This is a genomic window from Brevundimonas sp. AVps5 (genome assembly GCF_058681515.1).
Genome location: NZ_CM178740.1, coordinates 503,960 through 559,312 on the forward strand (window position 1 = coordinate 503,960; position 55,353 = coordinate 559,312).

58 protein-coding genes (1 of these 58 running past the window's edge) are annotated in these 55,353 nt (G+C 67.5%); 34 read left to right on the top strand and 24 right to left on the bottom strand.

All coding sequences use genetic code 11. From position 1 onward, the window contains the following. The first annotated feature begins 211 nt into the window (after positions 1–211). The 3 genes from ctrA to ACW18A_RS02495 all read left to right on the top strand — a co-directional run bounded on the left by ctrA (position 212) and on the right by ACW18A_RS02495 (position 2,036). On the top strand, positions 212–925 hold the full coding sequence (gene ctrA, locus ACW18A_RS02485) for a response regulator transcription factor CtrA (protein WP_492023240.1): 714 nt from the start codon (positions 212–214) through the stop codon (positions 923–925). A gap of 131 nt (positions 926–1,056) precedes the next feature. Continuing rightward, positions 1,057–1,365 carry a metalloregulator ArsR/SmtB family transcription factor gene (locus ACW18A_RS02490; RefSeq protein WP_492023241.1) on the top strand — a complete coding sequence of 103 codons (309 nt, stop codon included), beginning with the start codon at positions 1,057–1,059 and terminating at the stop codon, positions 1,363–1,365. After that, positions 1,362–2,036, top strand: coding sequence for an SdpI family protein (locus ACW18A_RS02495; RefSeq protein WP_492023242.1), 675 nt, complete (start codon positions 1,362–1,364; stop codon positions 2,034–2,036). Before ACW18A_RS02490 ends, ACW18A_RS02495 begins: the two co-directional genes overlap by 4 nt. Before the next feature lie 138 nt (positions 2,037–2,174). Here ACW18A_RS02495 and ACW18A_RS02500 read toward each other — a convergent pair whose 3' ends face one another. Beyond that, the gene (locus ACW18A_RS02500) at positions 2,175–2,813 is read right to left on the bottom strand and encodes an SOUL family heme-binding protein (protein ID WP_492023243.1); all 639 of its coding nucleotides are present in this window, start codon (positions 2,811–2,813) and stop codon (positions 2,175–2,177) included. Between the two features lie 135 nt (positions 2,814–2,948). Between ACW18A_RS02500 and ACW18A_RS02505 the strand changes: the two genes are divergently transcribed. Then, positions 2,949–3,350 (top strand): hypothetical protein, encoded by a 402-nt coding sequence (locus ACW18A_RS02505; RefSeq protein WP_492023244.1) that lies wholly within the window; start codon positions 2,949–2,951, stop codon positions 3,348–3,350. 19 nt (positions 3,351–3,369) lie between these two features. Here the strand turns inward: ACW18A_RS02505 and ACW18A_RS02510 are convergent, their stop codons facing one another. From ACW18A_RS02510 to ACW18A_RS02540, 7 genes are all read right to left on the bottom strand, one after another. Further along, positions 3,370–4,422: an endo-1,4-beta-xylanase gene (locus tag ACW18A_RS02510; RefSeq protein WP_492023245.1), complete on the bottom strand. Its 1,053-nt coding sequence runs from the start codon at positions 4,420–4,422 to the stop codon at positions 3,370–3,372. Between the two features lie 13 nt (positions 4,423–4,435). Continuing rightward, positions 4,436–4,846: a flagellar export protein FliJ gene (locus tag ACW18A_RS02515; RefSeq protein ID WP_492023246.1), complete on the bottom strand. Its 411-nt coding sequence runs from the start codon at positions 4,844–4,846 to the stop codon at positions 4,436–4,438. Between the two features lie 25 nt (positions 4,847–4,871). Continuing rightward, on the bottom strand, positions 4,872–6,212 hold the full coding sequence (fliI, locus tag ACW18A_RS02520; RefSeq protein ID WP_492023247.1) for a flagellar protein export ATPase FliI: 1,341 nt from the start codon (positions 6,210–6,212) through the stop codon (positions 4,872–4,874). Between the two features lie 116 nt (positions 6,213–6,328). After that, entirely contained in the window at positions 6,329–6,844 is a 516-nt protein-coding gene (locus tag ACW18A_RS02525) for a CBS domain-containing protein (protein WP_492023248.1), read from the bottom strand. A 25-nt stretch (positions 6,845–6,869) separates the two neighbouring features. Next, positions 6,870–7,739, bottom strand: coding sequence for a Brp/Blh family beta-carotene 15,15'-dioxygenase (locus ACW18A_RS02530; protein ID WP_492023249.1), 870 nt, complete (start codon positions 7,737–7,739; stop codon positions 6,870–6,872). A gap of 132 nt (positions 7,740–7,871) precedes the next feature. Next, positions 7,872–8,654: a bacteriorhodopsin-like gene (locus ACW18A_RS02535; protein WP_492023250.1), complete on the bottom strand. Its 783-nt coding sequence runs from the start codon at positions 8,652–8,654 to the stop codon at positions 7,872–7,874. Positions 8,655–8,806: 152 nt separating this feature from the next. After that, on the bottom strand, positions 8,807–9,427 hold the full coding sequence (locus tag ACW18A_RS02540; RefSeq protein WP_492023251.1) for a LuxR C-terminal-related transcriptional regulator: 621 nt from the start codon (positions 9,425–9,427) through the stop codon (positions 8,807–8,809). A 289-nt stretch (positions 9,428–9,716) separates the two neighbouring features. Here ACW18A_RS02540 and cysK point away from each other — a divergent pair, with 289 nt between their 5' ends. From cysK to ACW18A_RS02555, 3 genes are all read left to right on the top strand, one after another. Then, a complete protein-coding gene (cysK, locus tag ACW18A_RS02545) occupies positions 9,717–10,691 on the top strand; it encodes a cysteine synthase A (RefSeq protein WP_492023252.1) in 975 nt (324 codons plus the stop codon). Positions 10,692–10,735: 44 nt separating this feature from the next. Next, positions 10,736–11,953 (top strand): DUF2336 domain-containing protein, encoded by a 1,218-nt coding sequence (locus ACW18A_RS02550; RefSeq protein ID WP_492023253.1) that lies wholly within the window; start codon positions 10,736–10,738, stop codon positions 11,951–11,953. A 197-nt stretch (positions 11,954–12,150) separates the two neighbouring features. Then, positions 12,151–12,555: a Ros/MucR family transcriptional regulator gene (locus tag ACW18A_RS02555; RefSeq protein ID WP_492024319.1), complete on the top strand. Its 405-nt coding sequence runs from the start codon at positions 12,151–12,153 to the stop codon at positions 12,553–12,555. 81 nt (positions 12,556–12,636) lie between these two features. On the opposite strand, the gene ACW18A_RS02560 is transcribed toward ACW18A_RS02555, so the two are convergent. The 6 genes from ACW18A_RS02560 to ACW18A_RS02585 all read right to left on the bottom strand — a co-directional run bounded on the left by ACW18A_RS02560 (position 12,637) and on the right by ACW18A_RS02585 (position 19,668). Then, positions 12,637–13,749, bottom strand: coding sequence for a DUF2336 domain-containing protein (locus ACW18A_RS02560; RefSeq protein WP_492023254.1), 1,113 nt, complete (start codon positions 13,747–13,749; stop codon positions 12,637–12,639). After that, entirely contained in the window at positions 13,746–14,609 is an 864-nt protein-coding gene (locus ACW18A_RS02565) for a hypothetical protein (protein WP_492023255.1), read from the bottom strand. Before ACW18A_RS02565 ends, ACW18A_RS02560 begins: the two co-directional genes overlap by 4 nt. A gap of 82 nt (positions 14,610–14,691) precedes the next feature. Beyond that, positions 14,692–15,453 carry an ABC transporter permease gene (locus ACW18A_RS02570; RefSeq protein WP_492023256.1) on the bottom strand — a complete coding sequence of 254 codons (762 nt, stop codon included), beginning with the start codon at positions 15,451–15,453 and terminating at the stop codon, positions 14,692–14,694. Next, positions 15,450–16,211, bottom strand: coding sequence for an ABC transporter ATP-binding protein (locus ACW18A_RS02575; protein ID WP_492023257.1), 762 nt, complete (start codon positions 16,209–16,211; stop codon positions 15,450–15,452). The genes ACW18A_RS02570 and ACW18A_RS02575 overlap by 4 nt, the downstream gene beginning before the upstream one ends. Next, complete coding sequence (locus ACW18A_RS02580; protein WP_492023258.1) at positions 16,204–17,238, bottom strand: ABC transporter substrate-binding protein; 1,035 nt, start codon at positions 17,236–17,238, stop codon at positions 16,204–16,206. The genes ACW18A_RS02575 and ACW18A_RS02580 overlap by 8 nt, the downstream gene beginning before the upstream one ends. Before the next feature lie 609 nt (positions 17,239–17,847). Continuing rightward, positions 17,848–19,668: an ABC-F family ATP-binding cassette domain-containing protein gene (locus ACW18A_RS02585; protein ID WP_492023259.1), complete on the bottom strand. Its 1,821-nt coding sequence runs from the start codon at positions 19,666–19,668 to the stop codon at positions 17,848–17,850. 100 nt (positions 19,669–19,768) lie between these two features. Between ACW18A_RS02585 and ACW18A_RS02590 the strand changes: the two genes are divergently transcribed. From ACW18A_RS02590 to ACW18A_RS02615, 6 genes are all read left to right on the top strand, one after another. After that, on the top strand, positions 19,769–20,188 hold the full coding sequence (locus ACW18A_RS02590; RefSeq protein WP_492024320.1) for a YcgN family cysteine cluster protein: 420 nt from the start codon (positions 19,769–19,771) through the stop codon (positions 20,186–20,188). Between the two features lie 65 nt (positions 20,189–20,253). Then, complete coding sequence (locus ACW18A_RS02595) at positions 20,254–23,421, top strand: PAS domain S-box protein (protein WP_492023260.1); 3,168 nt, start codon at positions 20,254–20,256, stop codon at positions 23,419–23,421. A 377-nt stretch (positions 23,422–23,798) separates the two neighbouring features. After that, complete coding sequence (locus tag ACW18A_RS02600) at positions 23,799–24,947, top strand: phage portal protein (RefSeq protein WP_492023261.1); 1,149 nt, start codon at positions 23,799–23,801, stop codon at positions 24,945–24,947. After that, on the top strand, positions 24,947–25,171 hold the full coding sequence (locus ACW18A_RS02605) for a hypothetical protein (protein ID WP_492023262.1): 225 nt from the start codon (positions 24,947–24,949) through the stop codon (positions 25,169–25,171). The genes ACW18A_RS02600 and ACW18A_RS02605 overlap by 1 nt, the downstream gene beginning before the upstream one ends. Beyond that, complete coding sequence (locus ACW18A_RS02610) at positions 25,171–25,641, top strand: HK97 family phage prohead protease (RefSeq protein ID WP_492023263.1); 471 nt, start codon at positions 25,171–25,173, stop codon at positions 25,639–25,641. The genes ACW18A_RS02605 and ACW18A_RS02610 overlap by 1 nt, the downstream gene beginning before the upstream one ends. A gap of 31 nt (positions 25,642–25,672) precedes the next feature. Next, on the top strand, positions 25,673–26,524 hold the full coding sequence (locus tag ACW18A_RS02615; RefSeq protein WP_492023264.1) for a FecR family protein: 852 nt from the start codon (positions 25,673–25,675) through the stop codon (positions 26,522–26,524). Between the two features lie 46 nt (positions 26,525–26,570). Here ACW18A_RS02615 and ACW18A_RS02620 read toward each other — a convergent pair whose 3' ends face one another. Continuing rightward, positions 26,571–27,116 (bottom strand): hypothetical protein, encoded by a 546-nt coding sequence (locus tag ACW18A_RS02620; protein WP_492023265.1) that lies wholly within the window; start codon positions 27,114–27,116, stop codon positions 26,571–26,573. A gap of 137 nt (positions 27,117–27,253) precedes the next feature. Between ACW18A_RS02620 and ACW18A_RS02625 the strand changes: the two genes are divergently transcribed. From ACW18A_RS02625 to ACW18A_RS02660, 8 genes are all read left to right on the top strand, one after another. Then, positions 27,254–28,480 (top strand): phage major capsid protein, encoded by a 1,227-nt coding sequence (locus ACW18A_RS02625; RefSeq protein ID WP_492023266.1) that lies wholly within the window; start codon positions 27,254–27,256, stop codon positions 28,478–28,480. Positions 28,481–28,694: 214 nt separating this feature from the next. After that, a complete protein-coding gene (locus ACW18A_RS02630; protein ID WP_492023267.1) occupies positions 28,695–28,961 on the top strand; it encodes a head-tail connector protein in 267 nt (88 codons plus the stop codon). Next, positions 28,958–29,260: a head-tail adaptor protein gene (locus ACW18A_RS02635; protein ID WP_492023268.1), complete on the top strand. Its 303-nt coding sequence runs from the start codon at positions 28,958–28,960 to the stop codon at positions 29,258–29,260. The genes ACW18A_RS02630 and ACW18A_RS02635 overlap by 4 nt, the downstream gene beginning before the upstream one ends. After that, complete coding sequence (locus tag ACW18A_RS02640; RefSeq protein ID WP_492023269.1) at positions 29,257–29,664, top strand: DUF3168 domain-containing protein; 408 nt, start codon at positions 29,257–29,259, stop codon at positions 29,662–29,664. Before ACW18A_RS02635 ends, ACW18A_RS02640 begins: the two co-directional genes overlap by 4 nt. 12 nt (positions 29,665–29,676) lie before the next feature. Further along, positions 29,677–30,087, top strand: coding sequence for a phage major tail protein, TP901-1 family (locus tag ACW18A_RS02645; protein WP_492023270.1), 411 nt, complete (start codon positions 29,677–29,679; stop codon positions 30,085–30,087). After that, entirely contained in the window at positions 30,084–30,383 is a 300-nt protein-coding gene (locus ACW18A_RS02650) for a GTA-gp10 family protein (RefSeq protein ID WP_492023271.1), read from the top strand. The genes ACW18A_RS02645 and ACW18A_RS02650 overlap by 4 nt, the downstream gene beginning before the upstream one ends. 19 nt (positions 30,384–30,402) lie before the next feature. After that, positions 30,403–30,567, top strand: coding sequence for a phage tail assembly chaperone (locus tag ACW18A_RS02655; protein WP_492023272.1), 165 nt, complete (start codon positions 30,403–30,405; stop codon positions 30,565–30,567). Next, positions 30,564–31,097 (top strand): phage tail tape measure protein, encoded by a 534-nt coding sequence (locus ACW18A_RS02660; RefSeq protein ID WP_492023273.1) that lies wholly within the window; start codon positions 30,564–30,566, stop codon positions 31,095–31,097. The genes ACW18A_RS02655 and ACW18A_RS02660 overlap by 4 nt, the downstream gene beginning before the upstream one ends. A gap of 46 nt (positions 31,098–31,143) precedes the next feature. On the opposite strand, the gene ACW18A_RS02665 is transcribed toward ACW18A_RS02660, so the two are convergent. Then, positions 31,144–31,830 carry a DUF805 domain-containing protein gene (locus ACW18A_RS02665; protein WP_492023274.1) on the bottom strand — a complete coding sequence of 229 codons (687 nt, stop codon included), beginning with the start codon at positions 31,828–31,830 and terminating at the stop codon, positions 31,144–31,146. Between the two features lie 162 nt (positions 31,831–31,992). Here ACW18A_RS02665 and ACW18A_RS02670 point away from each other — a divergent pair, with 162 nt between their 5' ends. The 8 genes from ACW18A_RS02670 to ACW18A_RS02705 all read left to right on the top strand — a co-directional run bounded on the left by ACW18A_RS02670 (position 31,993) and on the right by ACW18A_RS02705 (position 41,880). After that, positions 31,993–32,610, top strand: a complete 618-nt coding sequence (locus ACW18A_RS02670; RefSeq protein ID WP_492023275.1) for a phage distal tail protein, Rcc01695 family — start codon at positions 31,993–31,995, stop codon at positions 32,608–32,610. Position 32,611: 1 nt separating this feature from the next. After that, entirely contained in the window at positions 32,612–33,256 is a 645-nt protein-coding gene (locus ACW18A_RS02675) for a phage/gene transfer agent baseplate hub protein (RefSeq protein ID WP_492023276.1), read from the top strand. Then, positions 33,253–33,699, top strand: a complete 447-nt coding sequence (locus ACW18A_RS02680; RefSeq protein ID WP_492023277.1) for an NlpC/P60 family protein — start codon at positions 33,253–33,255, stop codon at positions 33,697–33,699. Before ACW18A_RS02675 ends, ACW18A_RS02680 begins: the two co-directional genes overlap by 4 nt. Further along, positions 33,699–37,442 (top strand): baseplate multidomain protein megatron, encoded by a 3,744-nt coding sequence (locus tag ACW18A_RS02685; RefSeq protein ID WP_492023278.1) that lies wholly within the window; start codon positions 33,699–33,701, stop codon positions 37,440–37,442. The genes ACW18A_RS02680 and ACW18A_RS02685 overlap by 1 nt, the downstream gene beginning before the upstream one ends. Before the next feature lie 100 nt (positions 37,443–37,542). Then, positions 37,543–38,457, top strand: coding sequence for a DnaJ C-terminal domain-containing protein (locus tag ACW18A_RS02690; RefSeq protein WP_492023279.1), 915 nt, complete (start codon positions 37,543–37,545; stop codon positions 38,455–38,457). After that, on the top strand, positions 38,457–39,620 hold the full coding sequence (locus ACW18A_RS02695) for a phosphoserine transaminase (protein WP_492023280.1): 1,164 nt from the start codon (positions 38,457–38,459) through the stop codon (positions 39,618–39,620). Before ACW18A_RS02690 ends, ACW18A_RS02695 begins: the two co-directional genes overlap by 1 nt. 73 nt (positions 39,621–39,693) lie before the next feature. Then, the gene (locus tag ACW18A_RS02700) at positions 39,694–40,989 is read left to right on the top strand and encodes an adenylosuccinate synthase (RefSeq protein WP_492023281.1); all 1,296 of its coding nucleotides are present in this window, start codon (positions 39,694–39,696) and stop codon (positions 40,987–40,989) included. 75 nt (positions 40,990–41,064) lie between these two features. Continuing rightward, complete coding sequence (locus tag ACW18A_RS02705; RefSeq protein WP_492023282.1) at positions 41,065–41,880, top strand: response regulator; 816 nt, start codon at positions 41,065–41,067, stop codon at positions 41,878–41,880. A 76-nt stretch (positions 41,881–41,956) separates the two neighbouring features. Here ACW18A_RS02705 and rpoH read toward each other — a convergent pair whose 3' ends face one another. Next, positions 41,957–42,844, bottom strand: a complete 888-nt coding sequence (gene rpoH, locus ACW18A_RS02710) for an RNA polymerase sigma factor RpoH (protein ID WP_425987803.1) — start codon at positions 42,842–42,844, stop codon at positions 41,957–41,959. 287 nt (positions 42,845–43,131) lie between these two features. Continuing rightward, on the bottom strand, positions 43,132–44,142 hold the full coding sequence (locus ACW18A_RS02715) for an RluA family pseudouridine synthase (RefSeq protein WP_492023283.1): 1,011 nt from the start codon (positions 44,140–44,142) through the stop codon (positions 43,132–43,134). A gap of 137 nt (positions 44,143–44,279) precedes the next feature. On the opposite strand from ACW18A_RS02715, the gene ACW18A_RS02720 reads away from it, so the two are divergent. The 3 genes from ACW18A_RS02720 (at position 44,280) to ACW18A_RS02730 (ending at position 46,508) form a co-directional block, all read left to right on the top strand. Next, positions 44,280–44,891, top strand: coding sequence for a hypothetical protein (locus tag ACW18A_RS02720; RefSeq protein WP_492023284.1), 612 nt, complete (start codon positions 44,280–44,282; stop codon positions 44,889–44,891). Then, positions 44,884–45,129: a helix-turn-helix transcriptional regulator gene (locus ACW18A_RS02725; protein ID WP_492023285.1), complete on the top strand. Its 246-nt coding sequence runs from the start codon at positions 44,884–44,886 to the stop codon at positions 45,127–45,129. Before ACW18A_RS02720 ends, ACW18A_RS02725 begins: the two co-directional genes overlap by 8 nt. Before the next feature lie 68 nt (positions 45,130–45,197). After that, entirely contained in the window at positions 45,198–46,508 is a 1,311-nt protein-coding gene (locus tag ACW18A_RS02730) for an acyl-CoA thioester hydrolase/BAAT C-terminal domain-containing protein (RefSeq protein WP_492023286.1), read from the top strand. Between the two features lie 44 nt (positions 46,509–46,552). Here the strand turns inward: ACW18A_RS02730 and fba are convergent, their stop codons facing one another. The 6 genes from fba to ACW18A_RS02760 form a co-directional block, all read right to left on the bottom strand. Continuing rightward, positions 46,553–47,638, bottom strand: a complete 1,086-nt coding sequence (gene fba / locus ACW18A_RS02735; RefSeq protein WP_492023287.1) for a class II fructose-bisphosphate aldolase — start codon at positions 47,636–47,638, stop codon at positions 46,553–46,555. A gap of 79 nt (positions 47,639–47,717) precedes the next feature. Further along, positions 47,718–48,914: a phosphoglycerate kinase gene (locus tag ACW18A_RS02740; protein ID WP_492023288.1), complete on the bottom strand. Its 1,197-nt coding sequence runs from the start codon at positions 48,912–48,914 to the stop codon at positions 47,718–47,720. A 170-nt stretch (positions 48,915–49,084) separates the two neighbouring features. Then, complete coding sequence (gene gap, locus ACW18A_RS02745; protein ID WP_492023289.1) at positions 49,085–50,092, bottom strand: type I glyceraldehyde-3-phosphate dehydrogenase; 1,008 nt, start codon at positions 50,090–50,092, stop codon at positions 49,085–49,087. 114 nt (positions 50,093–50,206) lie between these two features. Continuing rightward, the gene (locus ACW18A_RS02750) at positions 50,207–51,532 is read right to left on the bottom strand and encodes a S41 family peptidase (RefSeq protein ID WP_492023290.1); all 1,326 of its coding nucleotides are present in this window, start codon (positions 51,530–51,532) and stop codon (positions 50,207–50,209) included. Next, positions 51,532–53,100 carry an ATP-binding protein gene (locus ACW18A_RS02755; protein WP_492023291.1) on the bottom strand — a complete coding sequence of 523 codons (1,569 nt, stop codon included), beginning with the start codon at positions 53,098–53,100 and terminating at the stop codon, positions 51,532–51,534. The genes ACW18A_RS02750 and ACW18A_RS02755 overlap by 1 nt, the downstream gene beginning before the upstream one ends. Further along, complete coding sequence (locus ACW18A_RS02760) at positions 53,097–53,819, bottom strand: response regulator (protein WP_492023292.1); 723 nt, start codon at positions 53,817–53,819, stop codon at positions 53,097–53,099. Before ACW18A_RS02760 ends, ACW18A_RS02755 begins: the two co-directional genes overlap by 4 nt. Positions 53,820–53,948: 129 nt before the next feature. On the opposite strand from ACW18A_RS02760, the gene ACW18A_RS02765 reads away from it, so the two are divergent. Both ACW18A_RS02765 and ACW18A_RS02770 read left to right on the top strand, forming a co-directional pair. Next, a complete protein-coding gene (locus tag ACW18A_RS02765) occupies positions 53,949–54,704 on the top strand; it encodes an EF-hand domain-containing protein (protein WP_492023293.1) in 756 nt (251 codons plus the stop codon). A gap of 65 nt (positions 54,705–54,769) precedes the next feature. After that, positions 54,770–55,353, top strand: partial view of a S41 family peptidase gene (locus ACW18A_RS02770; protein ID WP_492023294.1) — the beginning only. Its footprint extends 700 nt past the window's final position; 584 of the gene's 1,284 nt are visible here — the first part of the coding sequence; the start codon lies at positions 54,770–54,772; its stop codon lies off the right edge, out of view.

Below are 55,353 nucleotides of genomic sequence, written 5' to 3' on the forward strand. Positions count from 1 at the left end.
AAGGCGCATCAGGCGCACTCAGACGACGACCGGCGAAAAAATTCGAATCGTTGACTCATGGAGTCTCGACGCGATTCGCAAATCACCCCAGATTCGCCTTCATGGGGTGCCGTTAATGCTTCTTAAGGGTTCGGCGGGTTAACTCTCGAACAAGGTTACCCGGACGTAGGCGCCGGGTCATATGGTCTAGCTTTTGCCTGGAGGGGCATGAATGCGCGTTCTGCTTATCGAAGACGATCATGCGACTGCGCAGAGCATCGAGTTGATGCTGAAGTCGGAGGGATTCAACGTCTACACGACGGACCTGGGTGAAGAAGGCATCGATCTGGGAAAGATCTATGACTACGATCTCATTCTTCTTGACCTGAACCTGCCCGACATGAGCGGCCTGGAAGTCCTGCGCCAGCTGCGCGTCGGCAAGGTCAACACGCCGGTCATGATCCTGTCGGGCTCGACCGAGATCGAGACCAAGGTCAAGACCTTCGGCGGCGGCGCCGACGACTATATGACCAAGCCCTTCCACAAGGACGAGCTGATCGCCCGCACCCACGCCGTGGTCCGTCGCTCCAAGGGACACGCCCAGGCCATCATCCACACCGGCGAGATCGCCGTGAACCTGGATGGCAAGACGGTCGAGGTGCACGGTCACCGCGTCCACCTGACCGGCAAGGAATACCAGATGCTGGAGCTGCTTTCGCTCCGCAAGGGCACGACCCTGACCAAGGAAATGTTCCTCAACCACCTGTACGGCGGCATGGACGAGCCCGAACTGAAGATCATCGACGTCTTCATCTGCAAGCTGCGCAAGAAGCTGGCCACGGCCGCAGGCGGCAAGCATTACATCGAGACCGTCTGGGGCCGCGGCTATGTGCTGCGCGACCCGTCGGAAAGCACCGTCGCCGCCCCGGCCAGCGCCGCCGCCTGATCGGATTAGACGTCAAAGCCATCTTAAGCGCCCGCCGGGGAACCGGCGGGCGTCTTCGTTTGGCCGATCGTCGATCGCGAAACATACAGCCAGACTTGCAATTAGGATAACTCCTAATTAAGGATCTGCCTATGAACGCCGTATTCAAGGCTCTGTCCCATCCTGTGCGCCGGCGCATCATTGCGATGCTAAGGTCCGGCCCGCTGACCTCCGGCGACATCGCCGGGGCCTTCGACATGAGCTGGCCGACGATCACGGGGCACCTGACCGCCCTCAAGGAAGCCGGCCTCGCCAGCACCGAGCGTGACGGCCAGACGATCCGCTACAGCCTCGAAATTTCCGCCGTGGAGGAGGGCCTCGCCTTTCTTCTGGACATCGCCGGAACGGGACGCGACGCGCCCGTTCCAGACCTCGAAAGCAAGGAGACAGTTCGGAAATGACCCGGTCCATTTCACTTCTCGATTCCCTGAGCGTGGCGGTGTGCGCCGCCATCGCAGGCATCGGCCTGTTCGTCGCCGTCCAGGGGCCGACGGGGCTACTGCCGGTCCATTTCAGTATCGAGGGCGTCGCAGATGCATGGGGGACCCGTCGCGATGTCGGTCTGGGGCTCGGTATCCTGGCTGGCGTCGGCCTGGCGCTTTCGCTGGCGCTCGGCCGCCAGGCGTCGCGACACGAGGCTGGCTCGTCGAAGCGCCGCGGCTTGGCTGTGGCCCAGGGCATTCTTCTGGCCGCGTTCGCCGCCGCAGCCGGCCTGATTCTCGCGCTCAGCCTGGCCAGTCACGGGGCTGCACCGCCGCAGGGCGGTCTCATGGTCGGTCTGGCCCTCACCTTCACACTGCTGGGTGCCTTCCTTGGTCGCGTCGCTCCGAACCCCTTCGTAGGCGTTCGCACACCTTGGGCGTTCAAAAGCCGCCTCGCCTGGGACCGATCAAACAGACTGGCGGGACGGCTTCTCTTCTTCGGAGGCCTGGCGACGCTCGCGGCCGCTCCGTTCGCCCCCCAGCCTGCCGGTCTGATGACCCTGCTCATCGGCGTCCTGATCGCGGCGGCGTGGTCGGTTTTGGAAAGCTGGCGCGTCTGGCGGATGGACCCGGAGGCGCAAGGCTTCTGATCGATCTCCCGCCACCCGAACAGTCGCCGTCGCCCGGCATGGCCAAGCCTCAGGCCAGATCGAATCGCCCGCCGGGGAACCGGCAGGCGCTTTGCTGTTCAGCGATGCGGGTCAGGCCGTAGTATCGGGTTGCCCGCGCTACCTCCGTTCGACCCGCACCGCGACCTCGTTGCGGCGCATCGGTGGCAGGGTCCAGGGCGGATCATAGAACCAGACGACCGGCTCCCCACGGACAGTCCACCCGCTGCCGGCCAGTCCGGCCATCAGCTGGGCCTTGTGCGTTTCCACGGCGCGCACCGAGCCGATGCCGCCGAACCTCACCACCGCATAGGTTTCGGCGGGAACGACAACCAGCTCGACGGACGGGTCGTTCGGAACCGGTAGTTCGGCCATCGTATAGGCCGCCGGCATGAAGAACTGGACTGTCCAGCGGTCGACCCCGGACGGTGTCTGGGCCACGGGCGCAGTCATGGCGATCGTCTGCGACCCGCCCGTTCCGGCCTGTGAGACCGGGGCTGTCATGGCGATGGAGGCTCGCTGCGCATTGCCGCCGAAGATATAGCCTGCGAGCCGTCGAAAGCCCTGGTTGCGGGCCGCGTCGCTGTTGCCCGTCACCACGGTCTGGGCGGCAATCCGCTCGCCATACAGGCGGATGTCGATCCCCCCGACGGTTGCTACGCTTTGATAGGCGGGTTCTTCCGTGCCGGATCGCACGCCGACCGTCGAACAGGCGGTCGTCATCAGGGCCGCACCGACGGCCAACAGCGGATGTTTCACAATCATGTCCTCGTCGGGTGGGCGGGGCGACCACGGCCACTCTTAACGCATGGATCAAGGTTCCGCTGCGTTAGGGTTATTCGTCGACCGGTGATATCTTCGTCAACGGATATTCAGCCCTTGAAAGGCATTCCGATGAGACGCGGCGCAACACTCCTCCTGGCCTGTACCTTCCTGTCTATGGCGACCGGGACCCAGGCCCAGATCCGACTGCTTCCCGGCCAGCAGATCCGGACCCTCCCGGACAACGCCGTGCTCCAGGATCCGCGTATCGCCGACCTGGAGGCCCGGATTGCGGCCCTTGCGGCGCGTCTCGAACGCGCCGAGACGAGCGCTCAGGAGGCCAACTTCAGGGCGGGGGCCGCAACCGCCTGGATCGAAAGCCACGGCGACGGGCTGCTGAACCATAGCCACAGCTACACCGACAAGACGGTCTGGCTGAACCACACCTGCGAGAACGGACATTCAGGATCCGACACGGTCCCCTGTTCCCAGATCACCGGCTCCCCGGTCGGCACGACCAGCGGCCCGCAATAGGCGGCAAAGGCCATAGACCTCAGGGTCTGATCGCCCCGGCAACCGCTTCGAACATCGGGTTCGGCCTTCCCGCCGGGTCGAACAGCAAGGGGCTGTCCTTGCCGTCGTCGCGGGCGTCGCGCCGCAGCCAGCTGTCGGTGTCGCGCAGGCCCCAGACGGTGAAGGCGAAACGCTGGGCGGCCGGCAGGTCCATAAAGGCCGAAGTCAGTTCGGTGACGCGGGCCGTCTGTTGCTCGATCTTTTGACGCCGGGAGCGGGTGTCGATCCGGCTCTCGGACCGAAGCGACGCGTCCAGTTCCGACACATGGATCGGCAGACCGAACTGGGCAGCCTCGCGGAAGAAGGCGGCGGTCTGGCCGGCGGTAATTTCGATGTCGAGGTGGGACTGGGTGCCGATGCCGCCGATGGGCACGCCGGCCTTCAGCATCCGCTCGACCAGCCGGAGGAAGGTCGAGCCCTTGGCTGGCAGGTTTTCCAGATTGTAGTCGTTGAGGAACAGGACCGCGTCGGGATCGGCCAGCTTCGCCTGTTCGAAGGCGCGGGCGATATAGCCGTCCTGACCCAGGGCCTCGGACCACAGGCAGGACCGCAGACCGTTCCCGTCTTCGGCCACGGCCTCATTCACCACGTCCCAGCCGGTGGCGCGGCCGCGATAGCGACCAGCGACGGTGGCGATATAGCGGTCATACTCGGTGCGGAATCGCGCCGGGTCGAGCGAGCGGAAGAAGGCGCTGTCCTGCGAGTACCAGATCAGGGTGGTGCCGAAGAGGCGCAGGCCGTGGGTGGTGCAGAAGTCGGCGATCCGGTCGGGCGCGTTCCAGCGGTAGTCGCCGGTCTCCGAGAGGATGTACTCCATCTTCATCTCCCACTCCGGCGTGAGCTGCGAGATGTGGGTCAGGCAGAGATCGACCCAGGCCCGATCCTCGAACTGCCCTGTCATGGCCGAGGTCCCGATCGGGAAGGGCGCGATGGATTTCAGCGGGGTCGCCGCGATCGCGGGTGCGGCGGAGGCGTTCTTGTCACAGGCGGTCAGCGCGAGGGCGGAGGCGAGCAGGGCGCGGCGGTCGATCATGCCGCGCAGGCTCTCAGGCGCTACGGCGACGCAGACCCATCTCGTCGAAGGCAGCGGTCTCGCGCTTGCCGGCGGCTATGAGGGCGTTGAGGCGGGTGGTCTCGGCGACGTGTTCGAACTTCTTCAGCTCCGAATAGGCACCGGTGAGGGCGTCGCGGGCACCTTCTTCCTCGGCGTCGAGAGCGACGAGATTGGTTTCGGCGGCACCTTTGCGGGCCTTCCAGCCGGCCAGATAGGCCTGAAGCAGCAGACCGGCCTCGACGTCGGCGCGGGCGCGTTCGCGTTCCACCTCGACCTCGGCATCAAGCACAGCCAGTCGCATCTCGGCAGAGACCTTGCGGCTCGAGATCTCGGCCAGGCGCTTCTGCAGCGTCTCGACCTCGTAGTTGGAGATCCGGATCAGCGAATGGGCCCAGGCGGTCATGCAGTTTTACTCCAGCGGGCGTGGTTCACTGCACCATGCCCTGATTCAGAATTGCCTCCAGGCGGGTAAAGGAATCGGAAAGACGCGTGGCGTCGTCCTTGTCCTGGCCCAGAAAGGCCTCCAGCGCGGGATTCAGGGCGATGGCCCTGTCGGTGATCGGGTCGGCCCCGGCGCGATAGGCACCGATCTTGATCAGCTCTTCCATCGAGGCGTAGGCCGACAGGCACTGGCGGGCGCGCTTGTTCAGCTCGCGCTCCGGAGGCGTTTGGCAGGCAGGCATGGTCCGACTGACGGACTTCAGCACGTCGATGGCGGGGAATCGGCCACGTTCCGCGATCTTGCGGTCCATGACGATGTGGCCGTCGAGGATGCCTCGGACGGCGTCGGCGATGGGCTCGTCATGATCGCCACCGTCCACCAGTACGGTGAACAGGGCGGTGATCGGCCCGGCCGTGGTGCCATCGGGGCGGACCGGCCCGGGCCCCGCGCGCTCCAGCAACTTGGGCAGTTCGGTGAAGACGGTGGGGGTGTAGCCCTTGGTCGTCGGCGGTTCGCCGGCGGCCAGGCCGATCTCGCGCTGGGCCATGGCGAAGCGGGTGACCGAGTCCATCAGGCAGAGGACTTCGAGGTCCTGGTCGCGGAAATACTCGGCGATGGCGAGCGTCATATAGGCGGACTGACGGCGCTTCAGGGCGGGCTCGTCAGAGGTGGCGACGACGACGACGGCGCGACGAAGGCCTTCCTCGCCCAGGGTCTCCTCGATGAACTCGCGGACCTCCCGGCCCCGTTCGCCGATCAGGCCGACCACGACCACGTCGCAGGTCGCCTGTTTCGCCAGCATCGACAACAGCACCGACTTGCCGACGCCGGAGCCGGCGAAGATGCCCAGCCGCTGGCCTCTGCACGTCGTGGTGAAGACGTCCATCGAGCGGACGCCGAGATCCAGGCGCTCTCCCACCCGGCCGCGCGAATGGGCCGGGGGCGGGGAGGCGCGCAACGGGTAGGGGGCGGGCCCCTGGGGAAGTGGTCCCTTGCCGTCGATCGGCTGGCCGAAGGCGTCGATGATCCGGCCCAGCCAGGCCTTGGTCGGATTGACCGACGCGGCCTGGCCGATGATGTGGATGTCGGCACCGGGAGCCACGCCCTCGACCGGACCGAAAGGCATCAGGAGCGCCTTAGAATCGCGGAAGCCGACGACCTCGGCGGGCAGGGGCGTCGCGCCGCGTCGGCTGATCTCGGCACGGGCCCCGACCGCAAGCCGGCTCAGCCCCCCCCGCGCCTCGATCAGCAGGCCACTGACGCCCGCCACCTTGCCGGTGACGACCAGCGGATCGATCGCTTCGACGGCTGCGACGAGATTGTGCATTCACAGAGGGATGCGGGATCGTGGTTAACGAGGGGTGAAGGTCAGGTGTCGACGCCTGAAGTCCCTCGTTTCGGATCGTGTCTCCGTCCTGTGGCGCTGGTTCACCACAGGCCCGGTCAGCGAAGCTGGGTAAAGATCGTTACGACCGATGCGGCGAAGACAGCGAAACCGGCGACCATGAGCACGATTGACGGACTGACGTCGAAAGTGGCCCTGGCCTGTTCTCCCAGCCGACCGATCAACTCCGGCCAAGTGTAGCTGACGAAGTCACCCTGGCTCATCATGCTGATGATAACGCCCTGGTCATCGACGACCGGAAGGTGACGGAACCGCTCATTGGACATCAGGCGCAACCAGTCCAGCAGATCGTCGTCGGCGCGGGCCGTCTTGAGGTCCACCGTCATGATCTGTGCAAGCGTCGTTTCGTTGGGGTTCAATCCCTCGTTCAGCAGACGACGCATGAAATCGCGCTCTGTGACGATGCCGAGCGGCCTGCGATCGGCGTCGACGATGACCGCAGCGCCGTAGTTTTTCTCGCTCATCACCGCGACCGCTTCGGCAACCAGCGCCTCTGGACCAAAGGTCAGGACCGCGGCCTTGCTGCGAAACTCGGGTCTGTCTTTGATTTTCATGACTCTCTCCAGTCAGAAGCTTGGCTCAAGCGATTGGGTTGGCGATTGGACATGCGTCCTGGCGAGACAGTCGGGCGATGATCAGCGGCGCCAGCATGTGCGGCACGGTCAGGATCGACAGCGTCATGAAGCTGGCCGCCATGATCCGGTCGGGAAGGGCGGTTCTGAGTTCCAGCCCGAAGATCAGAACCGCGACTGCCCCCGCCGCAAGGCTGAGCGGCAGGACCACAGCCCCCCAGTCTCCAAGGTTCGGCCAGGACAGGGTCGCGAGGCTTTCGCGAAAGTGGCGCGGCGAGTGGAACAGGCAGAAATAGAGGGCGAATCCCACGAGCGGCGGCAGGACGATCATTCCTGTCAGCGCTGCCAGCCCACCGAGGGCTTGCGGACGCCGGCCCGCCTGCCACAGGGACGCAATGGCGATAGGGCCCACCCCGATCGCCATGGGCAAAACCAGCGTCAAGGCATCGGTGACCATGGTCGCCTCGACCCGGTCGGTCAGCCCGATGAAGATCGTGTCCAGTTCAGCACGGTGAAACAGGGTCGGGGCAGACAACAGAGCCAGCGCCAGGCCGGCTCTCAAGAGGCTCGAGCCCGCGCCCTGCCAGTCCTCTGAGAAATGCACGACGGCAATGGCGATGAAGGCGGCGAGCGCAAGGACCGGCTCTACTCGCCACAGGCCATACATCGACGCCGCAAGGGAAAGATAGATCAGGACCAGAGTGGCCATGCCCGTCCAGGGACCGGACGCGCGGGCACGAATGAGTTCAAGATCCAGTGTGCCGTGTGGAAGCCCGAACACCAGAAGGGCCAGGCAGGACAGGGTTGTCGCTACCGGTCCCGACAACGGCAGGCCGAGCCCCAGCGCCAGAACCGACAGAACCAAAGCTCCGATCAAAAACGAGGCACCTGGCAGGGGATGAATCGCAGGACCCGATCGGTCCAACGGCACGGACATAGCTAAGCCTTTTGTTGTCACGATGCCCGGACAGGCGCTCGGCCTGTCCGGACTGTTCGTGCGTTTGACCGATCAGGCCTTGGCGGTTTCGTACTTCGCTTCGCCATACTCGACCTGAGATTTGCGAACGGCGATGATGTAGATCAGTACGCCGACGCCGGCCTTGGCGATGATGTCGGCGATCGTATATCCAACCTGGACATAGGTCTCGGCGGCGGCTCCCCCGATGTTGGTGTAGGGGATCATGTAGACGATCGGATAGAAGCCCCACGACGCAAAGGTCAAAAGTCGGGCTTGCTTGATCAGCCCCCGAACACTTTCAGGCTGACGATCGATCGCGGCGCCCAGACCCTTGAACAGCTCCCAGACGATGTAAACGAACGGAATGCTGGACAACGTGCCCCAGATTGCCCGGGTCGTGTTGTCGTCGGCGATCTCGCCCGGATAGCCCAGGCAGATCATCAAGGCGGCGGCGAAGCCCAGCTTGAGGGACTTCGACATCGTCTCTTCCTGGCTGAGACGCATCACCAGGATTAGTTCGATCAGCAAAAGCGGCACCGTCAGGAGCCAGTCGACGTAGCGATAGGCGTCGTTGAACGCCAGCCCCGTCATGGCGATGACGCCATTGCGGACCTCGTAGGCGGCCTCCCAGCTCTCAAAGATGCGGAAATAGTGATAGGCCGCGATGGCCGTCACCAGACCGGAAATGGTCAGGGCCGTCTTGTAGGCGGGTCCGACCTGGGACCGGCCAAACCACAGGAACAGCGTCGCCGCGGCCATCGTGGCGAATGTGAATGAGAAAGCGTTGTAAACGAGCAGATATTGCCCGATCTCGATGGTCGGCATGGCAGTCATCCTCTCCTGTCGGCTCTGTTAAGTCCGGATCGGAAACATCGCCAGTGCAGGTGAAACCGGACGTGGGCCGTGTGCGGAGGGTTAAGCACTCGGGCGATGTCGCACCATACGGCCTTTAGGCCGTATTCAGGCCTTAATGACGCGTGCGAAATCTACAGACCGGCCTCGACCGCCAGTCGGATCGCGTCGGCGACATTGTGGGTGCCGATTTTTTCGAGGATCAGGGCTCGGTGCATCTTCACCGTCTTTTCGCTGAGGCCCAGGTTGAACGAAATCTGCTTGCTGCGGTATCCGGCCGCGATCTGCTGCAGCACCTCGCGCTGGCGGGGCGACAGGGTCCGCACCACCTCGACGGCATGGTGGTGGCGGCTGGACGACGGGCCGACGGCGTCCTGATCCAGTTCGACCTGGGAGCCGATGAAATACTCCAGCTCTCCGTCTGGCAGGAATACGGGCGCGACAAGGACGGCGTTGCGGAACGGCTGTCCATCGCGCTTGTAGTTCAGGATTTCGACCAGGGTCGGCTTCCGGTTCCGCGTGCCCTGACGGATGCGTTCGGTCAGCCACGGCTCTGTCGCCGGTCCGGCCAGGAAGCGGCAGTTCCGCCCCACGATTTCGTCGTCGTCATACCCCGTCAGGTCACAGAACGCCTGGTTGACCGCGATGATCGGATTGTCGGGCAAGCGAGGATTGCTGATCACCGAGGCGATCGGACTGTTGACGATAGAAGACAAGAGCGCGCTGCCGTCCTCGTCCAGGTCATAGTCGATCACCGCGTCGCACTCCCGATATTCAGAGCATAAGCCCGGACAGAGCCAAAGCGAAGCTGCGCCGGCCGTCGCATATTGGCCAGACACAGCGAGTCGGTCAGCATCCGCATGGGCTGCGCTGTTGAGGGGCGAGCATTTCACGTGCCGGGGATCAGACAATCTGGCTTGTGCGCCGTCCGCGACCGCCTATGTGACGGGGTAGGCGGCCTCGGCCGCGTCCTGTCGAAACCGCACAATCGGCACAATCCAAACCTTGTTCGCGACAGTGCACTTTTCCAGCCGGAGCCCCGTCATGTCCGACTACGATGCCTCCAACCGCGCGACCAAAGGCCGTGGCAGGATCTACGATTCCATTATCGACACCATCGGCGACACGCCGCTGGTCGGTCTGCCGCGTCTGTCCGCCGAGTATTCGCCCAAGGCCCGCGTGCTGGCCAAGCTGGAGTTCTTCAACCCCATCGCCTCGGTCAAGGACAGGATCGGGGTGGCCATGATCGAGGCGCTGGAAGCCTCGGGCAAGATTACGGCGGGGAGCATCCTCATCGAACCGACCAGCGGCAACACCGGCATCGCACTGGCCTTCGTGGCCGCCGCCAAGGGCTACCGCCTGATCCTGGTCATGCCTGAGTCGATGTCGATCGAACGTCGCAAGATGCTGGCCCTGCTGGGCGCCGAACTGGTCCTGACCCCGGCCGAGAAGGGGATGAAGGGCGCGATCGCCATGGCGACCGAACTGCTGGAACGCACCCCCGGCGCAGTCAGCCCGTCGCAGTTCGAGAACCCTGCCAACCCGGCGATCCACAGGTCCACGACGGCCGAAGAGATCTGGAACGACACGGCGGGCGCGGTGGACATCGTCGTCGCCGGCGTCGGCACCGGCGGCACCATCACCGGTGTCGGCCAGGCGCTGAAGGCGAAGAAGTCGTCTGTGCAGATGATCGCGGTCGAGCCGACGGCCTCGCCCGTCCTGTCCGGCGGCGAACCCGGTCCGCACAAGATCCAGGGCATAGGCGCGGGGTTCATTCCGTCCATCGTCGACCGCTCGGTCATCGACGGTGTCGAACAGGTCTCCAACGAGGACAGTTTCGAGATGGCCCGCAAGGCCGCGCGTGTCGAAGGCATCCCTGTCGGTATCTCGTCGGGTGCGGCCCTGACCGCCGCCTTCCGCCTGGCGGCGCTCGACGAGAATGCCGGAACGACGATCGTCGTCATCATCCCCAGTTTCGCCGAACGCTATCTGTCGACGGCGCTGTTCGAGGGGTTGTAACCGTCACCGCCGGTTAACCCACCCAGCCTTACTCTGGCGGCGTCATGTCCGATCCGGCGCTCGATCTATCGCAACAGGCCCCGCAACCCGCCTTTCGGGCGCGCCACGCCATGTTGAAGCGGCTGGCCGACGTCGTGTCGCTGCCTGGCAGCCGGGTCAACGCCTTCGAACGGGCGGTGACCGGGGACCTGCTGGTCGAGATGTTGCGGCTGGCGGCCCCGCGCGAACGTCAGCGGGTGGCCCAGCGGCTGGCGCCTTTGGCCGAGCTGCCGAACAGCCTGGCGCGGATGCTGCTGAGGGACGAGCCGGCGATCGCCGGCCTGCTGCTGGAGCAGTGCGCTTCCCTGACCGATGCCGACCTCGTGGCTTGCGCGCGCGACACGGGGCCGGAGCACCGCTTCCTGATGGCCGCCCGTCGCGGCCTGACCGAGGTGGTGACGGAGACCCTGATCAGCTTCGGCGAGCAGGGCGTGATCGAATGCCTGTTGCGCAACACCACAGCACGCCTGTCCCAGAGCGGGGTCGAGGCGGTCGTGGCGTTGAGCCGGCAGATGCCGGTGCTTTGCGGCCACCTGTTGCGGCGGCCCGAGCTTCGGCCGTCGGGTGCCTATGTGATGTTCTGGTGGGCCGTAGCGGAGGATCGCAAGACCATTCTCCAGCGCTTCGCGGTCAGCCGGGAAGTCATGCAGGAGGTCGTCGAGGACGTCTTCGCCATGGCCGCCGAGGAAGGCTGGCAGGATCCGGTGTCCCGCAAGGCGCTGCAGTTCATCGAGCGCCGCCAGAGGAACCGCGCGGCCATCGACAAGAGCCCCTACGACAGCCTGGAGCACGCCGTCACAGTCGCGGCCCGTGACGGACTGAACCGCGAGGTCGCGGCAGAGATTGCCTATCTCGCCGGCGTCAAGCCGCTGACCGGCGCCAAGATCATGGGCGATGTCGGCGGTGAGCCCCTGGCCATCCTGTGCAAGGCGACCGGCATGTCCCGTGTCGATCTGCAGAACCTGTGGCGGTCGGTCCGTCGACCGGAAACCTTGCCGGATGGACGGGTGCATCCCGACTGGGACCGCGTGCAGGTGACCTATGAGATGTTGGCCGTGGATCGGGCACAGACCGTGCTGCGTTACTGGAACTGGTCTCTGTCATCGGCCTTGTCGACCGACCTGTTGAGGGCCATCCGCGAAGGCGGCGACCTGGCCCTGGACGACTATTCGACGCCTGAACGTGCAGCGATGATGGCCCTGGCGGAAAACTTCGGCCGCTGACCTGTGATCCGGCCGGACTGAATACTGACCGGCGGGTTTTCTCGACGACTTTCTGATGCATCGGTTTCGGACGTGCATTGCTTTCGGCACCGAACATCCTTATCTCCCGAAACCTCAATCGCCACTGTCCGGCAAGATTAAGTAGGGAAACGCTCGTGGACGCTGCAAGACTGGACGAACGGTCCGAACTTCTGGAAATGACGGCGGACATCGTGTCGGCCTATGTCGGCAACAACAGCGTGTCGGCCAACGACCTGCCGTCGCTGATCGCCAATATCCACGCCGCCCTGTCTCAAGTTTCGACCGGCGTTGTCGAGATCGAGCCCGAGGTCAAGGAACCGGCCGTGCCGATCCGAAAGTCGATCAGCCCCGATTTCCTGATTTGCCTCGAAGACGGCCGCAAGTTCAAATCGCTCAAGCGCCACCTGCGTACCAAGTACGACATGAGCCCCGAAGAATACCGCGCCAAATGGGGCCTGGCCAAGGACTACCCGATGGTCGCTCCGAACTACGCCAAGGCCCGTTCGGATCTGGCCAAGCAGATGGGTCTCGGCCAAGGCGGCCGCAAACCGGCCCGCGCTCCCCGCGCCGCCAAGAAATAACCCGCTCATCCCGCCTTCGCCGGGACGAGCGGATGAATGAAACGAGACGCCCGCTTCCGCAAGGAGGCGGGCGTTTCTGTTTCAGGCTGCTGTCGCCGTTCCGCGGCGCATCCGCCAGAAACGCAAGGTGCGCAGGGCTGCGTCGCGCTGAAGCTCGGCATAGAGTTTGGCATAGCTGTGGGCCTTGCCCATCGCATCGTCCTCGCCGCCGATGATGACCACGGCGAAGGTCAGGAACAGGGAGCGGTCGAGGTCTGCGGACTTGCAGATAACGGCCAGGGCGTCGAGTTCTTTCCTTTCCACGATCTGGCTGGCTGTGTGGAAGTCCACGTCGGCCAGTTGGGCCAGGGCGATCAGGAATGAGGTCCGGCTGCCGGACCGGAGGAAGCGGGCCAGCATGGTCGGGCTGAGTTGGTTGGCCGCCTTCATCTCTTCCACATAGGCGAGACATTCGGAGTAGTCGGCAGGCAGGGTGCCGTCCTCGGTCGCCACGCGGGCGCGGCCGGCGGCGAGCGCGCTTTCCAGCAGGGCCGGGTCCATGGCGGCGTTCTGTTCGAGGATCTGCTGACGCAGCCGGGCTTCGACGACGAAATACATCTCGTTCAGCAGGTCGGCGGGCAGGCCCTTGCGCTGGACCGTCGCCTCGTGAAGCGCCGGATTGACCTTCGCGCGTTCGACGGCTGTCTCCGTCGCGGCGCGTGACAGGCGGGCCCCGTCGTTACGGAGCAGGGTCCCGAGGGTTTCGTCGTCGCCCCGTTCCACGATGACGTCGGAGACGGCCTCGGACACGCTCGCGCGTTCGGACACAGCGCGCAGGTGTTCCTGACCCTTGGAGCGGACAACGCCGAGCAGGTCATCGTCGGTCAGCACTGTGGAGGCGCGCAGGACGGCCTCGGCGACCGCCACCTCGTCATTGGCCAGCCGGCGGATCAGGCCACGCGGGGCGTCGGGGGACAGGGCGAACCGGGCCGATAGCTCCGCGCGGACGGCGGTCTCCATCTCGGAGGTCAGGTCGCTGAGCACAGAATCGTAGAGGGCGTTCTCGGCAGTGCTGCGCTGCCCGGCGCCGAAGAAATGCTCTGTAAGCTCTCGCAGAAGGGCGCGGCGTTTCTCGCTGGAGCTTTCCTGGGCCAGCATAAGCAGATCGGGCAGGCGCGATCCGGTCTCGACCGGGGCGAAGGCGGGGTCGGTCATGGCAGGCTCGGATCGTTATTGGGGACGACACGGCGGCGGCCCTGGGAGTCGCGCGTCCCGGGCTCGTTTTCCGGCGGCTCTGCGAGGTCCAGCGTGACGCTGTCGAAATAGACGGGTTCGGGCAGAGCGGTGGGATCCGGGCGATGGCCCGCGTCGCGGTGCACTGAATAGTAGCGGGCACCGGATTGCCCCGCCTGGACCGAGGCCTCGCTGGACGGGGGTTGCGGGTTCGGTGCAGGGAGCGCTGCCTGTTCCTGACCTTCGGTCGGCGCCCGCTGCATCTGGAAGATGCGGGCGTCGCGGCGCGGAGCCATGGGATCATTCGGATCGGCGGCGGCGGGTTGCGGCGGCTGTTGCGGTGCCGGGGCCTGAGCCGTCGGGGCGGCGGCCTGGCGTTGGAGACTGAAGACCGGGGCGTCGCGGCGGGGGGCCATGGGGTCGATGGCGGCGCGCTCGACCGGCGTGGCCGGCGAGGAGTGGGCGGGGATCGGTGCCGCCATTTCGGTCGTGGCATAGGCCAGCGGGTCCGGCGAGCCGGGCGCGTAGGCCGGGACGACGCGAGGGACCAGCCAGGCGCTGGCGGGGGTCAGGCCGCGAGAGGCCGGAACTGGCGTCGATGTCGGTTGCATCATGGGGCGGTAGGGCGCCTGCGACGGCGCGACCCGGCGAGGGATCATGGCGTTGCGCGCGCTGGCCTGGACGGCGGCGACATCGGCCGGGGTCGTGCCGGCCGGTCGGTTGGCCCACGTCAGGTAGCGCCCCGTGGCGGGGGCTGACTGGGCCTCGGCGCCCGATGTCGCGAGGCAAGCGCCGGCCGTCGCCAGAACCAGGGTCAGGATGCGAGGGGCGCGGTTCGTCAAGGGCGAGGCTCCCGTTCGAGAGGAACGTGTCGGGAAGGGTAGGTGATGCCGGCTTAACCCCGCGCTAACAGGCGTAAAGACTTCAGGCCCGATCGCGCAGCAGGCGGCGCTCGATCAGCCGGGTCGCGCCGTTGAGCAGAAGGCCGAGCATGGCGAGGCAGACGAGGGCGGCCAGAAGTTCGGCCGTGCGCAGACGATTGCCCGCCTCGAGCAGACGCCAGGCGAGTCCCTGGGCGGCGCCTGAGCCGGAAACGAACTCGGCCACCACCGCGCCGACCACCGCCTGCCCCGCCGCGACCCGCAGGCCTTCCAGAGCGAAGGGCAGGGCGGAAGGGAGGCGCAGGCGCCAGAGACGTTGCAGGGGCGTGGCGGCGTGCAGGTCAAACAGCCGTTCCAGATCCGGATCGGCGGACTTCAACCCGGTCAGGACGCCGGAAAAGATGGGGAAGAAGGCGATGGCGGCGGCGAGGGCTGTGACGGCTCGATCGGCATGGTCAAGGCCGAACCAGATCAGCACCAGGGGCGCGATGGCGACGACCGGCGTGACCTGAAGGGTCACGGCCAGCGGGGCGACAGCGCGCTCAGCCTGTCGGCTGAGGGAAACGCTGATAGCGAGACCGCCTCCGATCAGGGTCGCCACGATCAGGGCCTTAAGCGCCATCCAGAATGTCTGGAGCGCCGAGCCGGCGAGGATCGGGCCGTTGTCGATCAGGGCACGGGCGACGTGGCTCGGCGGGGGCAGGAAATAGACAGGGACATCCAGCAGTCGACAGGCGGTCTCCCAGACGGCCAGCAGGACGGTGGTCAGGACCAGGGCTGGAAGGGCGTCCAGGAGGCGTCTCACCGCGTGGGCTCCATCGCGAGCGCCAGGGCCTCGGCGACCGTTTCGACGGCCTCGCGGTAGGCAGGCTCGCGGCGCCAGCCATCAGGCCGGGGCAGAGGGCCGGGCATGGGGAGGTCGGCGACAGTCCGGCCGTCGGCGGCCGACAGGACGACCACCCGGCCTGCGAGATAGGCGGCCTCCTCGACGTCGTGGGTGACGAAGACCATGGCCACGGACCGGGCGGCCCAGAGACGGTGCAGGTCCTCGATCAGTCCGCGCCGGGTGATGGAGTCGAGTGCGGCGAAAGGTTCGTCGAGCAGCAGAAGGTCAGGTTCGACCGACAGGGCGCGGGCGAGGGAGACGCGCATGGCCATGCCACCGGAGAGCTGCCGCGGGCGGGCTGTAGTGCGTTCGCCGAGCCCCACGGCGCCGAGGCCGTCGTCGGCGCGGCGGCGTGCTTCTGCGGCGGGGATACCCGACAGCTCCAGCGGCAGGGCGACGTTGGCGCGGGCGTCGGCCCAGGGCATCAGAGTCGGGTTCTGGAAGACGAAGCCAGTGCGACCGGGCTCGCCGGGGCGGATCACAGCGCCGGACGCGGGGCGTTCGAGGCCGGCGAGGAGGCGGAGCGCCGTGGATTTTCCGGCTCCCGAAGCGCCAACGACCGCAACGATCTCGCGCGGACCTACAGTCAGGTCCAGCGGCCCCAGCGAGGCGCGGCCGGGATAGTCGATCCTGACGTTCGAAAGGCCGGCGACTGCCGCCCCGCCTTCGTCAGCCACGGCCGGGCAGGAAGTCGTCGGTGAAGGCGGTACGCCAGCGTAGATCCGCAGGATAGACGCCCGCCTGGGAGGTCACATCGAAGAAGGCCTGCCAACGCTCGGCCGTCATGGCACCGAGGCCGTAAAGAGCGGCGTCGCCGGAATCGACGATGCCGTTCTCGCTGAGTTTGGTCCGGGCCTGGTCCAGGACGTCCTGGGTCATCTCGGGATTGGCCCGTTTGATCAGTGCGTCGGCGGCGGCCGGATCGCCCCGGATGTAGTCGCGCCAGCCTTCGGCCGAGGCGGCGATGAAGCTGCGCAGCGCCCCTGCGTTGTCCCGGGCGAACCCGTCGGGCGACATCACCATGGTGGCGTAGGAGGGATAGCCCTCATCGGCCAGGAGGAAGACGCGGGGCTCGAAACCCGCCGCCTGCTCGATCGTGTATGGCTCGGAAGTCAGATAGCCCTGCTGCACGGCGCGTTCATCCGCGAGGAAGGGGGCCGGGTTGAAGCTGTATTTCCGGACCTGGTCGTCGGTGAAGCCGTATTTGGCCTTCAGCCAGACCCAGAAGGCGGTGATCGAGGCGTCGGCCAACAGGAACGGGCGATCCGCCAGGTCGGCGATACCGGTCAGGGCAGGGTCCGGATGTGCGATCAGAACCTGGGGGTCCTTCTGGAAGAAGGCGGCGACGGCCTTCACCGGCGCACCTTCGGCAACCAGGTTCAGCGGTATGAAGCTGTTGGACCCCATCCCGAGCTCGACGGCACCCGAGGCCAGAAGTTGCGGTACGTTTACGCCTGGGCCGCCCTGTATGATCTGGACGTTCAGGCCGCGACGTTCGTAGGCCCCCGAGGCGAGGGCCTGGTAGAAGCCGCCGTGTTCGGCCTGGGCGCGCCAGTCGGTGGCGAAGCGGATGCGGACCCGGCCCTGATCGTCCACCGGCGCTTCCGAGCTGCCGCAGGATGCCAGACCCATGGCCGAGACGGCGACGCCGCCCGCAAGAACAAGGCGGCGACTGACGACGGAATGAGTCGTGCGACGGTGCATCACGGCAAACTAGGGCCGGAGGGGATGCAAGGGAAGGGAAGCCGGGCCGGAGCCTTTGCGACCGGTCGCCTGCCCGGGAATTGAGCGAGGGGACGTGAACCCGGTCGAGCCGGTATTCACGTCCCCCCACCAAGTCCGGGTTGGGACTTGGCCATTGAGGTTCTGGACCCTGGCGTCAGCGCCGGCGGGCGAACCCGGCGACGGTCGGCTGTATCCTGGCGGCTCTTGGTCCGTGGCGTTTCGTCCGGGCTTTTGACCCTCGCGTCGTCCACCGATCCCGGTCTGGTTCTCCGCGACCCTTCCCGCCGAAGCGGTCTGTGTCGGGAGCCTGGACCCTGCCAGGTCGTTCCGCCGTCGCCCGAAAGCGCCTTTGGACTCCTTGGTCAGAGAGCCGGACCGACCCGCTTGAAACCCCGGTCTCCCCGGGTTTCCGCGCCGCCGTGTCCCTCGGCCCGATCAAGCTCGCTCCAAACGCCGGTTCCGGCAAGGGGTCGATTCGGGCCTTCTGTGCAGGACCGGCCTAGGTGGGGTGTATAAGCCTGTGATCGTCTGTGGGCGGATCGGAATCATGATTAAAGAACAGCGGTTTGTGTTGTCCACAGAATCCGCTCAACCGGCCGCGAGCGCTTCCCGCCTGGCTTCCAGATCCAGCCATTCTTCCTCGGCCGAGTTGAGCTTCTCCTGAGCGGCCTCAAGGGCCTTCATGGTGGAGGCGAAACCGGAGGGGTCGCGGGAGTAAAAGTTGACGTCGTCGAGCCGGGCCTGGTGGGCGGCTATGTCGGCGGGGAGGGTGTGGATCAGGGCGTCGAGATCCTTGAGCCGGTGCTGGTCCTTGAAGGACAGCTTGCCCTTGGCGGCGGGAGGCGGCGGGGGCGCAGCGACGACTGGCGCGGGCTTCGACCCGGCCGGGGCGGCGGTCTGGGGTTTCAGGAAACCGGGGTTCTGGCGGATGAAGTCGGTCCAGCCGCCCGGGGTTTCGACGATGTCGCCCCGGCCATTCATGCCGATGGTCGAGGTTGCGAGACGGTCGACGAAGTCGCGGTCGTGGCTGACCAGGATCAGGGTGCCGTCGTACTGCTCCAGCAACTCCTCAAGCTTGTCGAGCGTGTCCATGTCGAGGTCGTTGGTCGGTTCGTCGAGGACCAGCATATTGGCGGGCTTGGCCAGGGCGATAGCCAGCAGCAGGCGGTTGCGCTCGCCGCCCGACAGGGTCGAGATCGGCTGGCGCAGCTGGGCCTCGGTGAACAGGAAGTCCTTGGCGTAGGCGGCGACGTGCTTGGAGAAGCCGCGCACGATGATCGAGTCGCCTCCGCCGGGCGTCAGGGCGTCCCACAGGGTCATGTCGGACTTCAGGCCGTCGCGCGACTGGTCGAGGTAGACCGTCTCCAGGCTCGCGCCGAGTTTGATCGCGCCCTCGGTGGGCTCCAGCTCGCCCAGCATGATCTTGACCAGGGTGGTTTTGCCGGCACCGTTCGGACCGACGATCGCCAGCCGGTCGCCGCGGAGGATGCGGCTGGTGAAGGGCTTGATCACGACGCGGTCGCCGAAGGATTTGGTGACGCCCTTGAGGTCGGCGACCAGTTTGCCTGAGGTGCCGCCGGAATCGACGCCGAGCAGCATTTCGCGCGGGCGATCCTGGGCCTGTTCGGCCCGTTCGGCGCGCAGGGCGTCGAGCGAGCGGGCGCGGCCCTCGTTGCGGCTGCGGCGGGCGGTGATGGAGCTGTAGAAGGTCGCGGTTTCACGCTCGATCGTCTTGGTCAGCTTCTGGAAGGCGATGGCTTCTTCTTCCATCGTCTTGGCGGCCCATTCGTCAAAGGCGTCGAACCCCTTGTTCAGGGTTCGGACCCGACGGCCTTCCAGCCAGTGGCAGGACTGGGTCACGCGGTTCAGGAAGGCGCGATCGTGGGAGACGATCAGGGCGGCGCATTTGGCGTTGATGATCTCCGTCTCGAGGAGTTCGATCGCGAGGATGTCCATGTGGTTGGTCGGCTCGTCGAGCAGCAGCAGGTCCGGCTCCTCGGCGAAGGCCTTGGCGAGGGCGGCGCGGCGGATTTCGCCGCCGGACAGGCCCTTGGTGGGCTTGTTCGGGTCCATGCCGAAGGTCTCGAGCCAGGCCTCTGCGGTCCAGTGCTCGGCACCGTTCGAGGTGGCATAGTCCAGCAGGGTGTCGCCCGCGATCAGCGGCTCCTGCGGCACATAGGCGAATTTGACCGAGCCCTGGATCGAGCGGGTGCCGCTATCGGGCTCGATCAGACCCATGACGACCTTCATCAAGGTCGATTTGCCGGCACCGTTGCGGCCGACGAGGCACGAGCGGGTGCGCGGCTCGATGGCCAGGTCGACGCCGTCGAACAGGGGGCGGGTTCCGTCCTGCAGACGGACGTCTTTCAGGGCGACGAGAGGGGGTCTCGGAGAAGAGCGGGGAGCCATGGATGCTTTCGGACGCGGAGAGGCGTATGGGGAGCGCGTGGATGTAGAGCGTACGACCCCCGAACCCAAGCCCTTCTGGCAGACGAAGCGGCTGGACCAGATGACACGCGAGGAGTGGGAGAGCCTGTGCGACGGGTGCGGGCTGTGCTGCCTGATCCGATTCGAGGATGAGGATACGGGCGAGGTGTTCCCGACGCGGGTCCACTGCAAACTGTTCGACAGCCAGCTGTGCAGCTGCACCGACTATGCGAACCGAAAGGAGCATGTGCCGGACTGCATCAAGCTGACGCCGTGGAATATCCAGGACCTGGCCTGGATGCCGAAGTCGTGCGGATACCGTCGAATCCATGAGGGACGGGGTCTGGCGGACTGGCACCCCCTGGTGTCGGGCGATCCCGAGACCGTGCATTCGGCCGGAGTCTCGATCCGGGGACAGACGATCTCCGAGGAGGAATTGGCCGAGCCGGAGGACGCCATCGACCACGATGCGTCGGACTGGATCGAGGAGCGGGGCCGATAGCCCCGTTAACCCAACCTTGGAACCTTCTGTAGCAGGGTTCGGTCAGTCGTTCGTCCGGAGGTTTTATGAGCAGCGTTCCAGAGGGATCGGAGACCCTTCCGACGCCGTTTGACCGGTTGACGGCGGTAGCCTGCGCGGCGCTGGACCTGCCGTTCGGCCTGGTGTCTGTGCTCGAGGACGATCAGGCCGTGTTTCGATCCGAAATCGGCACAGGCCAGAGGGCCCTGCCGCGCGAGGTCAGCGTGAGCGCGCGGCTTGCGGCCATGGGGCCGGATGCGACCCTGGTGGTCACCGACGTGCTGGAAGATCCCGAGCTTTGCCGGCATCCCTGGGTGACCGGAGCGCCCCGGATCCGGTCTTTCGTCGGCGCGACGATCTGCGATGCCGCCGGCACCCCGATCGGTGCCATCGCGGCCATGGACATTGTGCCCCGCGACCCGCCGACGCCGTCGCAGATGACCATGTTGCGCCATATCGCGCGCCTGGCCGGTGACCTCTATGATCAGGTCCAGGTCCAGCGGAAGCAAGTCGAGCAGGTGAAGCTGCTGGAGATGGCCGAGGAGATGGCGGGCCTTGGGCGCTGGCATTTCGACCTGGTGACCCGCAAGGTCGACTGGTCCGATGCGGTCTATCGCATTCACGGCCGTGACCGTGAGACTTTCGATCCCAGCTATGCGGACGTCCTGTCGGACTACCATCCCGAGGACCGCGAGATTCTGGCGGCCCATGTCGAACGGGCCATCACCACGGGCGAGGGCTATGACCTCGAACTGCGGCTCGTCAACGCCACCCGGGGGGAACGGCGGGTCATCACCCGCGCGGGCACCGAAATCGGCGAGGACGGCCGGCCGATAGCCCTGTTCGGCGTGTTCCAGGACGTCACCGACATCGTGCGAACCCAGGAAAGACTGGAGCGCAGCGAGGCGCTGTTCCGTGAGATGAGCGAGACGGCGACCGACATCATCACCCGATACGGGCCGGACGGGACGTTCCTGTATCTGTCACCCTCAATCGAAGCGATCATGGGCTACAAGCCCGAAGAGATGCTGGGTCGTCGCTGTGCCGAGTTCGTTCCGCCCGACGAGGTCATCCGCACCGCGGCCATCACGGCCGCCTATGTCAAGGCCGGACCGGGGGCGACCTCTCCCCGGTATGAATACCGGGCGTTCAAGGCCGACGGGACGATCATCTGGCTGGAGGCGGCACCCCGCGCCGTGTGGGACGAAGCCGGCCGCCGCGTGATCGAGTTCCACGACCACGTCCGAGACATAACCGAACGCAAGGCCGCCGAGCGGGCTCAGGCCGAACTGGTCGAGACCCTCGGGATGGCGGAGCAGCTGGCTGGGCTGGGTTGCTGGAAGCTGGATGTCGCCGATGGGAGCGTGACCTGGTCCGACGAGGTCTACCGGATCCACGGCAAGACCCGTTCGACCTTCGATCCCCGCTATGACGACGCGGTCGGCTGCTACCATCCGGATGATCGCCATATGGTCACTGAGGCCTGCGGGCGGGCGATTGAGACCGGCGAGGGCGGCGGGTTCCAGTTGCGACTGATCCGGGAGGACGGCGAGGAGCGGATCGTGATGTCCGAGTTCCGCCCGGCGCGCGGCGAGGATGGGACAACGAGCGCCTTGTTCGGCGTGTTTCAGGACGTCACCGATCAGGTGCTCGCACAGCGCCGCATCGAGGCCAGCGAGGCGCGGTATCGCCTGCTGGCCGACCGGGCCAGCGACATCATCGTGACCTATGGTGTGGACGGCCTTATCCGCTACATCTCGCCCAGCGTGGAGCCGGTGACAGGACGGACGCCGGACAGTCTGATCGGCCAGTTGATCACCAGTCTGATCTGGCACGAGGACATTCCGGTCCTGACCGAGATGTTCAAGGCCTCGGTCCGGAATGGAGCCGATGCGGTGCCGGGCGGGGTGATCTATCGGGCCCAGGGGGTGGACGGGGGCCTGCGCTGGTTCGAGGCCCGTACGACCCTGATCCGCGACGAGAGCGGCCGGGTGGTCGAGTTCCAGGACGTGGTGCGTGATATCCATGACACCAAGCGGCTGGAAGCGGAGCTGATCGCGGCGCGGGACGTGGCCGAGGCGGCGGCGCGGGTGAAGTCCGAGTTCCTGGCCAACATGTCCCACGAGTTGAGGACGCCGCTGACGAGCGTCATCGGCTTCTCCGGCCTGCTGCAGGACAGCCCCGACCTGCCGGAGACCGAGCGGCGCTATGCCGACCGGATCGCGACGGCCAGCGAGGCTCTGCTGAGCGTCATCAACGACATTCTGGACTACTCAAAGCTGGAGGCCGAGGCGGTCAGCCTCGATGCCGCGGCGTTTGACCCGGCAGCGACGGCGCGAGGCGCCGCGGCGATGGTGGAGACACAGTGTCAGGCCAAGGGCGTGACCCTGAAGGTCGAGATCGACGATCTCCCGAGCGGAATCCTGGGAGACCAGGGCCGGTTCCGGCAGGTCACCCTGAATTTCCTGTCCAATGCCGTGAAGTTCACGGACTCGGGCGAGATCCGCCTGGATATGAGCCGCCGCGGCGAGCGACTGAGGGTCGCGGTGACCGACAGCGGCATCGGCATCGCGCCGGAGAAGATCGACGCCCTGTTCGAACGGTTCACCCAGGCGGATGCTTCGACGACGCGGGTCTATGGCGGGACCGGGCTGGGTCTGGCCATCTCGCGCCGGCTGATCGAACTGATGGGCGGGGAGATCGGGGCGGAGAGTCGCCCGGGCGAAGGGTCGACCTTCTGGTTCGAGATTCCGCTTGTCGAGGCCAAGGGTGATGTCGGGGCCGAGACGGGCGACGCCGTCCTGCTGGCACCCGGGACCCGGATCCTGCTGGCGGACGACGCGCCGGCCAACCGTGAGCTGGTGCGGATCATTCTGTCGGGATGGGGCGTCGAGCTGGACACGGTGTGTGACGGAGGCGAGGCGGTCGAGGCTGCGTCCAGCGGCGATTACGATGTAATCCTGATGGACGTGCACATGCCGGTGATGGACGGGATGGACGCGACGCGGGCCATCCGGGCCCTGGGTGGCCCGCGCGCCGCCGTGCCGATCCTGGCCCTGACGGCCAATGTGCAGCCCGACCAGATCGAAGCCTGCGCCGAGGCCGGGATGGATGGGCATGTCGGCAAGCCGATCCAGATCGGCGAGCTGATCGCGGCCATCGCCGGGGCCTCAAGGCCGGTGATCGAGACGGACAGAATTTCGGCGGCGAACTGACTACATCTCGGCGATACCCATCAACGGATCGTCGAAATCGGACTTTAGAATCAACGGTCGGCTCTATTTAGAGCCTTTATGCGCGCCTTGTGACGCTGGTCCCCTATAGTTTGGGCATGGCGGGAAAAGGGGGCGGGACGGGGCGAGGCACCGTCGCCCGATGCGTCCGACGGTGCCGATCTGCCGGGTTTGGCCAGGGCGCTCTGCGTCGGCTCGGCTATGGGCCGCAGATCCCGTCGTCACTGGCGCAACACCCCCATGGTCGCGGGCGAAGGCCGATCAAGATCCATTCCTGACCAACCGGCCAGGACGATCGGCCCATCCCGGTCAACGAACTATCAAAAAATGGGACCGGTCGATCCGGTCAAGGAGAGACCATGCCCCTGTTTCCATGGCGGGCCGGCCGAGCCGCGCCCGAGGCGAAGCACAGCCGCGCGGGGCCCCTGATCGCCCTGACCGGCGCCGGCCGTGCGCGATGGACTCCTCGTGACTACGCAAGCCTGGCGCGGGAGGGATTCAACCGCAATCCGGTGGCTTATCGCTGCGTTCGGATGATCGCCGAGGCGGCGGCGTCGGCACCGCTGATCGTCTTCTGCAGCGGGGTCAGGGACGACGACCACCCGGCAGCCCGGCTGCTGGTCAAGCCCAATCCGGAGCAGTCCGGCGCCGAGTGGCTGGAGGGGGTCTATGGCGCTCTGCAGACGGCGGGGAACGCCTATGTCGAGGCGGTCGGGGATGGAGCGCCGAGCGAGTTGTGGAGCCTGAGACCGGACCGGGTTCAGGTCGCGCCGGGCCGGCAGGGCTGGCCCGAGGCCTATGAATACGCGGTCGGGGGACGCTCGATGCGGATCGTGCGGGAGGCGGACGGCTGGATGCCGGTGATGCATCTGAAGCTGTTTCATCCGACGGACGACCACTACGGCTTTTCACCGCTGGAGGCGGCGGCGTTCGCGATTGATGTGCACAACGCGTCGGGTGCCTGGAACAAGGCGCTGCTGGACAATGCCGCGAGGCCGAGCGGGGCGCTGGTGTTCTCGTCGAAGGACGGAGAACGGCTGACCGAGGCGCAGTTCACGGCGCTGAAGGCCGAACTGGGCGAAGCTCATGCGGGGGCGGCGAATGCCGGCCGGCCGATGGTGCTGGAGGGCGGGCTGGACTGGAAGCCGATGTCGATGAGTCCTGCCGACATGGACTTCATCGCCGGGAAGCATGCCGCGGCGCGCGAGATCGCCCTGGCGTTCGGGGTTCCGCCGCAGCTGCTCGGGATTCCGGGGGAAGCGACCTATGCGAATTATCGCGAGGCCAATGCGGCCTTCTGGCGAGGGACGGTGATTCCCCTGGCGAGGAAGATGGCCGGGGCGCTGAGCGGCTGGCTGGGCGGACGGTTCGAGGACGTCCGGATCGAGCCGGATCTGGACGCCATACCGGCGCTGCAGCCGGAACGGGACGCGCTGTGGGCACGGCTGAACGCCGCAAGTTTCCTGACCGACGAAGAACGTCGGCGGATGGCGGGGGTCGGCGACTGATGGACGATCTCAAGAAGCTGGCGACGGCCATGGCCGCGGCGCTGGCGATCCAGACCATCGGCGGACTGGTGTGGGCCGGCGGGGCTGCGGCGCGGATCGCGACACTGGAAGACCGGGTCGGCGAGCAAAGGCTGGTGGCTGAGCGGCTGGCACGACTGGAGGAACAGGGGCTCACGACGCGGGCGGCTGTCGAGCGGGTCGAGCGAAAGCTGGAGGGCGGGTGATGACGGTGGCCATCGAAGCCGGGCTGGCGATCCAGGGCTATGCCTCGCTCTGGGCCGTGGCGGATCTGAACGGGGATGTCGTCGCGAGGGGCGCGTTCGGCGACAGCCTGAACCGGACCGGGGCGGGCGGGGTGCGGATGCTGCACCAGCACGAGAGCCGGGCCGTGGTCGGTGTCTGGGACGAGATCGTCGAGGATGAGCGCGGTCTGTTCGTCCGGGGCCGGATCGCTGATTGGTCAGCCGAGGCGCGCTACGCCCGGGCGCTGAGCCGGGCGGGGGCGCTTGACGGGCTGTCGATCGGGTTCCGGACGGCGAAGGCGCGCAGGGACGGGCGGCTGAGGGTGCTCAGCGGCGTGGAGCTCTGGGAGGTGTCGCTGGTGACGTTTCCGGCCTTGCCGGGGGCGCGGTTCGGGCCGGTCGCAAAGCGACGAAACAGGGCTTGGGCGGCGGACGAAAGCGGAGCAAAGTGAAGCCGGGCCTTGTGAAGCCGGGGATGAAACGATGATCGCCGCCGTCCTGATTTGCGCCGTCCTTGCCGTCGGGCCTTCCGAATCCGCAACGACCCAAGATCGGGTCGGGACCAACACCGCGGTGGTGCAGACGGTTCGCACGCATGGTGCGGACGAGACGACCTGGCACCCGTCCGTCGTCGGCGGAACTGTTCGCTACCAGGACCAGATCGTCACCGGAGCGGACAGCCGGCTGGAGGTCGCCTTGCGCGACGGGTCGACGCTGACCCTGGGGGCCAACGCCTCGCTGACCGTCGACCGGTTCGTGATCGACATCGGTTCCGACCCGTTGGGGACGGTCTTCGCCCTGGTCCGGGGTGCGTTCCGTTTTGTCTCTGGAGCCCGGGGCGCATCGTCAGAGCGTGTGAGCTTTCGGACGCCGACGGCCGCCATCGGCATTCGCGGCACGATCATCGAAGGGGTGGTCGGGCCCGAGGCTCTGGAGGTTCTGACTGACGACGCCGGCGGGTTCGATCTGAGCGCAGACCCGGAGACCGCCGCTGTCATCGTGCTGGTCGAGGGCGAGATCGAACTGGAGCTGGACGGAAGGCGGGTGACGATCCGGGAGCCGGGGCAGGCCGTGGCCGTCTCCGGGCGACGACTATCGCAGCCCTTCGCCCTGCCTCCAGGAGCCGGCGAGAGATTCGGCACGAGGTTGCCGCCGCGCCCGGGCGGACAGGGCGAAGGCGGACAGGGGCGTGCGGGCGACCGCGCCCAGGGCCAACGTCCCGGGACGGAGCAGAGGCCGGGAGTGCAAAATGACCTTGTTCGCCCCGGTCAATCTGGTCAGCCGGGTTCCGTCGATGCTGGACCTCGGCCTAGCGGAGGACCCAGGCCGCGCTGAAGACGTCCGCGCGGGACCGGTCGGCGGTCGAAACCCGGGTGCCTGTCTAGCGGCGACCCATGCAGTCGATCCACGTCAGGGCACGGGTGACGCCGCCGAGGGCGAACCAGGCGTCGGCGGGGCCGGTCTCGGACTGGTAGGTCCAGCGCATGCCGTTGGAGCGGCGGGCGCCCGAGACGATGGCATCGATCGTGGCGCGGTCCGTGACATGGAACTCGTTGGAGACATTGTCCCGGAGTTCGATCTTGCCGACGAGGTCGATCGGCCGACGACCGAAGAATACGGACATGGGCTGGCCGTCCTCGGTCGAGGACGGGACGACGGAGACCAGGCTGACCTCGTGGGGCGCGCCGGGCGTGGGACGGGCGATGCGCATTTCTTGCGCATAGGCGGTCTGATCGTCGGGAGGCGTGAGGGCCAGGACGGCGGAGCAGTAGCCGTCGGGGCGGCAGGCACCGAGGGTGTTCTGGAAATAGGCGCGGGTCTCGTCGAACCTGGTGTGGGTCGTGGCGCCGCAGCGCTGGGCGGCGGAAGCCGCGCCGGCCGAGGCGACGAGCGCGGTCGCGAGGATCGCAGAACGGATCAGAGACATCGGGGTCGTCCTTCGGGAAGCTTTGCGGTTGGGCAGAGCGGACCATGGGGGCCGGACCCTGTCAATCGAGCGGGACCTGACGGTTCCGGTCGCGGTTCCGGTCGGGTGGACCGCCGGATTTTTCAAGCGGAGACACGATGAAAGAGACCAAACAGGCTTCGGCTTCGCCCGAGGCGCGCGCAGCCATGCATGAGATGATGGCCGCGTTCGAGGCGTTCAAAGGGGCAAACGACGCCCGGCTGAACGAGATCGAGAAGAAGGCCTCGGCCGATACGCTGCTGGAGGAGAAGGTGGCGCGGATCGATCAGGCGGTTGGCGCGGCCCAGGCGCGTCTGGACCGTGCGCTGTCTGAGGCGCGACGGCCGGCGATCGGAGCCGAGCCAGCGGTGGTCGTTTCGGTGCCCGAGGCCAAGGCGGCGTTCGAGGGCTATGTGCGGACCGGGCGCGAGCTGGGGCTGGAGATCAAGGCCGGGCTGTCGTCGGCGTCGAACTCGGGCGGCTATGTGGTGCCGCCGGAGACGGAGCGGGCCATCGAGCGACGCCTGATGGCGACCAGTCCGATGCGCGAGATCGCGACGGTGCGGACGGTGGCCTCGGGCGTGTTCAGGAAGCCGGTGTCGACCGCGGGCATCGCCTCCGGCTGGGTGGCGGAGACGGCAGCGCGGCCGGAGACGGATCCGGCGACTCTGGCCCTTCTGGAGTTCCCGGCGGCCGATCTCTACGCCAATCCGGCGGCGACGCAGAGCCTGCTGGACGATGCGCTGGTCGATCTGGACGAATGGCTGGCCTCGGAGGTCGAGGACGTGTTCGCGGCGCAGGAGACGACGGCTTTCGTGACCGGCGACGGGACGAACAAGCCCAGGGGCTTCCTCGGCTATTCGATCGTGGCGGAGGCGTCTCACGCCTGGGGCGACATCGGCTACGTAGCGTCGGGGGCTGCGGGGGCTTTCGCGGCCTCCAGTCCGGGGGACAGGCTGATCGACCTGATCTATGCCCCCAAGGCCCAGTTCCGGCCGAACGGGCGGTTCGTGATGAACCGCAAGACCGTCTCGGCGGTGCGCAAGTTCAAGGATGCGGACGGCAACTATATCTGGTCGCCGGCGACGCGGCCGGGCGAGACGGCGTCGCTGCTGGGCTATCCTGTGACCGAGATTGAGACCATGCCGGACATCGCGGCGAACAGCGCGGCTATCGCGTTCGGCGATTTCCAGCGGGGCTATCTGATCGTCGACCGCGCGGGCGTACGGGTGCTGAGGGATCCGTATTCGGCCAAGCCCTATGTGCTGTTCTACACGACCAAGCGCGTCGGCGGCGGGGTGCAGAATTTCGACGCCATCAAGGTGATGAAGTTCTCCGTGAGCTGACGTGATTACTCCCTCTCCCCTTGCGGGAGAGGGAGGCCGCGCACGGTCGCGGCAGCGGCCGTTCTGGCGCGGGCGGGTGAGGGGTGACACTCGCGCTCAACCGAGCCGGCAGCGAGACCCCTCACCCTTTCGCGCAAGACCACTCGCGATGCTCGCGGGCGCTCAAGCCTTCTCCTGCAAGGGGAGAGGGGCAATCTGACATCGGAGAATTCCCATGACCGCACCCGTGAGCCTCACGGAGGCGAAGCTGTTCCTGCGCGTCGAGCACGATGCCGAGGACGGGCTGATCCAGACGTTGATCGATGCAGCCCGGGCTCGGGTCGAGAGTGAGGTGGGGCTGGAACTCACATCGGCGTCGGCAGCGCCACTGAGGCTGGCGATCCTGATGCTGGCCTTGCGCGCCTACGAGCGGGGCGAGGTCGAGATGACGATCCGGCCGGTCGAGGCCTGGCTCGCGCCCTATCGGGTGGTTCGGCTGTGAGGGTCCTGGCGGAACTGCTCCAGCCAGTGGAGGCGGAGACGCCCTATGGCGGGCGGTCCGTCAGCTACGAGCCGATCGGGTCGGTCTGGTTGCGGCTGAACGGACGACGACAAGGTGAGCGGACGGAAGCCGGCGTGACCTCGAAGGTCGAGGCCGCCTTAGCGGAGACGCGGGCCGACCCGCGCCTAGTCGAGCGTCGCGTGGTCCGGTTCGGCGGGGCCGACTGGGTCATCGCCGCCATCGACGGCGATCCGGATCGACCCGGACGTGTGACCCTGAACATCGAGAGGACGCGATGAGCGACCATGAGAATGCGCTGCAGAAGGCGCTGATTGCGCACCTGCGGGCCGACGGCGCTCTGCAGTCGTTGCTGGGCGATCCGGCGCGGATCTGGGACGCGGCGCCGAGGGGGGCGGGGTATCCGCATCTGCTCGTCGGCCGATCCGGGAGCCGACCGGTCGAGGCGGACGGATGCGGGGTGGAGCATGCGCTGACCCTGCGCTGCGCATCACGGTTCGAGGGGACGGAAGAAGCCAAGGCGATCTGCGCGGCCGTGCGGGCGGCGTTGCATGAAGCGCCGCTGGAGGCGGACGGGGTCCGCGCTGTGTCGATCCGCGCCACCTTTGCCGACGTGTTCCGCTCCAGCGACCACAGGCGGGTCTGGGGCGTGGTGCGCGTCCGGGCTGTTACCGAAGACATCTGAGGGAGAACGACCATGGCCGCACAGCGCGGAAAAGACATCCTGCTCAAGATCGAGAGCGCGCCAGGCGTGTTCACGACGGTCGCGGGGCTAAGGGCCCGGACCATCTCGCTTAATGCCAAGACGGTGGATGCGACGGACGCCGACAGCGCCGGGCGGTGGCGCGAGCTCCTGGGCGGTGCCGGGGTGAAGTCGGCGGCGGTGTCGGGGCAGGGGATCTTTCGTGATGCGGCGTCAGATGCGCTGATCCGGGAGGCCTTCTTTGACCAGGGGGTGAAGACCTGGCGACTGATCGTGCCGGACTTCGGCGTGCTGGAGGGCCCGTTCCTTTTGGCGGCGCTGGAGTATGCAGGCGATCACGAGGGAGAGGCGACGTTCGCGATCAGCCTGGCCAGCGCCGGGGCCGTGGTGTTCTCGGCCGCATGACCGGGGCGAACGGGGTACGAGGCGAGGCTGTGGCGATGTTGGCGGGTGGGCCGCGAAGGCTCTGTCTGACGCTGGGCGCATTGGCGGAGATCGAGACGGCGCTGGGCGTGTTCGGGATCGCAGGGCTGGCGGAGCGAATGCGGGCGCTGTCGGCGCGAGATCTGATGGCGGTTCTTGCGGCGCTGTTGCGGGGCGGCGGCGAGGAGGCGCTGGCGGGGGAACTGGACCGGGCGGCGATCGATCCGGTCGAGGCGGCGGAAGCCGTAGCGCGGGCGTTCGTTGCTGCGCGTGGATGAGGCGACGCCTTGGGCAACGATGCTCCGGACCGGCGCGGCTCTGGGCGTGCGGCCCGAGGCGTTCTGGCGGCTGTCGTTGGCCGAGTGGCGAATGCTGACGGAAGCCGCGCCGGGCGTTGCGCCGATGGGACGCGGCGACTTCGAGCGGTTGATGGCGGCCTGGCCGGATGGAGACGGGACATGAGCGACGACATTCGACCGGATGCGCTGGACGGCGTGCCGGCGCGGGCGGCGGAGGCCGCGGCGGCGCTGGAGGCGCTGAGGGAGCCGGCGGAACGGGCGGCGGGTGCGATCGAGGAGGCGTTCGGGCGCGCCGGGGCCAGCCTGACGCGGTCGCTGGCCCGGGCGGCGGCGGACGGAGAAGTCAGCCTGGCCGAACTGGCGCGGGCGGTCCTGGGCGCCGTGGGCGCGGGCCTGGGAGGCTCGGGCGGTGGTCTGGGCGCGGCGATCGCGCAGGCGGTGGCGGGTGCCGTTGGCTTTTCCGGTGCGCGGGCAGAGGGCGGACCGGTGCTGGGCGGCGGGGCCTATCTGGTCGGCGAGCGCGGGCCCGAGGTGTTCCGGCCGACGACGGCGGGCGTGATCGAACCGGGTGGAGGCGGCGGGGTGACGGTGAACGTCACGGTCGACGGCGGCGCTCCGGCCCTGCTCAGGTCCGAGGCCCAGATCGTCCAGATGCTGGCCAGAGCCGCCGCGCTGGGTGCGCGACGGCTGTAGACTTTCTTTGTGGGCTATCGCGCGGTCGCGCTACTTGAGCCTGGGGCTATTCGCCCTTGGGATTGGGACCGAAGCGGTTGTCGCCGCGCTGACCGTCGCTCAGGCCGATCCAGAGCAGGAAACCCAGCGTGACCAGACAAATTAACAGGCCGATGCCGAGGGCGGGGCCGATGAGGGCCAAGATGGCAGCCGGATCTTCGTTCTGCAGCGCTTCGCTGTTCATGAAAATAGACAGGCCGACCGTCGAGATGATGCCGATGATCCCGCCGATCGTGACGAGGTAGGGAATGACCGCCAGCCAGCCTGACTGACCCATGTCATGCAGGCGTGTGACCGTGATCGCCAGGTTCGGCCAGATCAGGGCCAGGGAGATCAGGCCGCCGATGATCGGGAGCCAGCCCGCCACGACGCCGACACCGAGGCAGATCAGCCAGCCGATCCAGAAATGCGACCGTCGGGTGCGACCCTGGAACGAGAACAGGACGGTTTTGAAATCGAAGCTGTCGGTCGGGACGCCGGGCGTGGCCGAGGGTGCGCCGGGTCCCGGGGCAGCGGCCAGGAGCATGATGTTGGTCGCCTCTCCGGCCACGGGCACGAAATCGACCCGCAGACCGGCCATGACGGCGGCCGGCGGCGAAACCGCCTCGCGGCCGAAGGTGTAGCGGATGCCGTCGTCGCCCGAGATGAGACCTGCGCCTGAGGCATCGTCGAAGCTGAGAATCTGACCGCGCATTGAACCGGGCTCTCCTGCCGGGCGGCCGAGTGCGGCCGCGTTCGGGAACGAGACTGAACGAGCGGTGCTCGCCCGACAAGTGAAACAGGAGTCATGAATGGCCTTTCATGAGCTGCGTCCCCGCCTTCGCGGGGACGACAGGATCGCAGTCGGGGGAAGCCGATGAGTTTCCACGAAGTGCGTCTGCCCGCGCGGCTGGCGTTCGGATCGACGGGCGGGGTCGAGCGGCGGACCGACGTCGTGACCCTGGCGTCCGGGTTCGAGCGACGCTCGACCCCGTGGGCGATGGGCCGCAGACGCTTTCTGATCGGGGCGAACCTGAGGTCACTGACGGACATGGCCGAGCTGACCGCCTTCTTCGAGGCCAGACGCGGCAGGCTCTACGGGTTCCGGTTTCGGGATTTCGCCGACTATGCGTCGTGCACTCCGGGCGAGACGCCTGCAGCGACCGACCAGGCACTGGGTGCCGGCAACGGGACACGGACTGCCTTCCCCTTGGTGAAAGCCTACGGCGACGTCGTGCGGCCGATCGCCAAACCTGTCGAGGGAACGGTGCGGGTCGAGGTCGGGGGCGTCGAACTGGCGAGCGAAGCGTTTTCCGTCAACTCGACGACGGGAATGGTGACGCTGGACACGCCGCCGGGCGCAGGTTTGGCAGTGACAGCCGGCTTCCTGTTCGACACGCCGGTGCGGTTCGACACGGATCGGCTGGAGGTCACGCTGGAGAGCTTCGGGGCGGGGCAAATGGCGGCGGTTCCGCTGATCGAGCTGCGGGTCTGAGATGCGCGACATTCCTGAGGAAATGGCCGCCCGCATCGAGAGCGGGGCAGCGACGCTTTGCCATGTCTGGATCGTCGAGCGGGCTGACGCGACGCGGCTGGGGTTCACCGATCACGACCGGGACCTCAGCGTCGACGGGGTTCTGTGTCGTGCGGCGAGCGGCTGGTCGCAGGGGGCGGCGGAGACGGCCGAGGGACTCGCGGCCGGGACCATGGCGGTCGGGGGTGTGCTGGATGACGAGCGGATCGTCGAGGCCGATGTCGCGGCAGGTTTGTGGGACCGGGCGACGGTGGCGCTGTTGCGGATGGACTGGGCGCAACCCGACCTGATGGTCTTGCTGGGTCGCGGTCTCCTGAGCCGGATCCGGCGCGAGGGAGAAGGGTTCATTGCGGAGATCGACGGCCCGCTGGCGGCGCTGGAGCGGGTCGTGGGACGGACCTATGGGCGGTCCTGCGACGCGGTGCTGGGCGACGTGCGGTGCGGCGTGAATCCGGACGGACGGACCTGTGACAAGCGTTGGGAGACCTGCGTCAAGACGTTCGGCAACGGCGTCAACTTCCAGGGCTTTCCCGACATTCCGGGCGACGATTTCCTGACCGCCTATCCGGCGACCGGCGGACGACACGACGGCGGGAGCCGGCGGTGAGCGATCGTGTGGCGGCGGCGCGCGGATGGCTGGGCACGCCCTATCGGCATCAGGCGAGCCTGAAGGGCGAAGGAGCGGACTGCCTGGGCCTCATGCGTGGTGTCTGGCGAGAGACGGTGGGCGTGGAGCCCGAAGCGATGCCCGCGTACCAGCCCGACTGGGCCGAGGTGGGCGGGGACGAGACTCTGCTGGACGCAGCGCAGCGCTGGCTGGTCGAGAAGCCGGTTGGAGACATGCAGCCCGGCGACATCCTGCTGTTCCGCATGGCCGAGGGGGCGCCCGTCAAACACTGTTCGATCCTGAGCGATGTCGATGGGCCGGAGCCGCGGATGATCCACGCCTATTGGGGCCGGGCGGTGGTCGAGAGCTGGATGGGGCCGTGGTGGATGCGACGGCTGGCGGCGGTGTTCGCCTGGCCTGGTGAGACGAGCGGAGGCGGTTGATGGCGCAGGTGATCCTGGGCGGTGTCGGCGGACTGATCGGCGGCGGAGCCGGGCGTGCCGCGGGCGCGACACTTGGCGGTCTCGTTGATCGGGAACTGATCGGCGGCTTGATGCCGGCCCGGCAGCGGGGGCCAAGGCTGGAGACGCTGAGACTCCAGTCGACGGCGGAGGGGGCGCCGATGGCCTGCGTCTTTGGCCGGGCGCGCGTGACCGGACAGATGATCTGGGCCGCGCGGTTCCTGGAGCGCCGGAACGAGAGCAGCGGGGGCAAGGGCGGGCCGAGGACGGTGGACTACGCCTATTCCTTGAGCTTTGCGGTGGCGATCTGCGAGGGACCGATCGACGGGATCGGTCGGATCTGGGCGGACGGCAAACTTCTGGACCAGACGGGCGTGGCGATGCGGGTCTATTGCGGCGTGCCGGATCAGATGCCGGACCCGCTGATCGAAGCCGTTGAGGCGTCCCCGGGGACCGGATCCGCGGCGGGATCCGTTGGGGCTCCCGCATATCGAGGCACGGCCTATGTGGTCTTCGAGGACCTGCCGCTCGGGTCGTTCGGAGACCGGGTGCCACAGCTGAGTTTCGAGGTGTTCCGCAGGCCGGGCGGAGAGACTCTGGAGGAGAAGCTGGAAGGGGTGTGCCTGATCCCCGGGGCCGGCGAGTTCGTGCTGGCGGCCGAGCCGGTCATTCGGCGGGAGGGGCTAACGCGGACTGCGGCGGAGAATGTGCACCTGGGTGATGGTCGGACGGACCTGACCGCCTCGCTGGACCAGCTGCAGGCGCAATGCCCGAATCTGAAGCGGGTCAGTCTCGTCGTCGGCTGGTTCGGCGATGACCTGAGAGCTTCTCATTGCCGGGTGAAGCCGGGCGTCGAACGGCGGGACAAGCCGACTGAACCGCTCGTTTGGTCGGTCGCCGGTCTGGGACGAGACGATGCACATCTTGTCAGCGAGGTCGACGGATCGCCCGCCTACGGCGGAACGCCGTCGGACGACTCCGTCAGGCAGGCGGTGGCGGCGCTAAAGACACGGGGGTGGGCGGTGACGCTGTATCCCTTCGTGTTCATGGATGTTGCGGCGGACAACGATCTGCCTGATCCCTACGGGGGCGTTCGGCAGCCGGCCTATCCGTGGCGAGGCCGGATCCTGGGCCGGGACGGCTCCGAGGCGTCGGCGGATGTGGCGGCGATCTTCGGCGGAGACTGGGGCTTGCGTCGGCTGGCGCTGCACTATGCCGGGCTGGCGTCCGAGACGGGTTGCGACGGCCTGTTAATCGGGTCGGAGATGCGCGGGCTGACCTGGACGCGCGACGAGCTCGGTGGATACCCGGCCGTGGCGCAATACAGATCGCTGGCGGCAGACTGCCGGGCGGTAGCCGGGCCAGACCTGGCTCTTTCATACGCAGCGGACTGGTCGGAGTATTCCGGACATAGACCGGGCGACGGGTCCGGCGATGTGATCTTTCATCTGGACCCGCTGTGGGCGGACGAGGCGATCAGCTACGTCGGCATCGACTGGTATCCGCCCGCAGGGGACTGGCGCGACGGGAATGGCGGGATCGACGCCGGGATGTTCAGCGGGTCAGATGATCCTGACTATCTGGCCAGCCAGGTCGCCGGGGGCGAAGGATTCGACTGGTACTACGCCAGCGATGCGGAGCGAGCGGCGCAGACGAGGACGCCGATCATCGACACCGCGCACGGCGAGGGCTGGGTGTTTCGGGCCAAAGACCTGGTCGGCTGGTGGTCGAACCCGCACCATGACCGGCCGGCCGGAGTGAGGAGTGCGACGCCGACGGCCTGGGTTCCAGGGATGAAGCCGATCCGGCTGACCGAGTTTGGGTGCGCCGCGGTGGACCGGGGTGGAAATGCGCCGAACCTGTTCCAGGATTCGAAGTCCTCCGAGAGCTTTCTGCCGCCATTTTCGACGGGAGCGCGGGACGACCGCATGCAGCGAAGGGCGCTTGAGGCGGTGCTGACCCATTTCGAGGTGCCGGAGCACAATCCAACGTCGGCGATCTATGGCGGACCGATGCTGGAGGCGGCCGACGCCTGGTGCTGGGATGCGCGACCCTATCCGGCGTTTCCGGCGCGGGCCGACGTCTGGGTCGATGCCGGAGCATGGGCAGCCGGGCACTGGCTGAACGGGCGGATGACCGGGGAAGCGGGGACGCTTCTGGCCGCGATCCTGAGGCGGGGAGGGGTGAACGATTTCGAGATCGGCCCGGCGTCGGGCGCTGTGTCCGGCTATGTGATCGACCGGCCGATGCGGACGCGCGATGCCCTGGAACCTCTCCTGCAGGCATTCGACATGGCAGCCGCCGAGCGGGGCGGTCGAGTGTCATTGATCGGGGTTGAGAGCGCGGGCGCATTGCTGGTGCTGGAGACCCTGGCACTGACGGACGAGAGCGTGGGCCCGGTGCGGGCCCGGTCGCTGGACGCTGTTCCGGGGATGGCGCGGGTAAGGTTCATCGACGAGGGTGCGGACTACCAGACCGGCGCGACGGTGGTCCGGGGCGAAGGCGAAGGAGGCGGCGTTGACGCCACCCTGCCGGCCGTCTGCGACGCGGGGTTGGCGAAGGCCATGGCGCGACGGCTGTTGAGGGGCGCGGGCGAAGATCGGCTGATGCTTGCCCTCGGTCCGCTGGAAGCGCTGCGGCTCGAGGCCGGAGACACGGTGGTGGTCGAGGGCGAAGCCGGCACCTGGCGGATCGAGCGGATGACGCTGGACGAGACACCGACGGCGGTGCTGGTGCGCCGGGATGCGGTGTCCATTGGGACCGAGCCGGTCGTGTGGCGGCCGGGATCGGGCGTCGAGGCGGCGGCAACGCCGTTTGTGCAGGTTCTTGACCTGCCGCCACTGCCGGGCGCGGAAGCGGACGACCGGCTGATCGCGATCGTGGCGTGCGAGCCGTGGCGGCCGATGATGGTGCATGTCGGGCAGGATGCAGAGACTCTGACGACAAGGGGAACGGTCGGGTCGCCCGGGACAGTCGGACGGCTGACACAGGCCCTGGCCCCGGGCGCCCTGCATCGTTGGGACAATGCGAACACGATGGTGGTGCGACTGGAGGGCACCCCTCCGGCCAGCAGGTCGGAAGGGGCCGTGCTGGACGGTGCCAATCTGGCGGCCGTGGAGACGGCGTCGGGGTGGGAGATCTTGCAGTATCAACAGGCAAGTCTGTCGGGCGACGGCGTCTGGCGGTTGAGCGGGCTCTTGCGGGGGCAGCAGGGGACGGAAGGCGAGATGTCTGCGGGTGCGTCGGAGGGCAGCCTCGTCGTGCTGCTGGATCCCAGGGCAGGGCGGTTTGAGATGGCGACCGGTGAACGGGGACTGGCGCGGATCGTGCGTGTCGGTCCGAGCGGGGAGACACCGGGCGGGGCCAGGTTCGCGGAGACCTCATTCACCCGGCGTGGGCTGCACGCACGGCCGTGGAGTCCGGTCCTGAGCGTGACGCGCGAGGAGGGCGGGCGGCACCTGCAAATGACTCCGAGGGTCCGGATCGGCGACGTCTGGGATCTGGAACCTGCGGATGTCGATCCGCTTCGGTTCCGGGTGCGGGTTCTGGACGGCGTTCTGGAACGGCGGGTGTTCGAGGTAGAGGGGAGGTCATCGCTGTACAGCGTCCATGATCTGGCCGAGGACTTTCCCTTCGGCATTGGGCCGGATGCGCTGATCGCCGTATCGCAGTACGGGCCCGGCTTCGGGTGGGGCGTCGAGGCGCAGGCACCGCTGATCGCCTGAAAAACGTTGCACCGAACACCGCATGCCTTAACTGACGAAGCGAAGGTCGGTCGCGACGCGCGAGCCGGATTCGACGAAGCGTGACGGAGCGGCGAACGGCGTGGCGGGTGATCCCTACAAGGAACTGGGTGTGTCCAGGGGGGCGAGTGCCGCCGATATCAAGGCCGCGTTCCGCAAACTGGCCAAGGAGTTGCACCCGGACAAGAACCGTGGCGACACAGCGACCGAGGAACGTTTCAAGCGCGTCTCGGCGGCGTTCGACCTGCTGAATGACCCGGACAAGAAGTCGAAATACGACTCCGGCCAGATCGATGCCGACGGGCAGGCGCAGTATCGAGGATTCGGCGGGCAGCCCGGCGCAACGAGTGCGGGCGCCGGCGGGTTCGGCTTCAATCATGCCGGCGGTCCCGGCGGTCGTGCCGCGTTCGAGGATCTGGATCTCGACGATATCTTCGGTCGGTTCGGCGGAGGCGGGCGAGGCCGGGCCACGGGTTTTGGTCGCGGGCAGGATGTACGGGCCACGCTGGAGATCAGCCTCGAGGACTCGATCGGCGGGGCCACCCGGCGAATACAGTTTTCGGATGGACGCACCCTCGACGTCACGATCCCGAAGGGTGCGACCAACGGCCAGACCATCCGGTTGCGCGGACAGGGAACACCGGGACGGACCGAGCCGGGAGATGCCTTGATCGAGCTCCGCATTGCGCCCCACCCGGTGTTCAAGGTCGACGGGGCCGATCTGACCATGGATCTGCCGATCTCTGCGCCCGACGCCATCCTTGGCGGGAAGGTGGAGTGCCCGACGCCGGATGGAGCGGTCTCTGTGACTGTCCCCAAGGGGTCGAACTCGGGACAGACTCTCAGGCTGAAGGGGCGCGGCGCCTTCGCCGGCGGGGCGCGGGGCGACCTGAAAGCGCGGCTGGTCGTGACCTTGCCCGAGATTATTGACCCGATCCTTCAGAGGGTCGCCGAGGACTGGCGCGCCAACCGTCCCTACAAGCCCGGACGGGGCTGATGATCTCCAAGCCGAACGTCAAGCCAGCGCGGCCCTGGTTCTCCGCGGGGCCCACGGCCAAGCGGCCGGGCTGGTCGTCGCAGGCCTTGCCGCACGATCTTCTGGGGCGGGGCATCCGCGCGCCGGAGGTGGTCGAACGGTTCGCTTATGGTCTGCAACTGACAAAGGAAGTGCTTGAGGTCCCGCAGGACTGGGTGCTGGCCTATCTGCCCGGGTCGGATACCGGAGCCGTAGAGGCGGCCATGTGGAACATGCTGGGCGAGCGGCCCGTGCAGGTGATGGCCTTCGAGAATTTCGGAAAACAGTGGGTGGTCGACGCCAGGGACCATCTCAAGCTCGACGATCTTGAAATCCTCGAAGCGCCCTGGGGTCAGTTTCCGGACGTGTCGAAAGTCGATCCCGCGAAGGATCTGGTCTTCCCCTGGAACGGCACGACCTCGGGTGTGAGGACGCCGGGCGTTGAGTGGATCGCGGACGACCGGGAAGGGATCGTGATTTGCGATGCCACCTCGGCCGCCTTCGCCATGCCCATGGAGTTCTCGAAGCTGGATGTCGTGACCTTCTCCTTCCAGAAGGCGTTGGGCGGCGAAGCGGGGATCGGGGTGGCGGCGCTGTCGCCGCGTGCTGTGGCCCGTCTGGACAACTACGAGCCTGCGCGCGCCGTGCCCAAGGTGCTGCGTCTGAGGGACAGCAAGGGGTTCGATCGGTCGCTGGCCACCGGCACCATGATCAACACCTTCTCGGTGTGGACGCTGGAGGACTGGATCGACGCCCTGGAGTGGGCGAAGGGCGCGGGCGGGCTGGCGGAGTTGATCCGGCGGACGGATGCGAACGCGGCGGCACTGAACGATTGGGTCGGCCGGACGGGCTGGGTTGAATACCTCGCCGAGGACGCTGCGATCCGATCGACGACCTCGGTGTGCCTGAAGATCGTCGATCCGCGCGTGATGGCGCTGGACGACGCCGCGCGGCAGGGTTTTGTGAAACGGATGAAGACCTTGCTGGAGGCCAAAGAGGCCGCGTTCGACGTCGAGAGCCACCGGAACGCACCGGCCGGCCTGCGAATCTGGTGCGGTTGCACCGTCGAGACCGAGGACGTGGCGGCGGTCGGTCCGTGGCTGGATTGGGCGTTCGAGACTGCGGTCGGTGAACTGCAGGCTTAAATCGTCCCGGTTGGGACGACATCGCGCGATTCCCCCGCTATAGGCTGCGCCCGCATTCAGCGGAGTTATTGCCTTGGCGAACGTAGCGGTGGTCGGAGCCCAGTGGGGCGACGAGGGTAAGGGCAAGATCGTCGACTGGCTGTCGAACCGTGCCGACATCATTGTGCGCTTCCAGGGCGGCCATAACGCCGGCCACACACTGGTCGTGGACGGCAAGGTCTACAAGCTCGCGCTGCTGCCCAGCGGTGTGGTGCAGGGCAAGCCGTCGATCATCGGCAACGGTGTCGTCGTCGATCCCTGGCATCTGGTCGGCGAGATCGCGAAGATCGAGGCTCAGGGCGTCACCATCAATCCCGATATCCTGACCATCGCGGACAACGCCTGTCTGATCCTGCCCATTCATCCGGCGCTGGATGTGGCGCGCGAGGCGGCGGCGAGTGCGCCGGGGGCCAAGATCGGCACCACGGGGCGCGGCATCGGCCCGGCCTATGAGGATAAGGTGGGGCGTCGCGCCATCCGGGTCTGCGACCTGGCCAACGAAGACGACCTGAAGGTCAAGATCGAGCGGCTGAGATCGCACCACGATCCGTTGCGCGCCGGCCTGGGGCTTGAGCCGATCGATCCGCAGGCGCTGCTGGCGCAACTGTTGGAGATTGCGCCGAAGATCCTGCCCTATGTGAAGCCGGCCTGGCGGGTGCTGGATCAGGCGCAAAAGGCCGGTAAGCGGATCCTGTTCGAGGGCGCGCAGGGCGCGTTCCTGGACGTCGATCACGGCACCTATCCCTATGTGACCTCGTCCAACACTGTGGCCGGACAGGCCGCAGCGGGCTCGGGCCTGGGGCCGCGCGGCGTCGGCTATGTCTTGGGCATCGTGAAGGCCTACACCACGCGCGTCGGCGAGGGGCCGTTCGCCTGCGAATTGAACGACGCCGTGGCTGAGCATCTGGCGACCGTGGGGCGCGAGGTGGGTGTGAACACGGGGCGCCCACGTCGCTGCGGCTGGTTCGATGCCGTGCTGGTGCGCCAGTCGGTGGCGATCAACGGCATCGATGGCATCGCACTAACCAAGCTCGACGTGCTGGACGGGCTTCAAACGCTGAAGATCTGCGTCGGTTACAAGGTCGGTGACGAGGTGCTGGACTACCTGCCGTCCAGCCTCAAGGACCAGGCAGCGGCTGAGCCGGTGTTCGAGGAGCTGCCGGGCTGGAGCGAGAGCACCAGCGGCGTCCGCACTTTCAAGGACATCAACGCCAACGCCATCAAATATGTGCGTCGGATCGAGGAACTTATCGGCGCGCCTGTGGCCCTGTTGTCGACGAGCCCTGAGCGGGACGACACAATTTTGATGCGGGATCCGTTCCAGGGCTGAGAAATTCCGTTTTCGCTCAACGCGACCTTAACCGGCGGCGGCTAGCCATAGGGCTGACCTACCTGGAGTTGCCCGGTGTTCGCAGCTGATGCCAAGACCCTGAACCGCATTGAACCGGTTGTTCGACGCGTTCTCATCGCTGACCCGAACCTCGCATCGGCGCGGCTGCTGCTGGACATCATGAAGAGCCTGGGCGCGCGCGAGGTCGTGACCGAGACTGACGAGCATCGCGTCCTGGATCATGCGCGCGAGATGGAGCCGGGCCTGATCTTCACCGAACGGGCAGGCCCCCGGCTGGACGGCGAACGGCTGGCCAAGAGTATTCGCCGGTCGAACTTTGCGTGCCGACGGGCACCGATCATCATGATGACGGCCGACGCGACGGCCTCCTCGATCAAGGGTGCGCGCGACTCGGGCATCCACGAGTTCCTCAGAAAGCCCTTCACATCTTCAGACCTGTTCCGTCGGGTCGAGAATGTGGCGCTGAAGCCGCGCGACTGGATCGAGGGGGTCGGTTACGTCGGGCCGGACCGGCGCCGGTTCAACTCGGGTGAGTATGACGGAACGCAGAAGCGCAAGGCCGACAAGCCCGCGACGGCTGAGGCGGCCGCGGCGGCGGTGAAGGATCAGGCCCTGCGCATTCTCGCCGCCGCCCTGGCTCAGTTCGACAGCGACCCGATCCAGGCCGTGCGCGCCGTGAAGCAACAGGCGGAAACGCTGAAGGCCCTGGCGATCAGGACCTCTGACGCCCGGCTGGCGGTCGCGGCGGCCGGTCTGGAAGGCTGCCTGTCCGTCGGCGCGCCGACCAAGGGGACCTTGGCTGGACCGATCGGCGCGGCGCTGGCCCTGGCCCTGGCCGAAACGGGCACGGAGCTGTCGCGGGCCAGTTGATCTTCGCAATCGGATAGAAAACAGGCGCACGAGGGGTCCCGTGCGCCTGTTTCACCGTGCCCTCCGCGGGTCAAATTTACGCGTCGACGAGGTTCCGTTCTTCTGCAGCGGCGCGCATGGCCTTCTGCAGCTTCTCGAAGGCGCGGACCTCGATCTGGCGCACGCGCTCGCGCGACACGCCGTATTGGCCGGCCAGCTCTTCCAGAGTGACCGGATCGTCCTTCAGGCGACGTTCGGTCAGGATGTGTTTCTCGCGATCGGTCAGCTCGCCCATGGCTTCCTGAAGCAGGCCCATGCGCAGCGACTTCTCCTCAGATTCGGCCAGTGCCGTTTCCTGAGACACGGCATTGTCGTCCGACAGCCAGTCCTGCCACTCACTCTCTCCGTCAACGCGCAGCGGTGCGTTCAGCGAGGCGTCGCCGCCGAGACGGCGGTTCATATTGGTCACCTCTTCCTCGGACACGCCCAGCTTGGTGGCGATGGCCGAGAGGTGTTCGGGATGAAGGTCGCCTTCCTCGAAGGCCGAGATCTGGCTCTTGGCCTTGCGGAGATTGAAGAAGAGCTTCTTTTGCGCCGCCGTGGTGCCCATCTTCACGAGCGACCAGCTGCGCAGGATGTATTCCTGGATCGAGGCGCGGATCCACCACATGGCGTAGGTCGCCAGGCGGAAGCCCTTGTCCGGGTCGAACTTCTTCACGGCCTGCATCAGGCCGACGTTGCCTTCCGAGATCACCTCGCCGATCGGCAGGCCGTAGCCGCGATAACCCATGGCGATCTTGGCCACGAGGCGAAGGTGGGACGTCACGAGGCGGTGCGCGCTCTCGGAGTCCTGGTGCTCGGTCCACCGTTTGGCGAGCATGAACTCCTCGTCCTTGGTGAGCATCGGAAACTTGCGGATTTCCGTCAGATATCGCGACAGTCCCTGTTCAGGCGACATCACCGCGAGTGATTTCAGTGCAGCCATTTGGTCCCTCCGAACCTAGATAAGAGCAGGCTCGACGCAGGCGGCCACCGAATGTGCACCGTCTCCTCACCCCTCAACCGGACAAGTAGCTACGGGTTGCCGTCTTTGTCAGAGGCGGATCGTCACACTGAAGCGTGACCGTGACCCTGGCGCCACTAGCGCCGATGAGAGGGGTGTCTAGCGGGTAGTCAGTCCTTTATCAAGACTTACGTTGGTGTGCTGTTGCGGGCGCGCGTCAGCAAGGTGTTCGCCGCCCATCCCGCCGAGGTTACCCTGCCCTATGGCTTTCAGAGGGCGGCCAGCAGGGCTTCGAGCGCCGCCATGTCCGGCGGTAGGAGAGTCTCGAACCGTAGCGTTTCGCTGCTCACCGGGTGGACAAAACCCAGCACCGCAGCATGCAACGCCTGCCGCGTCAGACCGGACTGTTCGATCGCGGCGCGGATCGAGGCGGCCGGGCTGCCGGAGCCATAGGTGGCGTCGCCGAGAATGGGGGAGCCTTTCGAGGCCATATGTACCCGGATCTGGTGGGTCCGCCCGGTGTGCAGGGTGCAAGTCACACGCCCGGCCAGAGGCGCGGCCCCGGCCTTCACGGGAACGGCGAAACGGGCCTGGACCACATAGTCGGTGATGGCGTTGCGACCGCCGGCTTTCAGGACTGCCATCTTCTTCCGGTCCGAAGACGAGCGGCCGATCAGGGTCTCGATCCGGCCGCGCTCGGGCGAGGGCGCGCCGCGGGTCAAGGCGATGTAGGTGCGCTCGATGTCGTGGGCAGCGAAGAGTTTCGACAGTCCGGCGTGGGCCCGGTCGGTTTTGGCGGCGACCATGACGCCGGAGGTGTCCTTGTCCAGCCGGTGGACGATGCCGGGCCGCGCGACCCCGCCGATGCCCGACAGGGACGCGCCGCAGTGGTGTAGCAGAGCGTTGACCAGAGTGCCGGAGGGCGTGCCCGGCGCAGGGTGCGCCGCCATACCTGCGGGTTTGTCGATGACGATCAGGTCGGCGTCCTCGTAGAGGACGGTCAGGGGGATGGCCTCGGGCAGGGGCGTGGCGGACGCCAGCGGCGGGATGGCGATGGCATAGGCGCCGGCCGCTGCCTTTGCAGAACCGTTGGTCACGACCACGCCGTCCAGGCTGACCGCCCCCTCGGCGATCAGGGCCTGGATGCGGGCTCGGGACAGGCCCGTCATCGCCTCGGCCAGCGCCTTGTCCAGGCGGAGGCCCGCGCCCTCGCCCAGGATCACGTCGATGCTGGACGTCTCATCGTCTTTATCGACGGCGGAACGGGCGGGCGTACCCATAATCGCGGCATCCTCGGTCAAGCCCTGCGATGACATGAGGCCAGGCCGGGGGCAAGCCGCGCGGCCGTGCAGGCTACGTCCGCTTGACACGACACAATGTCCGCTACACATTACATTGTGTCTGGTGGAGCGCACTCTTGCTGAGAATTTTCGGGGTTCTGTTCGCGAGCGCCGTGTTCGGCGGCGTCCTGGCCTGGACCTGGGCGTCCTGGCCGATCTCACCGGGGTGGATCGGCGCGAGCCTGCTGGTTGTCTCCGCGGTCCTTGCCCGTCGCCATTGGGATCGACGTCGCGATGCGACCGGCGACGAACCGGGCCCCTACGAGAGACTCGCCTGGCACACGACGGTGTCCATGGCGGTGCTGGCCAGCCACCTCACCGCCTCCCTGGCCACCGGGCTCGACATCCATCTGGGGCGAGGCAACACCCTGGCGGTCGACAACTGGACCCTGGTCCTGGGCGCGGCGATCGGATGGCTCGTGATGCGGCCCCGCGCGATGGCGCGCGATGAACGGGATCGCGAAATGGCGGCGCGGGGCGCCCACGCCGGGTTTCGGGCGCTGATCGCCCTGTTGATCGTCCTGCTGCTAACGCTGGGGTTCGCGCCGGTCGTCGTGACCGAGGAACTGACCCCCTTCGTCCTCGGCAATGTTCTGATCGTCCTGATCCAGCTGGGCGTGCTGACCGCCTGTGTGATCCAGCTGGTCGGCTACTGGGCCGCGTCGCGCCCGGAGCTGGCCGATGACTGAACTGGCGATCGGCAACAATCTCCGCCGGTTGCGTTTCGAGGCGGGCGAGATGACCCAGGACGCCCTCGCGCGGGCCGCGGGCGTCACCCGCCAGACGATCATATCGCTGGAGGCGGGGCGTTACGCGCCGTCGTTGGAGCTGGCCATGCGGCTGGCGCAGGTCTTCGGCCGCACCGTCGACGATCTCTTCTTCTGGCGCACGCCGCCTGAAGCCTCCCCCGTCGGGGGATCAACATGATCCGCAGCAACCCTCTCTCACGAAAGCCATCCATGATTGCCGCCAAACGATTTGGGCGAGTCGCCCTATTGACGCTCGCTCTCATGGCCGGGGCCGGCCAGGTCGACGCCCAGAGCTTCCAGATCGACCCTACCGGGGAGGTTTTGCAAGGTCGTCCGGTCTCGGTGCGGCTGACGGGCGTGGCGCCCGGGGCCTCGGTGACGATCTCCGCGGAACGGCGCTTTGGCCGGCCTCCGCAGGTCTATACCTCACACGCCGTCTTTACGGCCGACGCCAGCGGCGCCGTCGATCTCGGCACGGCCGTCCCGATCGACGGCGACTATCAGGGGGCGGACGCCGCCGGCCTGTTCTGGTCGATGACCCCGACCGAACGTCCTGTGCCCGAGGACTGGCGGACCGGCGAAGTCAGACTGTCCGCCCGGATCGGCAATGAGGTCGTCGCGACCGGCATGACGCGCCTGATCGGCGCCCTCGCCACGGTCGAGGCCGAGGATATCCCCGGCTTCCCGGCTGCGGTCCTGTACCATCTGCCCGGCGGAGAACCGCGACCTGTGATCGTCATCCTGCACGGGGCCGACGGCGGCACGAGCGCGAGCGAGCGGTATGGGCGCAAGCTGGCGTCCCAAGGCTACGCGGTCGTCGGCCTGCCCTACTATTCTCCCGACTGGGGCGCCTATGGTCCGCCCAAGGCGATCGCGGACCTGCCCGGCAGTTTCGTCGACATCCGCATCGACCAGGTCGAGGAGCTGCGGACCTGGCTGCGGACCCGGCCCGACGTCGACGCCGATCGCATCGCCCTGTTCGGCGGCTCCAAGGGCGCCGAGTTCGCCCTGATCGCCGCCAGCCGCTATCCGTGGCTGACCTCGGTCGTGGCCATGGCGCCGTCGGACCTGGTCTGGGAAGGCTGGGGGCTGGAGACCCTTGAGGCCGAAGGAACCCGGTCCTCGTTCTCATGGCGGGGAGAGGCGCTGCCCTTCATGCCCTATGTCGGCTTCGTCGACGGCCTGCTGGCGGGACCGGCGGCCGACCTGCTGAAGATCCACGAGGACGGGCGCGCGGCGCACCCGGAGCGTGAGGCCACGGCGCGCATCCCGATCGAGGCCTTCCCCGGTTCGGTGATGCTGGTCGCGGGCGACGGCGACCGGCAGTGGCGCTCAGGTCAGATGGCCCGGAACCTTGCCGCCGCCCGCCAGGCCGCCGGCCTCGACACCACCCTGCTGGTCTATCCCGACGCGGGCCACGATGTCGGCGGGGACGGCTGGACGCCGACCATCGGAGAGGTCGCGCGCGGCGGCGGCTCCGCCTCGGCCAACGCCCGCGCCCAGGCCGACGCCTGGCCCCGAATTCTCGCCTTCCTGGAGCGTACCCTTCAACCCTAGAACCGATAGGCCTCAACCTTGACCGCCAACCTCGCCTCAGGCGGTCAGGACGCCGCCTTCATCTCGCGACCATAGACGGGGTCCAGGTCGCCCATGGCGTATCGCTTGGCCATCTGGGCCGTCGACATCGGACGGATGCTGGACGCCTGACCCTCGCAGCCGAACTGCTGGTAGCGTTCGATGCAGAGCTTCCGCATCGCTTCCTTGGCCGGCTTCAGCCAGGCGCGCGGGTCGAACTCGCCGGGCTTTTCCATCAGGATCTTCCGCACCGCGCCGGTCATGGCCATGCGATTGTCGGTGTCGATGTTGATCTTGCGTACGCCGTGTTTGATGCCGCGCTGGATTTCCTCGACCGGCACGCCCCAGGTCTGGGGCATCTGGCCGCCGTACTGGTTGATGATGTCCTGCAGGTCCTGCGGCACGCTGGACGAGCCGTGCATGACCAGATGGGTGTCGGGCAGTCGGCGGTGGATCTCCTCGATCACATGCATGGCCAGGACTTCGCCGTCGGGCTTGCGGCTGAACTTGTATGCCCCGTGCGAGGTGCCCATCGCGATAGCGAGCGCATCGACCTTGGTGCGGCTGACGAAGTCGACGGCCTGGTCCGGATCGGTCAGCAGGGCGGAGTGATCCAGCTTGCCCTCGAAGCCGTGACCGTCCTCGGCCTCGCCCATGCCGGTCTCAAGTGAGCCGAGCACGCCCAGTTCGCCCTCGACCGAGACGCCGCAGCTGTGGGCCATCTCGGTGACGCGACGGGTGACGTCGACGTTGTAGTCGTAGTCGGCCGGCGTCTTGCCGTCCTCCATCAGCGAGCCGTCCATCATCACCGAGGTGAAGCCGTACTGGATGGCGGTGGCGCAGGTCGCCGGGCCGTTGCCGTGGTCCTGGTGCATGCAGACCGGGATGTGCGGATAGAGCTCGGCCAGGGCGTCGATCAGCTTGGCCAGGACGATGTCATTGGCGTAGCTGCGCGCGCCGCGGCTGGCCTGGATGATGACCGGCGCGTTGACGGCCTCGGCCGCCTCCATGATCGCCAGACCCTGTTCCATGTTGTTGATATTGTAGGCCGGCAGGCCGTAGTCGTTCTCGGCCGCGTGGTCGAGAAGCTGTCGCAGCGTGATGCGCGCCATGAGAGAAACTCCTGAGGTCGTGTTTTGCCGACGGCTTTAGCCGGGGCGAAGCCTCAAGTCACGCCGTGTTACAGGGTGATCAGGCGTTAAGCGCCTCGACCCCGGGCAGGACCTTGCCCTCCATCCACTCCAGGAAGGCGCCGCCGGCGGTGGAGACGAAGGTCATGTCGTCCACGACGCCCGCGTGGTTCAGGGCCGAGACGGTGTCGCCGCCGCCGCCGACCGCGACCAGCACGCCCGCCCGGGCCAGGGCCGCAGCATGATGGGCGACCGCGACCGTGGCGGTATCGAAGGGCGGAACCTCGAACACGCCCAGTGGGCCGTTCCAGATCAGGGTCTTCGACGCCGTGATCGCCTCGACCAGACGGGCGACCGTGGCCGGACCGGCGTCGAGGATCTTGTCGTCTGCGGAGAGGGCTTCACCCGCGCTGACGACCCGGCTCGCCGCACCCGGCTTGACCTCGGTCGCCACGACGAAATCGACGGGCAGCAGAAGTTCACAGCCCCGGGCCTTGGCTTCGGCGAGGATTTCGAGGGCGGTGTCGGCCATGTCGCGTTCGGCCAGGGAGCCGCCGATGTCGATGCCCTGGGCGAACAGGAAGGTATTGGCCATGCCGCCGCCGATGGCGAGGCGATCCAGCTTGCCGACCAGGTTCTTCAGCAGGTCAAGCTTGGTCGAGACCTTGGCCCCGCCGACGATGCCGATGACGGGCTTCTTCGGATTGCCCAGGGCCGCGTCCAGCGCCTCGAGTTCGCGCCGCATCGATTCGCCGGAATAGGCGGGCAGATGGTGGGCCACGCCTTCGGTCGAGGCATGGGCCCGGTGCGCGGCGGAGAAGGCGTCGTTGACATAGAGGTCCGCGAGTTCGCTCAGGCTGGTGGCGAACCCGGTGTCATTGGCCTCCTCGGCCGCGTGGAATCGGACGTTCTCCAGCAGGACCACGCCGCCGGTGTCGAGGTCGTCGATCGCCGCACGGGCCGGGCCGCCGACGCAGTCCTCGGCGAAGCGCACCGGCGCGCCGAGCAGTTCGGACAGCGGCTGAACGACGGGCCTCAGGCTCATCGACGGCACGACCTGGCCCTTGGGCCGGTCGAAATGGGCCAGAAGAGCGACCCTGGCCCCGGCCTCGCGCAGCTTGTTGATGGTCGGAAGGGCGACGCGAAGCCGGGTGTCGTCGGTGATCCGGCCGTCCTCCATCGGGACGTTGAAGTCCACGCGGACGAGAGCGGTCTTGCCGACCAGAGAGCCGGCTTCGTCGAGGGTGCGGAAGGTCATGTGGGCTCTCCATGATCCTTCTCCCATTGGGAGAAGGTGGCCGCGAAGCGGACGGATGAGGGTCGGGTCTCACCGGAAACGCACGACCCTCACCCTTTCGCGAAAGTCCGATCGCCTGACGGCTCCCGGGCGCTCAAGCCCTCTCCCACCGGGAGAGGGAAGCGGGCGGATTACAGGAATTTCGACATCACCATGGCCGTATCGGCCATCCGCGTCGCGAAGCCCCACTCGTTGTCGTACCAGGTCAGGACGCGGGCCAGCTTGCCATCGACCACCTGGGTCTGGGGCAGGGCGGCGGTCGAGGACGCGGCGATGTGGTTCAGGTCGGTGGAGACCAGCGGCTCGATCGTGGTCGCCAGGACGCCCTTCATCGGACCGTCGGCGGCGGCCTGGAGCGCGGCGTTGATTTCTTCGACCGTGACCTTGCGGCCGGCGACGACCTTCAGGTCGACGACCGAGACGTTCGGCGTCGGGACGCGGATCGAGGAGCCGTCCAGCTTGCCCTTCAGCGCCGGCAGCACCAGCCCCAGGGCCTTGGCGGCACCGGTCGAGGTCGGGATCATCGACAGGGCGGCGGCGCGGCCCCGGTACAGATCCTTGTGCATTGTATCCAGCGTCGGCTGGTCGCCGGTGTAGGAGTGGATCGTGGTCATATAGCCGCGCTCGATGCCGAACAGGTCGTGCAGGACCTTGGCGACGGGAGCCAGGGCGTTGGTGGTGCACGAACCGTTCGAAACGATGATGTCCTCGGCGGTCAGGGTGTCGTGGTTGACCTTGTAGACGATGGTCTTGTCGGCGTTGTCGCCGGGCGCCGAGATCAGGACGCGCTTGGCGCCGGCCTTCAGGTGGGCCTCGGCCTTGTCACGGGCGGTGAAGATGCCCGTGCACTCGAACGCGATGTCGACGTTCAGCGCCGCGTGCGGCAGGTTCGCCGGGTCGCGCTCGGCCGTGACCTTGATCTTGCCCAGGCCCACGTCGATCCAGTCTTCGCCATGCTCGATCGTGCCGGGGAAACGGCCGTGGACCGAATCGTACTTCAGCAGGTGGGCGTTGGTGGACACCGGCCCCAGGTCGTTGATCGCCACCACCTCGATGTCGCGGCGGCCATGTTCGACGATCGAACGAAGGACGAGGCGGCCGATGCGGCCGAAGCCGTTGATGGCGACGCGAACGGTCATGGGGGCGAGCTCCTGAAGCGGCGTTTTTTAGGGTTGGCGCTTCAATGGGACCGACGGCGCTGAGGATCAACCCCGTGAGCGTCACAAGGCGTGATGAACTGTAACGCTTCACTGTCAGTCGGTGCGGCGTGCGCGCGGACCGGGGCCTCCGAGGCCGAGCGAGTCCATGATCGTGACCCGGCCTGCTTCGTCGCGGGTGAACTGGACCCGCCGGGACGGATCGCCGACGACGGTGAACAGGTCCTGGCCGAGGGCGACCAGCACCACGGGTGGGCGACGCCCGCGGACGACGTGCAGTTTGTCGCCGGCCACGGACACCTGCTGCTCGCCATAGGCACCGACGTAGGCCGACAGGTCGCCGGCGTGCGCAGTCGCGTTCAGCGCCTCCATCGCCCATACGGCGTCGGTGCGGCCACCGTCGGCGGCGACCATGCCTTCCAACGCGAGCGTATGGGCGCGGGTCAGGGCCTGATCCCAGGGCGCGGCGACATCGGGGACGACTCCCGTTCCTTCCCAGTTCCTTCCCGTGATCGGATTGCGTGGCGAACCCTGCGAGACGAAGACGGTGAAGCCGCCGCCGACCGGGACCATGCCGCCGGGATTGGCCGCCCCGCCGGAGGCCTCGCCGACGATGGTCGCGCGTCGGGCCGCTTGCAGGGTGTAGGGGAAGGCCTCGGCCGCCGAGCCGCTGCGGGCGCTTATCAGCACATAGACCGGCACGGTCAGTCGCGGATCGGCGCGGAAGACGCCGGGAGCCTCGCTGCTGGAGCCTTCGCGATCATGGAAGGTGTTGTAGATGTCGGCGTCGGCAGGGATGAAGGCGCTGGTCAGGTAGCCGACCATGGACGGCGCCCCGCCGCCGTTGTCGCGCAGGTCGAAAATGACCGCGTCGGTATCGGCCACGAAATCGAGAGCGGCGTCGGCGGCCTTGCGGGCGGGGTCGGCCGGGTTGTCGAAGTCGATGTGGGAGAAGCCCCGGATCTCGATATAGCCGACGTTGCCGGGCAGGATTTCCGCGCGTCGGAACCCGTAGTGGCTGAGCGTCTCCGGCGAGCGTCCGCCGGGGGGCGCGACTCCTACCGGACGTGGGCTGTCAGGCGCGACGCGGAGCCGGGGCCCGGGTCCAGCCGGCGCGTCGGGAGCCCATGCGACGTTGAAATGGGCGTCGAGCGGGCGGAGCCGGGCGCTCAGGGCGGCGGCGAGGTCGCGCGGGTCGGTCAGGCTGTCAAAGGCCCCGGCGGCGGCCTCGGCCTCCAGGGCGGCCCCGATGCGGTCTCCGGCGGCCGGGTCGAAATAGAGCTCGCGAATGCGACCCGCGACCGCCGCGACCGTCTCGCGCGGTGGCGGCTGCGCGGCTGCCACCGGAGCCTGCGCTGTCTGGGCGTGAACGAGGGAAGGCGCGGCCGCAAGCAGGGCGGAGGCCAGGATCAGGGCGCGCATCAGGGCGTCTCCATGGGCTGGGCGAGTGGAAGATGGAGCCGGGCCTCGAGCCCGCCGCCGTCCCGGTTCGTCAGGGTCACGTCGCCGCCCGCAGCCCGCGCCGCCTGACGCGCGACGGCCAGGCCCAGTCCGGCGCCGCCCGTCTCCCGGCTGCGCGAGCGTTCGCCGCGGTGGAAGGGCTCGAAGGCCCGCTCGAGGTCGCCGTCGGACAGGCCGGGGCCGTCGTCGGCGACGGTGACCACGGCAAGGGTTCCATCGGAGGCGGCCGTGACCCTCGCGCCGCCGCCGTACTTCAGGCCGTTGTCGATCAGGTTGGCGACCGCGCGACGCAGGGCCGCAGGGTCGCCCTCGACCGGCAGGGTGGTTTCACCCGCGAAGGTCACCGCCGCGCCGGTCTCGGCGAAGCCGGTCGCGCAATCCGCCGCCAGGGTCGAGAGGTCCAGCCGTTCGCGGCGCTCGGCCTGGACCTCACCGCGCACGAAGGCCATGGCCTGACCGATCAGGGCGTCCATCTCCTCGACATCCCCGGCCATCCGGTCACGCAGGGCCTCGGGCACCTGTTCGGCCCGGAAGCGCAGCCGGGTCAGGGGCGTGCGCAGGTCGTGGGCGATGGCCGCGATCGTCTGAGTCCGCTGACGCATATGACCCCGGATCGAGGCCTGCATGTCGTTGAAGGCGGCGATGGCGGTACGCACCTCCGACGGGCCGGACGGCGTCAGGGGCTCGGCGTCCGGATCGGCGCCCAGCCGCTCGGCAGCCTCGGCGAACTGGCGGATCGGCCGCGTCAGCCGCCGAGCCATCAGCCAGACCAGCGGTGCCAGCAGCAGAGCTGTGATGCCCAGTGCGATCAGCAGCCGCATCTGCCACGGGTCGATCAGTCCGTGCGGTGGCTCGACCGTGGCCCAGCGCCCGTCCTCCATCCTGACCGAGGCCGAGAAGGGCGCGAAGGTCAGCCAGTCCGCCGTGACCGTGACCCGTTGCGGCCCGCCGCCGGCTGCGACGATGCGCACATCATTCGAGCCCGCCGGCGCGGGTACGGCCCGTCGCGCCAGCACTTCGCCGACCTCGGCCATCATGGCGTCGTGGTCCGCCCGGTGAGCCTCGCCCGGCTCAATTCGCCGGGTGAAGACGAAGCTGGAACTGTTTTCGGTGATGCGGGCGCCGGCGACCAGCGGCCCCTGGTCCGGCGGGCGGGCCCCTCGCGAAAACCCGGGGAGCCCGTGAGTGCGCTCCGGCGACAGCCAAACGCGCACGTCGCCGGGCGGTCGGCCCAGACGCTGGGCCAGACCCAGGCTGATGGCGTGTTCCACCGGCCCGGGGCCGACCTCCTGCCGGGGCGGTTCGTCCGCGATCCGTCGAACGAGAGCCCGGCCGTCGGACGTCTGGGCGGGCCTTCCGGCCAGGGCGTCGGCGGCGGCCGGGATGCTGAACCCGGCGGGGCGCGGCGGTGGTGCGGTCAGGACGACGGCGAAGACGACGATCTGCGAGGCCACGACTGCGAACACGGCCAGCAGGGCGACCTGCATCAGGACCGACATCGACGTGAAGGGCGAGAGGCGGGGCCTCATGCCCGAGCACCGGCCCGGTCGGCGCGCCGTACGCGAGCGTCGAAGCGATAGCCCTCGCCCCGGACTGTGGCGATGAGTTCGCGGCCCGAACCGTCGTCGAGCTTCTTCCTCAGCCGGCTGATCTGGACGTCCATGGCGCGGTCGAACACGTCGGTGTCGGTGCCCCGTGCGGCCTCCAGCAACTGGTCGCGGGTCAGGACCCGACCGGGCCGCTCGGCGAAGGCGCGCAACAGGCCGAACTCTCCGGCCGACAGGGTCACGATCTCTCCGCCGGGCTGCGACAGTTCGCGCCGCACGAGGTCCAGCCGCCAGCCGTCGAACATCAGGGCCGCGCCCGTCGGTGCCTCATCCTCGCGCGGACGACGCAGGACGGCGCGGATGCGGGCCAGCAGTTCGCGCGGATTGCACGGCTTGGCCAGATAGTCGGCGGCGCCGAGCTCCAGCCCCACGATCCGGTCGGTGTCCTCGCCCATGGCCGACAGCATGACCACGGGCGGCGTCCCCGACAGGCGACGCACCACTGACAGACCGTCCTCGCCGGGCATCATCAGGTCGAGCACGATCAGGTCGGTCGAACCTTCGGCCAGAGCCCGGTCCATCTCGGCCGCCGAGGCCGCGCCGCGCGCCTGATAGCCGTGCTGGCCAAGGTAATCGCACAGGACTTCCCGGATGCCGGGGTCGTCGTCGACGACGAGGATGCGAGGGGCGGGATCGCTCATGGTCGCCTACATGCCCTGACAGACAGACAGTAACATTTCACGGCCGAAACAATTGATCCGGAGCCTGAAATACCCCGGCAAGCCCGGCATGGTCCAACGGCGCATCAGAAACTTGAAGGAAAAGACTTCATGTCCGTCATCGCCATCGCCCTGCTGGCCGCCCTGAACGGCGCTGCACCCCAGGATCAGGCTGCGCCCCGGGTCGAGACCCGCTCAGAAATCCACATCGTCAGTACGGGTGGGGACGGTCCCGGTCGGCTCGACGCGGACGGCGACGGCGTGGTCACGCGCGAGGAGTTCTCGGCCCCCATGGGCAATGCCTTCGATCGGCTCGACGCCAATGATGACGGCCGCCTGTCGAACGACGAGATGGCCGCGGGCCACGGCGAGGGCGGCCCCGATCATCACATGATGATGATGGGCGGTCCCGGGGGTCCGGGCGGCCCCGGCGGACCGGGCGTACACATCATCACCCGTGAGGGCGGACCAGGCGGCCACGGCACGCCCGGCATGATGATGTTCGGCGGTCCGGGCGGCGATGTGCAGGTCTTCTCCACCTTCCGCAATGGCGGCCCCGAGGGCGGTTCGCCCCATATGGGACTGCAAGGCCCCAGCTCGCATCGAGTCTTCTCCACCTTCCGCAATGGCGGCCCCGAGGGCGGTTCGCCCCATATGGGACCGCAAGGCCCCGGCTCTGAACAGGTCTTCGTGCGTCGGTTCGGCGGTCCGGACGGCCCGGGCGAGATGGACAAGGACGGCGACGGAAAGGTCTCGCAGGACGAGTTCCTGGCCCCGCTGCGCGAAGCCTTCGGCCACATGGACGCCGACAATGACGGCTTCCTCGACGAGGGCGAAGGCCATCCGGCACCTCCGTCCGCCGACTGACCCGTTCCGGGGCCATCGGTTTCATGACTTGAGGCGCGGCGGTTCGCCGGTCTAGGCTGGCCGGGATGGTTCTCCCCGCCCGCCGCGCCTTCCTGTCCCTGATCGCCGGCGCCGTCCTCCTTACGGGGGCGGCGTGCGCATCTTCGACCGCGCTCGCCCAGGCGGTCGAGACGATCGAGGCACCCGCGACCCCGACCCGCGACCAGGCTCGCATGAACGCGCGGGTGTTCGACACGGTCTGGAATCTCGTCCGCCGCCAGTATTACGATCCAGACCTGCATGGCCTGGACTGGAACGCCGCCCGTGAGACCTGGCGGCCGCAGGCGATCGCCGCCGCCGACGACCGCGACCTGTACCGGGCGCTCAGCGGCATGCTGGACCTGCTGGACGACGATCACGCCGGTGCCATTTCTGCCGCCGTCGCCCGCCGTCAGGACCAGCAGCGGACCCGGCGCGCGGTGATGGGGGTCTCTCTCGCCCGTCAGGACGGCGACCAGTGGCGTATCGAAAATGTCCGCGTCGGATCTCCGGCGGCGGAAGCGGGCCTCCAGCCGGGCTGGGTGCTCCAGGCCATCGACGGCCAGTCCTGGGGTGTCGATTTCGATGTGGAGGAAGGTCGGGCGCTGCAACTCGACCTGACCGACGAGGC

Bases quoted from the DNA above. Each gene is read 5' to 3' on its own strand.
- ctrA (WP_492023240.1), top strand. From the start codon at position 212: ATGCGCGTTCTGCTTATCGAAGACGATCATGCGACTGCGCAGAGCATC.
- ACW18A_RS02490 (WP_492023241.1), top strand. From the start codon at position 1,057: ATGAACGCCGTATTCAAGGCTCTGTCCCATCCTGTGCGCCGGCGCATC.
- ACW18A_RS02495 (WP_492023242.1), top strand. From the start codon at position 1,362: ATGACCCGGTCCATTTCACTTCTCGATTCCCTGAGCGTGGCGGTGTGC.
- ACW18A_RS02505 (WP_492023244.1), top strand. From the start codon at position 2,949: ATGAGACGCGGCGCAACACTCCTCCTGGCCTGTACCTTCCTGTCTATG.
- ACW18A_RS02510 (WP_492023245.1), bottom strand. From the start codon at position 4,422: ATGATCGACCGCCGCGCCCTGCTCGCCTCCGCCCTCGCGCTGACCGCC.
- ACW18A_RS02515 (WP_492023246.1), bottom strand. From the start codon at position 4,846: ATGACCGCCTGGGCCCATTCGCTGATCCGGATCTCCAACTACGAGGTC.
- fliI (WP_492023247.1), bottom strand. From the start codon at position 6,212: ATGCACAATCTCGTCGCAGCCGTCGAAGCGATCGATCCGCTGGTCGTC.
- ACW18A_RS02525 (WP_492023248.1), bottom strand. From the start codon at position 6,844: ATGAAAATCAAAGACAGACCCGAGTTTCGCAGCAAGGCCGCGGTCCTG.
- ACW18A_RS02535 (WP_492023250.1), bottom strand. From the start codon at position 8,654: ATGACTGCCATGCCGACCATCGAGATCGGGCAATATCTGCTCGTTTAC.
- cysK (WP_492023252.1), top strand. From the start codon at position 9,717: ATGTCCGACTACGATGCCTCCAACCGCGCGACCAAAGGCCGTGGCAGG.
- ACW18A_RS02550 (WP_492023253.1), top strand. From the start codon at position 10,736: ATGTCCGATCCGGCGCTCGATCTATCGCAACAGGCCCCGCAACCCGCC.
- ACW18A_RS02555 (WP_492024319.1), top strand. From the start codon at position 12,151: ATGACGGCGGACATCGTGTCGGCCTATGTCGGCAACAACAGCGTGTCG.
- ACW18A_RS02560 (WP_492023254.1), bottom strand. From the start codon at position 13,749: ATGACCGACCCCGCCTTCGCCCCGGTCGAGACCGGATCGCGCCTGCCC.
- ACW18A_RS02580 (WP_492023258.1), bottom strand. From the start codon at position 17,238: ATGCACCGTCGCACGACTCATTCCGTCGTCAGTCGCCGCCTTGTTCTT.
- ACW18A_RS02585 (WP_492023259.1), bottom strand. From the start codon at position 19,668: ATGGCTCCCCGCTCTTCTCCGAGACCCCCTCTCGTCGCCCTGAAAGAC.
- ACW18A_RS02590 (WP_492024320.1), top strand. From the start codon at position 19,769: ATGACACGCGAGGAGTGGGAGAGCCTGTGCGACGGGTGCGGGCTGTGC.
- ACW18A_RS02595 (WP_492023260.1), top strand. From the start codon at position 20,254: ATGAGCAGCGTTCCAGAGGGATCGGAGACCCTTCCGACGCCGTTTGAC.
- ACW18A_RS02600 (WP_492023261.1), top strand. From the start codon at position 23,799: ATGCCCCTGTTTCCATGGCGGGCCGGCCGAGCCGCGCCCGAGGCGAAG.
- ACW18A_RS02605 (WP_492023262.1), top strand. From the start codon at position 24,947: ATGGACGATCTCAAGAAGCTGGCGACGGCCATGGCCGCGGCGCTGGCG.
- ACW18A_RS02610 (WP_492023263.1), top strand. From the start codon at position 25,171: ATGACGGTGGCCATCGAAGCCGGGCTGGCGATCCAGGGCTATGCCTCG.
- ACW18A_RS02615 (WP_492023264.1), top strand. From the start codon at position 25,673: ATGATCGCCGCCGTCCTGATTTGCGCCGTCCTTGCCGTCGGGCCTTCC.
- ACW18A_RS02620 (WP_492023265.1), bottom strand. From the start codon at position 27,116: ATGTCTCTGATCCGTTCTGCGATCCTCGCGACCGCGCTCGTCGCCTCG.
- ACW18A_RS02625 (WP_492023266.1), top strand. From the start codon at position 27,254: ATGAAAGAGACCAAACAGGCTTCGGCTTCGCCCGAGGCGCGCGCAGCC.
- ACW18A_RS02630 (WP_492023267.1), top strand. From the start codon at position 28,695: ATGACCGCACCCGTGAGCCTCACGGAGGCGAAGCTGTTCCTGCGCGTC.
- ACW18A_RS02640 (WP_492023269.1), top strand. From the start codon at position 29,257: ATGAGCGACCATGAGAATGCGCTGCAGAAGGCGCTGATTGCGCACCTG.
- ACW18A_RS02645 (WP_492023270.1), top strand. From the start codon at position 29,677: ATGGCCGCACAGCGCGGAAAAGACATCCTGCTCAAGATCGAGAGCGCG.
- ACW18A_RS02650 (WP_492023271.1), top strand. From the start codon at position 30,084: ATGACCGGGGCGAACGGGGTACGAGGCGAGGCTGTGGCGATGTTGGCG.
- ACW18A_RS02655 (WP_492023272.1), top strand. From the start codon at position 30,403: ATGCTCCGGACCGGCGCGGCTCTGGGCGTGCGGCCCGAGGCGTTCTGG.
- ACW18A_RS02660 (WP_492023273.1), top strand. From the start codon at position 30,564: ATGAGCGACGACATTCGACCGGATGCGCTGGACGGCGTGCCGGCGCGG.
- ACW18A_RS02665 (WP_492023274.1), bottom strand. From the start codon at position 31,830: ATGCGCGGTCAGATTCTCAGCTTCGACGATGCCTCAGGCGCAGGTCTC.
- ACW18A_RS02670 (WP_492023275.1), top strand. From the start codon at position 31,993: ATGAGTTTCCACGAAGTGCGTCTGCCCGCGCGGCTGGCGTTCGGATCG.
- ACW18A_RS02675 (WP_492023276.1), top strand. From the start codon at position 32,612: ATGCGCGACATTCCTGAGGAAATGGCCGCCCGCATCGAGAGCGGGGCA.
- ACW18A_RS02685 (WP_492023278.1), top strand. From the start codon at position 33,699: ATGGCGCAGGTGATCCTGGGCGGTGTCGGCGGACTGATCGGCGGCGGA.
- ACW18A_RS02695 (WP_492023280.1), top strand. From the start codon at position 38,457: ATGATCTCCAAGCCGAACGTCAAGCCAGCGCGGCCCTGGTTCTCCGCG.
- rpoH (WP_425987803.1), bottom strand. From the start codon at position 42,844: ATGGCTGCACTGAAATCACTCGCGGTGATGTCGCCTGAACAGGGACTG.
- ACW18A_RS02715 (WP_492023283.1), bottom strand. From the start codon at position 44,142: ATGGGTACGCCCGCCCGTTCCGCCGTCGATAAAGACGATGAGACGTCC.
- ACW18A_RS02725 (WP_492023285.1), top strand. From the start codon at position 44,884: ATGACTGAACTGGCGATCGGCAACAATCTCCGCCGGTTGCGTTTCGAG.
- fba (WP_492023287.1), bottom strand. From the start codon at position 47,638: ATGGCGCGCATCACGCTGCGACAGCTTCTCGACCACGCGGCCGAGAAC.
- ACW18A_RS02740 (WP_492023288.1), bottom strand. From the start codon at position 48,914: ATGACCTTCCGCACCCTCGACGAAGCCGGCTCTCTGGTCGGCAAGACC.
- gap (WP_492023289.1), bottom strand. From the start codon at position 50,092: ATGACCGTTCGCGTCGCCATCAACGGCTTCGGCCGCATCGGCCGCCTC.
- ACW18A_RS02750 (WP_492023290.1), bottom strand. From the start codon at position 51,532: ATGCGCGCCCTGATCCTGGCCTCCGCCCTGCTTGCGGCCGCGCCTTCC.
- ACW18A_RS02755 (WP_492023291.1), bottom strand. From the start codon at position 53,100: ATGAGGCCCCGCCTCTCGCCCTTCACGTCGATGTCGGTCCTGATGCAG.
- ACW18A_RS02760 (WP_492023292.1), bottom strand. From the start codon at position 53,819: ATGAGCGATCCCGCCCCTCGCATCCTCGTCGTCGACGACGACCCCGGC.
- ACW18A_RS02765 (WP_492023293.1), top strand. From the start codon at position 53,949: ATGTCCGTCATCGCCATCGCCCTGCTGGCCGCCCTGAACGGCGCTGCA.